The following is a 57,671-nucleotide window of genomic DNA, read 5'->3' as shown; positions in this document are numbered from 1 at the left end:
TACAGATTACGGTATCGGGCCTGCTCCTGCCAAAGCTGTGCATGACTGCCTCGCATGGAAATTACACCTTTTTCCATAAAGATCACCTCGTCCATATGCTCCATTCCCGTCAGATGGTGCGTGATCCAGATCAATGTTTTGCCCTCCAGCACACGAAACATCGTCTGCATAAGTGCATGCTCTGTCAGTGGATCAAGCCCCACCGTTGGCTCATCCAGTAAAACAATCGGGTGATTTTGCAGCAAAATTCGCGCCAATGCAATGCGCTGCCTTTCTCCACCCGAAAAACGAAGGCCCGTTTCCTGCATCCGGGTATCGTAGCCATCTGGCAAAGAATCAATCAGGGCTCCAAGCCCCACCTGCTCCGTTACTGCACGGACCTCTTCCAGCGAAGCATCGGGGCGCGCCAGCCGAATATTGTTAGCTACCGTCGTATCAAACAAATACGGCTGCTGGTTTAACACCGCAAACAAGCTGGAGTATGCTCCACCGGTATATACGGGTACACCTGCGACAGTTACACTCCCTTCATCCGGCTGCAACGCTCCCTGAATCAGATTCAGCAGTGTGGACTTTCCAGCACCGCTGCGACCAAGCAGCGCAACCTTGCCTCCCTGCGGCACACGCAAGGAAATATTGTGCACGCTCCATTCTTGCGTTGCTGTATAGCGGTAGCTCACGTTGTTCAGCAGCAGCTCACCTGCGTTGCCCGATAGCTGGGCGGTAGCATGTTCCGCCTCTATTTGGTCTACTGTGCCTCCTGCTGCTTGCTGCCCTGTATGCACAGAAGCCGAGGCCGAAAACGGTGCAGATGCAGCAGTTATAGGTGTATGTTTTTCCGAATCTTTCAACCGTCGTAGTGAATCTTGATACTCCGGTGCATGCACCACCGCTTCTCCAGCCCGCACAAAGGCATCCAACAGCGGAAAGGCAACAAGTGCAAAGGAGGCCAGCCATGTTGACTCAAGACCATTTTGTGCTACCAGTCCTCCGGCCCATACGGTCATGATCACAATTCCGCCGCCTACCACGCATTGTGCAATCCAATGGGAGCGCCACTCGCCCCGCCGAAGCGAATTTTCCACTATGGCAGCCTTGTTTTGACGCTGTGTAAAGGAGCCCAGGAAATGCCCAGTCCGTCCGCTCAACACCAGATCACTCATGCCGAACATAGCATCGGTCAGCTCCTGATAAGCTTTGCTCCGTTCTTGCTTGAACGTTCGCCGTTTGGCGAGCGAAGCCCACAGTGAGATGGCCGGGGCGATAAAAAGCAGAAATGCACAATACAGCGCCATGAGCAGAGCAAATGTTCCGTCCATCCACCCCAAGGCTGAAATGCCTACTGCATAAATGAGCAATGCCGATAAGGCAGGCAGGACCAGCTTCAAATAGATATTTTGAAGCTGCTCAATATCCTCAGCAAGCAATCCCAACAGGTCTCCTGTACGGAATTTGCTGCGGATCATCAGTGCTTGCGGCTCCACTGCCCGATACAGCCTTACCCGCATACGGGACACAAGGCGCAGCGCTGCATTATGTCCTACCAAGCGCTCCAGGTATTGAATGACCGCTTTACTAAAGCCGAAGGTTCGTACAAGCACAATCGGCACGTACACCATCAATATATTTTCCGGTTTTAAAGCCGATCGGGTAATCAGGTGACCGGACGTAAAGAGCAACGCGCCTGCACACCCAATCGCCAGTGCGCCCAAAATCGCCGCCGCCAGAAAAGCCCAGAAATATTGTCTCAAATAAGACACAAACCAGCCTTGACCGCTATTGTCCGTCGCTCTCATATCGTCTGTCCCCTCCTTCCGCTGTTTCTATAAGTAGCCGGAAATATTCTCCCTTACGAGAAACCAATTGCTTATGCGAACCCACTTCTTCCAAACGACCTTGATTCATCACCCAAACACAATCCATATCCGGCATCCAATGAAGTCGATGGGTTGCGAGAAGCATTTTTTTGTGCTGCAAAACGGACAAAATTGTCAGCTTCAGCTCCCATTCCGTCTCAATATCCAGATGTGCTGTTGGTTCATCCAATAAAATGACCGGACGATTGCTCAGCAAAGCACGCGCCAATGCAATTCGCTGCGCTTGACCTCCACTCAACGTCCGTCCTGCTTCACCGATAGGCTCTTCCAACCCACCTGGAAGTCCATCCACCAACTCGCGAAGTCCTACCGCGTCAATCGCCCATTCCACCTGATCATTGGATGCCTCCGGCTCATAGAAGCGGATATTATCTGCCAGAGAAGCGCTGAACAGAAATGGATGCTGTGGAATATAGGCAATATGCCGCTGCCATTCGGCTTTGGCATCACCAGCTAAAGGGCAGCCATTCAGACTCAGCTCGCCCGAAGTCGGGTCAGCAAAGCCGCCCAGTAAGCTGAGCAACGTTGTTTTACCTGCACCGCTGGCTCCGACGATGCCGATCATGTTCATGTGCGGCTCGATGCTTGCAGATACATGGTCAAGCCTCGCGGAGCCGTCCTCATTGAGGAGGCACACATCCGACAGCCTCAGGGTTTCCTGCCCTGTGATGGTTAGACCATTATCTCTGCCGCCATTACCTTCGCCCTTAGCATGCAACTCGCTGCCCTCACTCTTGAATGTCTCTGGAGTATGGATGTCTCGCTCATCTTTGGCCAGTATAGAGCGCATCGCACCCCAAGCCTCCTTGCCATCCAGCGAGGCATGATAGTCTGATCCCAACTGACGAATCGGCATAAAATAGTCCGGGGCCAAAATAAGTATCATAAGCGCTGCCTCCAGGCCCACCGATCCACTAATCAGGCGCAGACCCAAACCGACAGCTACAAAAGCAACCGACAGCATGCTAAAAAAGTCGAGGGCAAACGAGGAAAGAAACGCTACTCGTAGCGTACGCATCGTTGCCGCCCGGTACTGGTCACTGACCTTCCCGACGGTTTCCCCATGCTCTCGACTGCGGCCCAGAAATCGTAAGGTCTGTAGCCCACGCAGCGAATCCGTGAAATGGTGCGACAGCAGACGATAGGAACGCCACTGCTTGTCTGCCTGCTTCCGCGCCGCCAAGCCGAGCAAAATAAAAAAGCCCACCAGGATTGGCATCGTAATCGTCAAAATGATACCTGAAATGAGATCCAATGTGAAAACATATACAAGCACAAGTAAAGTTACAGCCATCATGTCAATCATACGAGGGATGGACAGCTCCAAATACGTGCGAAAACGATCCACTCCATCCAGCGCCAGCGTTACCAGCTTGCCGCTGCCTTCCTTCGCGGCAAAGCCCGGCCCACGCTCGAACAAACGTGCAAGCAGACGCTCCCGCAAGGAAGCGCCTGCTGCTTCGGCGAAACGGCCTGCTGTTCGACGTTGCAGCCAGATCACCGTATGCCTTGCTGCAAAAGCCGCCAAAAACAACGCCAGTGACGGCCAAGCCATCACCAGCGGATTTTTATTAAATAAAATCGTCACTGCCTTCGCCAAAAAAGTCGCTTGTGCAATCACAGCGGCCCCCTGGAGAAGGGAAAGTGCAGCCAGCAGCAGCATTACCGGCCGAACGCCCTTTAATTCAAACCATGCTTTATCCATTAGTATTCCAAATGATCCTTTTCACTAAGACGCTTATGGAAAACAAAGTAGCTCCATGCCTGATAAGCCAATACAAAGGGTAAAAGCGTTGCTGCAACAATCGTCATGGCTTTCAGTGTGTAATGACTGGAGCTTGCATTATAAATCGTCAGATCGAATGCACTGTTGATTGAACTCACCATAAATCTCGGGAACAAGCCGACGAATAATGAAACGAAGGTCAGCAAAATCATGGCGCCCGTCATCCCGAAGGCCCATCCTTCGCGGCGCTGCTTCAGGGAATACCAGGCCAGCACATAAGCGACCATTCCGACTGCGACCGCCGCATACATGAAGGGACCACGACGTGCGAATACATCCGTTGAAAAATAAGTCCAGGCCACCATTCCGGCGAGCAAAACACCTAATATCGGCAGGAATTTGGACGCGATCACACGAGCGCGATCCCTCACCTCTCCCACCGTCCGTAGAGAAAGAAACGTCAGTCCATGCATCAGACACATCCCGACCACTGTCAGTCCGATCCATACCGTATATCCATTGAACACATCGGAAAATCCGGCTTTTAAATCCATGTTTTGCTGGATAGGTACACCTCTCACCAAAGCTGCAAAAGCCATACCGAACAGCATAGGCGGCAGGAAGCTGCCTATCAGAATGCAAGCATCCCACGTCCTTGTCCACCATTTGCCTTCTGCCTTGCCACGGAATTCAAAGGAAACTCCACGTAAAATCAAGCCTAGCAGAATGAACACAAATACCAGGTAATATCCGCTGAACATAGTCGCATAAAAGTGTGGGAAAGCGGCAAACATCGCACCGGCCGCTGTGATCAGCCATACCTCATTGGCATCCCAGAACGGACCAATCGTATTGATCATCAAGCGTTTTTGCTGGTCATTACGGGGTATCAATCCCAGAGCCATACCCACGCCAAAATCGAAGCCCTCCAGAAAGAAAAAGCCGGTAAATAGCACAGCAATCAACAAAAACCATAAATCATTTAGCGACATTGGTGCCACCTCCTTGAGCAAATGGATCATGAATTACCGTATGCTGATGCGGCTCGATATCCGGACCCTTGCGAGCTGTACGAACGAACAGGAATGCCAATACACCTGTCAAAACGACATACAGCGTCGTAAACGCAATCAGTGAGAACAGCACTTCTCCTGCCACAACGGTAGGTGAAACAGAATCCTTCGTTTGAAGCAAACCAAACACAGTCCATGGCTGGCGCCCCATTTCGGTCATAATCCAACCTGCAGTATTCCCAATGAATGGGAGCGATATCCCCCACAGCATAAGACGGAAGAACCACCGATGCGAGCCCTCCAATTTTTTACGGAAGCTCAGGTAAGCTCCGTATAGAGCCAGTGCAATCATGGCACATCCCGCCGCAATCATAATGCGGAAGCTCCAGAAGGTAGTACGTACTGGCGGAATATAATCACCCGGACCGTAGGTTTTTTCATACTGCGCCTGAAGTTCATTCATACCAGGCACAGAGCCGGAAAACTTACTATACGATAGAAAACTCAGTGCAAAAGGGACTTTAATCTCAAAGGTATTTTCCTTCTTTTCAGGATCAATACCTGCAATAACCGTCCAAGGCGCAGGGTCACCACTGTTCCCCCACAAGGCTTCACTGGCAGCCATCTTCATGGGTTGTGTTTTTACCAAATATTGAGCCTGTCCATGACCAAACAAAGGAATAGCAATAGCACTGATTAGTGCAACAACAATACTCAACTTAAAAGAAGGTTTAAAAAAGTCCATATTCTTTTTATGCATCAGCTTCCATGCACTAATACCCGCTACGAGGAAAGCCCCGGTTGCAATGGCAGCAAATATGGTGTGAGGATACTCCCACAAAAGCTGCTCGTTCGTTAACAAAGCAGCAAAATCCTGCATTTCTGCACGTCCATTTTCGATCCCATATCCTACGGGACGCTGCATGAATGAATTGGCTGCCAGAATCCACAAAGCCGAGAGCATCGTACCGATGGAAACCAGCCACATACAAGTTAAATGAACAGCTTTGGACAGCCTTTCCCAACCGAATACCCATAAGCCGATAAAGGTAGACTCCAGAAAAAAGGCAAGCAGTGCTTCAATCGCCAGCGGCGTACCAAATACATCGCCAACAAAACGGGAAAAGTCCGACCAGTTCATCCCGAACTGAAATTCCTGTAAAATCCCGGTGACCACGCCCACTGCAAAGTTGATTAGCAGAAACGTCCCCCAAAATTGAGCCATTTTTTTGTACAAATCATTTTTTTTGATTACATACATGGTCTCCATGATCGCCACCAACAATGACAATCCAATGGAGATCGGCACGTAAACAAAATGAAGAATGGTGGTTGTCGCAAACTGCATTCGTGCCAATTCTAATACGTCCATGATGTTATTCCTCCCCCTGTGCTTCTCCTAAGAACCGCTTGATAAATGAGTCTCTGAGGCCAGCAATCCACCTTTGTGATAATATTCACATTTTTTCATATGAACTGATCATTTTAAGAATGGCTTGCCCAGTCACTTTCGCCATTGATTTCATGATCCGACTTCAGAATAACAACATTATATAGAATTGATTTGAATGAAATAGAATCGAAAGTGTGAACATCGTGTCAAAGTTGTGTCGTAACGATGGCGAATTTATGAAATCAGCCCAAATCCTCTAATCAATGTGACATTTTCGATTGATCTGCATGTTTTTCTACGCAAAAAAAGTCTCTCGTGCAGATGTCAGAGAACATTTCTTCGACATCTGCACGAGAGACTTGGTAGAGTGAATCCTAGAGAATCTATTCTATTAGCCATCCGTTCCTCCGTTCTTCTGAACCCGATTACGGTAGGAGGAAGGCGACATTCCTACATACTTTTTGAATTTGCTATGGAAATAATCAGCATTCGCATACCCCACACGACCTGCTACCTGATGCACCTTAATCCCCTGTACAAGTAATTCTCTGGCTCGCTCAATCCTTAATTTATCCAGGTAGGCATTAAAAGCCTCACCGGTATGGCTTTTGAACAGTTTGCCTAAATAACCACTGTTGTAGTTGAACATGTCTGCCAATAACTCCAGCCGCAAATTTTCATTATAGTGACTATGTATGAAGTCCAGCATTTGCTTCATAATGATCTCCTTGCGGCCCGAGTCAGTCTGACCTATCCATTGCAATATATGCTCCACCGAGTGATCGACCAGTTCGCCCAATGTAGAATAGGCATATACATCGGTAATCAAGCTGGAATGCTCCTCCACCACCGCTCGGCTCTGATCCTGTCCAGCCGCATACTTGTTCAGTGCCAATGTAAATGTCTGGGCAAAGGCTGCCTTGATTGCAGCTTCTGTACCATAAACCTGTGGAAATTGAACAGCCATTTCCTTTAATACACGCAACGCCGCTTCCCGGCTTGCCATATCCAGCGCATAGTAAAGCTTTTCTGCGTAACGTACGGGGTCTGCTGTTTTATTGGACGCTTCGTCCATTCCGGCGTTCATTGCTTCCAATGGGTGCAGATCACTGGAGAGCATCACTCTCTCCATTCCAAACAGAAAAGTACGCTCCAATAACCGCAGTGCCTGTTCAAAAGAGCTGGGAATATCGGTTAATTTCGCCACCGGATCACCGGCAGCCACATAGATCTCGGTTGCCCACGGCATTAGCTCTTGGCGCCAGGATGCCAGCAGCACAGCAGCCTTTTCCTCCGTTCTCACCGTGGCGGGAAGCAGCAGGCCCGTATAGATTCCGGCCTCAAACACCACGCCTCTGCCCTGCTCCCGGCACATCTCCGCTAGACGCTGCCTGGCTGCCGCTTGCCGGGCTTGGCGATCCCAATCAGGTATCCGCAGATCCAGCAGAATAACTTGGTAGCTGCCCCAATCCAAAGCAGGCAGCACCTGATGCTGCCCGTGCTGTTCAGTTTGTCGCGTCCCTTCATCCAGAGGACTGCCGGGTTCTATTGCATCGCGTTTAGCTATATTCTCTTGAACCGAAAATAGCAGTGTCTCAATCCATTCACGCTCATGGTGAGAAGCACCTCCCCACTTGCCGTTTTCTTTTTCGTCCTCGATGCTTCGCCGTACTCGTTTCAACTCTGTCGTTATCTCTTCCTCATCGACAGGCTTCAATAAATAACCATCCACTCCGAAGCCCATCGCTTGCCGGGCATAATCAAAGTCTGCATATCCACTTAATATGAGAAAATGGAACGGCTCACTGTTCATTTCACGTATACTCCGTATGACCTCCAGTCCATTCATGCCTGGCATACGAATATCGACAATAACCAGCTCCGGCTGATGCTCTCCGAATTTTTCCAAAGCCTCGCGCCCGCTCCCTGCTGTATCTACAATCCGAAAGCCACAATCCCCCCAGTCAATAAGGGAGGACAGTCCTTCACGAATCGCAGGCTCATCATCCACAATCATTGCTTTATACATTCGAATCCTCCTCCCCGGGTATGGCAAAGTATACAGTAGTTCCTGCCTGCACCATGCTTTCAATATGCAAACCATAACGTTCACCATACATCAACGTTAGACGTTGGTGGACATTACGCAGACCAATACTACTCCCTTCCGGCTCATCCGTTCCCTTGATACGTGCCAGTAAGCTTGCCAGTTGCGCTGCTTCCATGCCAATTCCATCATCTGCTACTTTAATGTGCAGCTCCCGTAGCTCCATCGTAATATCCACTTTTACCGTAACAGGCTCTTCCTTATTTTCGAGGCCATGAATAACTGCGTTCTCCACCAGCGGCTGTATGATTAAAGGAGGAATAGACATGTCCTCAGCCTCTTCTTCCAGATTCACTTCATAGATCAAACGATTCCCGAATCGGAACTGCTGAATTTGCAAATAGGATCGCACCATATCCAGTTCCTGACGTACCGTCGTTTTACCGCTGCCAATCTCCAGATTTCGTCGCATCAGCTTGCCGAGCAAACGCACCGTCGTTGCAATCTCGGCTTCCCCGTTCAGGTGCGCCTTCATTCGGATCGACTCCAGCGCATTAAACAGGAAGTGGGGATTTATTTGACTGGCCATCATTTTGAGCTTGATGTCCTTTTGTGCCAGCTCGAGCCTGTTGTTTTGCTCACTCGCTTCATAGACCTGCGTCATGAGTTGGCGGATACTGCTCACCATATAGTTGAAACGGCGGGACAAATCCCCGATCTCGTCCCTTCCCTCCACACTTGACACCACATGGAAATCGCCTGAGGCTACTTTACCCAGTTCATAGCTCAATCGCTGTAGCCGTTTGGAAATAAGCCAGGAAATGATGGTAATTAAAATCAGCGCAATGATCAGTACCGCAAGAACACACAATGCACCAATCAGGCTGATCCGATTCGCCCCCTGCACGATATGTTCCGTCGAAAACACCGAAATAATTGTGAATCCAGTCACACTTGAGGTTGGCAGTAGCTCATCCACAATAACGTTCGAGGACTTTCCGTTTATTTTTGCTTCATATATACCCTTACCCGCACGCTGGACGTCAAAGCCCAAATGCAAATCCGCCAACGTCTGACCCACCGACTGCGGATCAGTTGCTGCAACCACAATCCCGTTGCGATCGGCAATTAGTGTTTCAAACGGCTCCTTGCTCAGCATATGATTCAGCTCCGTCTGACTCAGCGCTATCATCAGAACTCCCTTGGTATTGTATTCGGGGAACGGAATTTGCCGCACCAGACTCAAGCGATGGACCGGATTATCCTCCTTATCCTGAATATAAAACCAGTTAATCGCCGTCCCCTTTAAGGCGGCCTGGAACCATTGATGCTGCTTAATGCTGGAGTCCACAGGGATAAACTCCAGATTATTGACAAGCGTCGGATTGTACGAATAAAACCGAATGGTAGCAATTTCTCGATACTGCTGTGCATACTCATTAAAATCCTTGTATTGATGATACGCATTCATTAGCTCAACCATGCCCGAATAACGACGGTTCGCCATTTCCTTCAGCCTTTTATCGAACATGAGTCCATTTGAAATATCCGTTGGCACGCGCAGTAAATTTGCAGTCTGGCTCTTGATTTTTTCCACATTGTTTACCGCCTGGGCAATCGCACTGTCCAATGCCTGCTGACGTAAATAAAAAGTAACACAGCCGCCCACCACCAGCACCGGAATCATGACAATCAACACGTAGGAGAAGAGCAGCTTATTCCGCATACGCATATTGTTCATCAGATGCCGTACTCCACGATACATGCCATCCCTCCAGCAAGATAAGCGCTTACATTTTCATGTATATCTCAAATTCCATCACAGCGTATATGATTCCAGTTTAAAGCTTCGCAACATGTATATCCATATTTTCTTGCAAATAAAAAATGTGGCGAACGAAATCACCACACTTTACGGATTATGAACTATTCACGCACAAAAGGTTCAATATGCACTCCCTGCGGAAGCTTATGTGGATCTTCCGGATTGATACGGTCATAGAACATAATACCGTCCAAATGGTCCATTTCATGCTGTACCACAATCGCTGGATAACCTTTGAAGGTCAGTAGTTCCTGGGTTCCGTCCGGCAAATAGGCCTTAATGCGAATTTTTTCATAACGCGGAACATATCCGGCTATGTAACGATCCACTGACAAGCATCCTTCACCCTGTTCCAAATAAATCATGGATGTGGAGTGGCTGACCAGCTTCGGATTAAACAGCGTATACTCTATCGTTTTGTCTCCATCCTCATAATAGATAGCACACATTCTTTTATTCAGACCTACCTGGTTGGCGGATAGCCCCACACCCGGGCGCAGCTCATAGCGGGTGGCCAGCTCTTCATTTTGGCTATTTTTCAGATAATCCAGCATCCATTGCATCTGTTGAAGGTCCTCTTCAGACAGCGGCAGGCTTACCGGATCAACCTTTGTGCGTAAAATCGGTTCCCCTTCACGCACGATATCCTTAGTGAGAAGCATGTCCATCGATTGATTGCTCATTCGTCAGCCTCGATTCATTTAAATAAATATATGATCATATGATGTACTGCAAAAGCTGGGGATTTCCCCGGTTTTCTGCAAGTTTTATCCCATAAATTATATCTATTTATGAAATGAATTGTCAAAATAGAGCGGTATGGAGAGAGGTTGGCGCAATAGAGGCCGCTACGCGGGCGGATCATTCTTCCGATCGCTGTTGCCCCCAGATTTCCCGACTATATTTTCAAAGGTAGAAATCCGGGGGCAAAGGCGAACGCTGGCGGTTCTTCAGAACAATTCCGCCCTCTTCGCTGCTGTTTTTGTTACAAGCGATCCACTCTTATAGTTTAAGCCATTAAATATTCATCGCCTTAACTGTTTATCACATGAAATCATTCCTTTGCTCTATATAAGACTAAACAGAACCCCTCCTAAACCAATTAGATGATCAGGAGGGGTTGTAAATATTCGATCGAATTAGTAATTCTAACTCAATACTCCATACGTTCCTTCTACATTAAAACGGCTGCCCCAATGCATCGGGTGCATCGTTAAACAGCCTCGCCTTGGGATTTGGCTGAGTCCAGGTATTATAATATTGAGAATTTTTGCCGTAGGAATTGTCAATGACCACATGCGGCATGTCGAGCAGACAGGCCAGAATATGGCCGTGCAGCCGTGAGGTGCGAACCTCGCGATAAGAACTGAACAGCGTGACCGCTTTGTTCATCAGATGGTCAGTGTACTTGTACCAAAATGTACGCGTCGGCAATGGCCCACCGATCTTTTTATTCAAACGGTAAAACTTCTGGAAGTAGACAATTCCCTTCACCTCCAGCGGAGTGAACAAAGTGTCCCAATCCAGCCGATGGGCTGCATTGGCCTCATCATCGAATTTCTTTTGCCCTCCTACCGTTTCAATATCCGTACGCAAGAAGTACAATACGTCCTTCACGGTTTCCGTTGTCGGCTTTAAAGGCCAGAGCTGGTGCGCCATATCCGGACATAGCGTGATGCTGCATTGATTCAGCTTGTCCTTGGCCCACTGATAAGAGCGTGTGTCCCGGACAAACATATGCAGATCCGGGTGACCATTGAACAGGGCTGCGACCTCATTGGCCTTCTGTTCAGACTGAAAATGGATCGTCTGCGGCATGATTACAATCCGGTGATTAGGAAACTCCCGCACGATACGTTCTCGCAAGTTTTGATGATTTAAATACAAATCGCCGAAATTGCCGCCGCCGTGGCATACGATAATCCAGTCGCCCGGAATGTGGAGCTGATCGGGAATGTCCATCGCGCTGTAACGGGCACGAACATGAATGCCGTTATCCTTGAAGAACGCCTCGGTGCCTTTCATGATGAGTACATCTCCACCGTTATTATAAACGGGATAATCGACATAAATGATATTCGAACCTTGAGGGACTACGTCGAGAATGACGCTCAGCTTATTTTTCAGTTTAGCCATGGGATGCGAATTCGGCATCTTTCAGTTCTCCCTTCCTGCGCTTCTTTTGTATAGTCTGAATGACAAACGTGACGTCACTTTTATCAAAAATGATCCGTGATAGCGGAACATTGAAAAACATAGGGAACGAAAACAATGAGAATGCCAACCGTACACAAGCACCTACGAGCAGAGCAATGGCAATGCCGTCCAGACCGAAAATCGGTGTACAAATAAAAAACAAACCGACGGTGATCGCATAGGCTACAAGTTGTCGGAACAATACAAGCCCCGGACGACCCAGCGCGTTGAAGGCGGAAGCCAGAATCCATGAGCCGCCACCGATAATACATTCTAGTGACAGCAGGTAGAAGGTTAGTGATGCTTCCAGAAAAGCGGGCCCGTACAGCAAACCCAGCATATATCGTCCAATGAAGAGAGCAGGCACAATGACGATCAGCATGGCAGCCATCGAGATGCGAAAAGCACGGCCGACCGTTTCGACAATCTTCCTGTGCTCCATCCCGGTCACCTTGGGAAAAGTGACGTTCGTGACGGCGTTTTGCACCACATTGAACACGCGCGACAAGGCGTAAACAACAGAATATAAGCCGAAAGCTTTGGGAGACAGCAACGCCACAATCACAATTTTGTCTGTTTGTGTGGACAGGGTCCCCATCAACTCCATCCCGTAGACTCTTGCCCCATAGCTATAATAAGGGCGAAGCACCTGACGACGGGTAAACGGGCGAAAAGCACGCAAATTCATATGCTTGCGCAAACGGAGGAACGCCCACACCAACGCAAGGAAACTCGCGACAAAATTCACAGCCCCTGCCAGCTGCACATTGAGCAAGCCCATCAACCACAGGGTCACCAGCCCGATGAAGTTCAGCAACGGGTAGTAAAACAACAAGCCGTTGTAGACGCTAAAGCGATCCAGCCCTTGCGACAGAGCCGTCGTCAGTGCTGTAAGCACCGCGAGCGGTACCGCTGCCGCACAATAGAGCTGAGACAGCTGGATAATATCCGTACCATAGCCATTGAGCCACATGGGCATGCATATCCAGGCCACAGCCCCTGCCAACAAGCTGGCAGGCAACTGAATCCACAGCGACAGCGACAGCAATTCTTCTGTCGTACCTGTTTTTTTCTTAATGTTATAAATGAGTGACGTTGGCAAGCCGAAGCTCAATACACTGCCGATCAGCGTTGGCCAAAACAAAACCGCTGCCAGCTCCCCTTTCCCCTCTACTCCGAGCATACGCGCGGTCAGGATGGAAGTCAGAGTTGTAACGATCAGTACAAAAAAATTGTTAAAGCTCGTACGCATGATCGTTTTGGCAAGACTGTCACCCGTGAATACTTTCCTTGCTGCTGTCCATGTGCTCATGTCACGTCCAACTCCCGTTCCTTATTAAGCTCTTTTCTGCTCACATCACGCCTTCCGCCGCACCTCCATTAGCCTGCCGTTTTTTTGGAATTGCGTTCAGATAGCTGCCCTCCACCAAGAGGCTCCTCCTGATTTGAAAAGATCGCCTTCAGCGCTCTTTTGTAGCCTTGAATGGCAGCATGGTTTTTCCGGGGCTTCTCTCTCAAAATCTGATACAGTGTCGTCCAGTACAATGCTGCATAACCAATCGGTCCAGAACGCTCGTCCCGCAGCAGATGAATATGATTCATCACCCGCATATAAGTGACCTGCTCCATATTGTCGCGCGAGGACGGCGATTCGTGATGAAGCAACGTGAGCGCTGGATTGATGTACAATGGGCCGCTTTTCATCGCGATACGCGAAAGTAACAGATCCTCTCCTACGCTATAGCTTTGCAGCCAGGGTACGGGCTCCAAACCACGAATGGCCTTCCGGCGAAATGACATATTACACCCATGGAAAAACTGGGTTCGGAACGTCTTTTTCGCCCTGTGCCAGTTGTACATTGAGCCGGACTGACCGCTGAGGGACAACCTTCCCTTGAACCAAGACTGCTGAAATGACAGCAGGCAACGAATCGTCCCCATGAAGCTGTTGCTCATTCCCTCTGCAATGCCACCGATACCAGCGGCTTGCGGATAAGCTTCATAGGTACGCATTAACTCAGTCAAATAGTTGCTCGGCAACTCTACATCATCGTCAAGGAACAAAATAATGTCACCCTGCGCAAGCTCAACCGTCTTCACACGCGATAACCATAAGCCCGGCTGCTCCTTGCGATGATATCGGTAGGTAATACCCGCGCTGCCCAACTGACGCTCATAGCGCTCTAGCACATGCTTCGGCAGTTCTCCATCGTCGATAACCCACAGCTCGGTTTCACATCCCTCCGGTGCTCCGCCAATCGCAATTGAATTGATGCATCGGGTCAGATCGTCAATCCGATTTCGGGTGCACAGGGCAATGGACAAGCTTAACATCATACTCCCCCTTTATCCTGTAAATGTCTGTAGAACAAATTACTGAACCGCCGGGCCTAAATACTCGTTGTATTTTTGCTTGCGCGGGTTCAGAATGAACAACACCCCCTGCATGTATCCGTCTGCGGCATTAAAATTGCGGCGCAGCGTTTCTTTGAGCATCAAGTAGGATAAGGTCCATAAAAGGGCTCCATACTGGATGGCTCCCGCCTTTTTCAGAGCGAGAAAATAATAGTGGTTGATCGCTGTAGCCTTGGCTACCTTGCCCGCCTTATCACGCGAGCTTGGAGATTCGTGATGGATGATGGTTAAGTCGGGATTTATAACGAGCTTGCCGTAACGGCTCGCCAACTGGCACATGTACAGATCGTCAGCCACAGCATAGCTGGTCATCCACGGATATGGCTTCATATCCCGAAGCGCATCCTTTCGGAATGACATATTGCAGCCATGAAAAAATTCGGTGTCAAATATCTCCGTTGCCTCGTTCCAACGCAGTAACGAACCTGCCAGACTGCTGGGTGAAAGTTTGCCGAGGGATGGAGACATCTGAAATGTCAAAACGCCCAGCAGCTTTCCTGCCCGGCTCGAATGTAGTCCCTTTGCAATCCCTCCAACACCCACAATCGTTTCATCCTGGTCATAGGTATCGAGCAAGCGCCGGATATAGAGTTGATCGTCCAATTCGGCATCATCGTCAAAATACAGCACGATCTCATACCGCACGAGAGACAAGGCTTCATAGCGGGATAGCCAAACACCGGGACGAGTTTTTTTATGATACTTCAGAACGCCTTGGGGCAAGCCGGAAACCATGTCACGATATTGCTCGACCTGTTGGCCGGAAATATCACCGTCATCAACAATCAGCAGTTCTACAGCCGTATGCTCCAGCTGCTGCTGTGCTGCAATAGACTGTATACAGCGTGTCAGGTCTTCGATCCGGTTGCGGGTACAAATGATGATGGAGACATCGGACATGCCATTACCTCCTGTGTGTGTATCCAAAGCTTTGGAAGGGATATTGAAGGTTTTTCCAATTGCTGGATTATATATGTTTATTGTATCTTTGACAGCGTTTGAGTGTATATACCTCTTTTGTATACTTTTTCAGTCTCCAAAAGGGTAGACTATACTCGAAAAAGGGCAAAAAAAAGAGGATCGGCTTCTAATGCCAATCCTGATCTAGCCTTGAAAGTCCAGAAACAACGTCGCATTCACATACCGGCGTGCCATGGACAAAAAATAACTATTTTGCACCGATACCGCTGCTACCAGCAATGTATTACGTACCGCCTCACGCTGGTTGGAGTTCAAATACGGTAAACGACGGGTATATTGATCAGCCGCCTGAACCAGCAGTTCCTCTGTGGCACCTTCCTGACGCTGCTGTCCTGTGGTAAAATTCCCGTTTTCTTTTGCATGTCCGACTCCTGTCACATCCAGCAGTTGATCTCCATTCGCATCCAGCTCCTCAAACAAGGTTGAATACGCGGCGTACAAATCTACTGGCTGGATCAGATCATCTGCATCATCTTCAGGCTGTTGGAACAGGATATGAAATAGCTGCCGGATGGATTCAAAATCAAGGCATGATTTTAAATCCTCCACAATGAGCAAAATGGCTGCCTGGTTGACTGAGTATTTTTTGCCGATCCTCGGGGCGCCGAGAAACTCCTTGAAATCACGTTTGACCCAATTTTGCATGGAGGCCAGTGAAACATGGCTATATTCGACCAATTGACCTAGCGAAACGATCTCCTGGAGCGAAAAGGCGGCACTGTGCTTGCCCTTGATGATTTTATCCAACACAGGCGTCACTTCTGTGTACAAAAATGCTGGCATCGTGCTGCCGGAACGGTCGAGTTGACTATGAGTGCGTCTCCAGGCATCCTGAAGAACGGCCAAAGGCTGCAATTCGCGGCGACCTTCCATGGCCAGCAGCAAATGGGCCATATCACGGCGAGTGAGGGTAAAAGACTCCATCTGCTTTCCTCCCTTTATTACATTTCAAGTTCATTCGAACCTATCATAAGCCCTCGAACTAGGCTTGTAAAGCAAAGCAATGAGCCGTGCGGGTTCTATAATGCCTTATTTTCTGTGCAAATTGGAAGTAGGTGACCTGCCACGCTTCCATATGAACCTTGTATATTTTCTTTTAAGTTCTTAAAATAAGTTCAAGTGAACTTAAAATGGAGTTCCTTAAAAAATTGAACGAAAAAGGGATGAGTGAAAATTATATGGGTATAGGTGTCAGTCTATTTTTGTTTGCGGTGTTGATTTTATTTAGTGCTTTCTTCGTGGCTACCGAGTTTGCGATTATTAAAATCCGTTCCAGCCGGGTCGATCAGCTGGTAGTGGAAAACCGTAAAAATGCACTGGCGTTACAAAAGGTCGTCAATAATCTGGACGGCTACCTGTCCGCCTGTCAGCTTGGTATTACGATTACAGCCCTGGGACTCGGCTGGCTCGGTGAACCGACCGTGGTCAAATTGCTGGAGCCTCTCTTTCAACAGCTCAACATCAATGGGGATTTTTCACATATCCTGGCCTTTATTATTTCATTTGTCATTGTAACTTACCTGCACGTGGTGATCGGTGAACTGGCTCCCAAAACATTGGCTATCCGCAAAGCGGAAGCAATCAGCCTCTTAACCTCCCCCGTTATCGTGTGGTTTAATCGGATTATGTATCCGTTTATCTGGCTCCTTAACGGCTCTGCCAACCGTCTGGTTCGTCTGTTCGGTCTTCAACCGGCAAGCGAACACGAAGAAGCGCATTCTCAGGAAGAAATTCAAATCATTTTGTCCGAAAGCGTGGAAAGTGGTAAGATCAATAACACCGAATATGGCTACGTGAATCGGATCTTTGCTTTTGACGAGACCGTTGCCAAGGAAATTATGGTGCCACGTACAGATATGGTATGCTTGTTTACGAATCGCTCGCTGAAAGAAAACATGCTGACTATTCATGAAGAGCAGTATACCCGTTTTCCGGTGGCGACAGACAGCAAGGATCAGATCATCGGTATGATTAATACCAAGCAGCTGTTCCTTCAGTATGATCGCAACCAAGAGCTTGATTTCAATAGTTTGATTCAGCCGATCTTGACTGTTCCGGAAGTTATACCCGTTAACACGCTGCTGAAACGCATGCAGAAGGAGCAGGTCCATATCGCTCTTCTCGTCGATGAATACGGCGGAACCTCCGGTCTCATTACCATTGAGGACATTTTGGAGGAAATTGTTGGCGAAATCCGAGACGAATTTGATAAGGATGAACGGAAGGAAATCGAGAAACTGACGGAGAACAGTTATTTGATGGATGGTAAAGTATTGCTTTCCGATCTGAGTGACTTGACTGGCTTGACATTGGATGATGAAGACGTGGATACTGTCGGAGGGTGGGTGTATAGCCGGGTTCCAGAACCGAGACAGGGCAAGGAATTCATAGAAGATGATGTGAAATTTATCATTCGTGAAATGGGTAAAAATCGTATTCGTCGGGTGGAAATTATTTTACACCAGAAATCCCCGATATCGGAATTAGAAACGGAATCGGACACTTCTTCCCGGGAGTGAATCGTTGTGACCTGAGCAGCCTGTATTTTGCACTTGACACTAGCGTTCACTCCTACTGAAATGACATATTTTTAGGGCAAACGACTTAGGTTGTTTGCCCTGTACGCGTGTAAGGAGGAACTAGTAAAGTGGATATTTTATCATCTATTATTATGGGAATTATCGAAGGGCTGACAGAGTTTTTGCCGGTCTCTTCGACGGGTCATATGATCCTGACGGCTGATCTTCTCGGGTTAAACACAGAGAATGATACAGTCAAAACGTTTGAGGTTATCGTGCAATTAGGTGCTGTGATGGCGGTCGTTGTATTGTATTGGCGCAGATTCCTGAGCCTGTTTGATTTCAGACGCAGAATCTCAACCCAGCCACGTCTAAATCTGCTGCATATTATTTTAGCCATGATTCCTGCGGGGTTGATTGGCGTACTGTTCCGTGATGTAATCAAGCAATACCTGTTTGGTCCTGAGACCGTTTTGTACAGCTTGGTTATCGGGGGCCTGCTGATGATCGCCGCTGAGAAATTTCATCCCCCCATTAAATCACAAACCATTGATGAAATTACGTATAAACAAGCATTTACGATTGGTTTGTTTCAGGTCCTAGCGCTATGGCCAGGCTTCTCCCGTTCAGGCTCAACCATGTCTGGGGGCCTATTCGCACGTGTAAGTCATACGGCAGCCGCGGAATTTACATTCCTAGTATCCGTTCCGGTTATGCTGGGCGCCTCGGGCATTGATTTGATTAAAAGTATGGATCATCTGTCTATGGGCGATTTTCCGGTGTTCGCGGCCGGCTTTATTACCTCATTCATCGTCGGGATGCTGGCGATCAAAACATTCCTGGGTTTGCTCAAACGCTTGAGTCTGACTTCGTTCGCCATCTACCGTTTCGTACTGGCGGCTGTGTTCTTTTTCATTATTTTGTAAGCCACTGTTTGTTGCTTTATAATCCAAAAGGGATATCCGCATGGCATGAATCGCTGCCCCCGGATATCCCTTTTTTCGATTACACTGAAATCATATTTTACTGAAATGATTCCTATCATTCCATCGTTGTAATCCTGCGTGCTGATTATTGTTTGGATTCCAGCGTGGTCAAATATTCCGAAACTTGAGCTGGCGTTTTGGCATATTTGCTGTGCAAATGAGCAATTTTCTCGCCGTTGCGGAACACGAGCAGGCTCGGAATGCCACGTACTTGATTTTCTTCGGCAATCGGCTGGAATTTCTCGGCATCCAGCGCAAAGAAACGCTTATCTGCGTTTTTCTCAATAATGCCGTCCATGAATTTATCCAGTGTCTTGCAATCCGGACACCAGGTTGTATCAAATTTCACGACGGTCAGGCCGTCACCATTAATCAAATCCTGATATTGCTGCTGTGATTCGATGCGTTCCATGGGTGTTTCCTCCTAGAGTATATTTATGAACATTTCCATACTCAAGTATGGATGATAAACCTGAGCTTATTCTTATATTGTAATGATTCTTTCATATATTGCAACTGTAATGAGTAAACGTTAGCATATCAGCGGTACTGCTCATCATAACGATTGGCCCGGCTGATTTGCTGTAGTACCTGCCGTTCTTGTTGGGTTAAGGGCGGGATCTTCGCTGCTGCGGTATTATGCTCCAATTGCCCCAATGAGCTTGCACCCGGGATGACAGCAGCGACAGCTGGATGAGACAGGCTGTAACGGATTGCTGTCTGCTCCATGCTGCGATCTGCCCCTGCGAATGCCTTTAATTGCTTTCGCACGTCCAGCAGCTCAGCTTCTTCATAGTCCAGATATCCCTTCGCTGCCTTTTCTTCCCCTCCATCGGCCAATACGCCGCTGGCGACAGGCCCGCGTGCAATCACACTAATTCCACGCTCCTGAAGCAACGGCAGTACCTCTTCCTCTGCACGCCGATCCAGCAAGCTATACTGATTCATAACACTGACGATATTCGAGCGTTTAACATATTCACGAATGACGTGAGGACGAATCGAAGAAATACCATAATAACGGATGACGCCTTCTCTCTTGAGCTGTTCAAAAGCCTCAATCGTCTCGTCGATGGGATCATCTATCGTTCCTCCGTGAAGCTGATACAGGTCGACATAATCCGTTCCAAGGCGGCGCAGACTCTCTTTGACCGCAGACAGAATGTATGGCTTGGACGGGTCCCATCCCCAGCCCTCTTGTCCCGGTAGACGCCGATTGCCAACCTTGGTTGCCAGGATGACATCCTGCCGTCGCCCGCGGATCGCTGCGCCCACAATTTCCTCATTGCGCCCATGGTGGTACAAATCGGCTGTATCGAGCAGATTTACGCCCCTGTCTAATGCTTCATGTATCAGGTAAATCCCTTGCTGCTCCTCCGTGCCGATCGACATACAGCCCAAGCCAATCTCGCCTACCAGCATATCCGAAGATCCCAGGCGGTTTTTTTTCATGGTTGTCTCCCCTCACTTCGATTACGTATAACTTTAAATTTTTAATTTTTCTCTATTATACGAAAAAAATACACAAAAAAAACAACCCCAAAGACATAGAGACTCCACGCTCTCCAATCCTTTGAGGCTGTTGTATGAGATCCGTATACCATTCATGCTATCCGAACAGCCATTGGACGGCCTTAGGAAATTGACGCTGAAAACAATCCACACGATGCACAGCATTCTGATCCAGCTCAAGAAGAACATCTTTTGCGTCAAGTCCCTGTGTCCGCAGCACCTCGTGTGCTTGGAGGGTCAGCGGAACCATATCTTTTTGTACATTCGTCTTCCCTTCACCTTCACGGGTCCCAACAGATATATAAAAGCGCTGTGTCCCATCCCTCACAGTTACACAAGGTGCAGATTGCATATAATCAACCATGCCCGGATACCAATACGAGCCTGAGATGGAACCGATGCGTCCGAAGACATCCTTATACTTGAAGACGGCATACATGGAAATTAAGCCGCCCAATGAGGCGCCGATGATGCCCGTATGCTCCGTTCCAGTATGCACTGGATATCTTGCCTTAACGTACGGCATTAATTTTGTAACCACAAACGCCAGATAGGCATCTCCGTCACCACCAAAAGCAGGTCTTCCTTCTACTAAAGCAGCTGCCTTCCAAGGCGTATAATCATCCAGTCGATTTACGGGCTGAATACCTACCAGCACCACACGGGGCAGCTCTCCCGTAGAAAAACCTCTTTCCAGCTCATCCAACCCGCTTAGAAATAAAGAGCTGCCATCCTGCACATACAGCACAGGATACAGCTCATTATGATTCACGGAGACGGGAGGTGTATAGACGTGTACAAGGTACCCATCTAATGGAATTTCATCTATATGACCTTTCATCCTACACAGTCCTCCATGATGTGAATGTATTCATTACAATGCAGCATCCATTTCCTTGATCATTTCAGATACAGATTCCAGGCCATTACCTGACAGGTACCAGTAGTTAGGATCAAGGTATACAATATGACCGTTTTTAAATGCATTGGTTTTCTTCACCAGTTCATTCTCAATGGTTTGTTTGCCTGTAACCTGTTCCTTGCCTTCTTCGACCACCACAGCTCCACGGTCAACGACAAAAATATAATCCGGATTTTTTTGCTGTACATATTCAAAAGAAACCTTTTGTCCATGCGTGGATACTTTAATGCCAGGATCTACAGGGGTTACGCCAAAAGCATCATGAATGATACCGAAGCGGGATTGTGAGCCATATGCGCTCAGGCTTCCTTCATTCGTCAGCACGATCAGTCCTTTAGCTTTGCTCGCTACAGCCTTGTCATGTACGGCCTTGATGGAGCTATCAATCGCAGCCAGTTCCTGCTTGGCAGCATCTTCTTTGTTGAAGATTTGACCTAGTGTTTCAACGTTTTTCTTAAAGGAATTGATATAATCCTTGGTGTCTACAGCCATCGAAATGGTCGGTGCAATTTTGCTCAACTCTTTATATGCATCAGCTTGTCTGCCGCCGATGATGATGAGTTCAGGAGACAGATCACTGATTTTCTCGTAATCCGGTTCAAACAGCGTGCCCGCGCTTGCATATTTGGAATCTTTATATTTGCTCAAATACGTAGGAAGATCCTGCTGCGCTACTGCCGCAACGTCAACACCCAGCTTATCCAGCGTATCCAATGAACCAAAATCAAAGACAACGACATTTTTTGGATTAACTTTGACTTGGACCGGGTTTTCATCCAGTGCGTGTTTGACCGAGATAGTTTTGGATTCCGTTGTTGCAGCAGAGGAGCCGTTTCCAGTCGCTTCCGGTGTTGCCGGAGCTGCTGTGCCACAGGCCGACACAATCAGTACCAATGCAAGCATTAGCGTTAAAAACATCATATTTTTCTTCATTTAACATTCCCCCTAAGTGAAATAAACGCAAATTTTATGGTCATCGATCTGTTGAATCGGAATATCCATATCGTACAAATCCTTTAATACCTGACTATCAATCATCTCGTCAGCCGTTCCTTGTTTTAGCAACCTGCCATCCTTCATCCCTACAATATAGTCTGAATAGCAGGAGGCGAAATTAATGTCATGCAACACGACCAGAATCGTTTTGCCGAGATCATCCACCAAACCGCGCAACGTCTTCATAATCTGAACCGAATGCTTCATATCCAGATTGTTCAGCGGTTCATCCAGCAGGATGTATTCCGTGTCCTGTGCCAGAATCATTGCAATAAAAGCTCGCTGCCGCTGTCCACCACTAAGCAAATGAATATGCTTGTCCTTCATATGCTCCAGCCCCATATAGGCCAAGGACTGGTCCACCATTTTGCGATCCTCGCTGTTCAGCCTGCCCTTGGAATATGGAAAACGGCCGAAGCTCACCAGTTCCTTCACGGTTAAGCGAATATTCACATCATTCGTCTGTTTTAAAATAGAAATCTTGCGCGCCAGCTCCTCGCTTTTGGTCATGCTCACCGCCTGCCCATCAATGAGGATTTCCCCCTCATCACTGTCTGTCAGGCGACTGATCATCGACAACAATGTGCTTTTCCCCGCGCCATTGGGCCCAATAAAGGAGGTAATGGTGCCTTTCGGTACGGTGACGGATACCTGTTCCACCACATTTTTATTCCCGTAGCGTTTGGATACGTTTTTGACTTCTACCATGATTTATTCTCCCGCAGCAAAAGATACAGGAAATACACCCCCCCGATAAAGTTAATAATGACGCTGACCGTTGTCGATAGGTCAAAAACTCGTTCTGCCAGTAGTTGGCAGCCAGCCAGGGCGATGATGCTGACCAAGATGGAGGACGGAATGATATAACGGTGTTGATAGGTTTTCATCACCTGATAGGCAACATTCGCTACAATTAATCCGAGAAACGTAATCGGTCCGACAAGCGCTGTAGAAATGGAGATGAGTACGGCTACAATAACCAGCAACCTTTTGATGATAAAACCGTATGGAAGCCCCAAGTTAATCGCATGCTCCCGTCCGAGCGACAGCACATCCAGATACTTGATGAACCTCCACGCATAAGCGAATACAAACACAAGAATCACTACAGATAGCCACAGCAGCTCGGTATTGACATTACTGAAGCTGGCAAAGCTTTTGTCCTGAACTTTCGCAAATTCGTTGGGGTCAATCAGTACCTCCATAAAGGTAGATAAACTGTTAAACAGCGTGCCGAACACCAGACCAATCAGCAAAAGTACATAAATCCCGCGTCCCCTTTGCGGAAAATTAATTTGTATAGCAGTCCTGCGAACAGCACCATCAGCCCCACCGACAGCAAAAAGTTCAATTCTTTGCTGGTCGAAATGAAAGGGACGGAACCAAATGCAAAAATAATCGTCGTCTGAATCAGTATATACAGTGAATCCAGTCCGATAATACCTGGAGTCAAAATCTTATTATTCGTAACCGTCTGGAAAATAACTGTTGCAAAAGCAATGGAGCCACCTGTCAGAATGAAGGCTGCGATCTTTTTCAATCGTCGTGGCAGCGCGTAATGCCAGGTATGCGGAAGATCTATAAACACGAAAGCAGCAATCAACACAAGCGCGGCAGCAGCTAATACGCCAATTTTTAATTTAGGATTCATAAGCCCTTCTCCTCAGCAGCAAATACAAGAACAACGCGCTCCCGATCACACCAACCGTAAGCCCTACAGAAATTTCATACGGATAAATGATCACCCGTCCCAAAATATCGCAAAACAGCACAAAGACGGCGCCCAAGATCGCTGTATGGGCCAGACTTTTTTTTAGATTATCCCCCATATACATGCTGACCAGATTGGGTACAACCAGCCCCAAAAAGGGAATCGTCCCGACCGTTAAGATGACAACAGAGGAAACCAAAGCCACGATCACCAAACCGACATTGACGGTGCGCTTGTAATGTACACCCAAGTTGGCCGCAAAATCCTCACCCATGCCTGCAATTGTAAAACGATTCGCATATATGTACGCCAACGCAACCAAAGGAACACTAAGATATAGCATCTCGTAGCGACCACTCATGATTAGAGAAAAATCCCCCTGCATCCACGAAGAAATGCCCTGGATCAGATTGTATTTGTAAGCAAAAAAGGTCGTTACCGAATTTAAAATGCCTCCAAACATCAAACCGACAAGCGGGATAAATACCGGGTCCTTGAAACGGATTTTATCCAGTATTTTCATGAAAATCAGTGTTCCCCCTAGAGCAAATCCGAAAGCCGTCAGCATCTTCGTCCAGAATCCCGCCGCTCCAAACACCATAATAGCCATCAGCACACCCAATCGTGGGAATCTGCTAATCAGGAGTACCTGCGCCTGATCGTTGGTTAAGTGGAACAAATCAAGTGGAGTTACATCATGAACACCAATAAAAACCGAGGCGAAAGCCAGTACCAGAAAAGCCAGTATTAAATAACGTAATTTCATGTTCTACCAAGGGAGCCTGTTCTCCATAAACCTGTACCAAGCTTCGGCCCTGTCCTCCCTTCAATAATGATAATCATTATCAAAAACAACTAGCATAAATTATATCAGTGATATCGTTTCTGTCAATTTTTTTGGAATGAGTGCAACATGTAAAAGAGGTAATGGCAAGCACCTGAAGAGCGAATGAGCAATTCAGAGCAATACCCTGTAAAATGGAAATAGAGAATTTGGATTCAATGACTTGGGTATAAAAAAACAGGAGGCAAATAATGAATTACATATTAATCGTCGAGGATGATATCGCCTTGAGTAATGGTATTGTCCTTGCCCTTAAAGAACCTAACAACGTATTTGTGCAATCAAATGACATTGCTGCTGCAAAAGAGCAGTTGAACGTTACTGCCTTTGATTTAGTCATTCTTGATATTAATTTACCAGATGGGAACGGACTCGATCTTTTAACCGATATACGTAAAACAAAAGATTTGCCAGTCATTGTTCTGACTGCTCATGATATGGAGACGGACATTGTAACGGGTTTCGAGTTGGGTGCAGACGACTATATTACAAAGCCTTTCAGTCTTATGGTACTAAGAGCACGAGTTGGCGTTCAGCTTAAGAAATTCAGACACTCACTTGCAGACTCCATTCAGTTTGACGATTTTACCTTTTCATTCGAGAGGATGGAATTTATTAAGAAAGGTACACCCATTGAACTAAGTAAAACTGAGCAAAAATTGTTGCGCATCCTAATCAACAATCGAGGAAATACCGTTTCGCGCGATCATTTGATAGACAGCATCTGGACTGACGGGGCTGAGTATGTAGGTGAAAACGCCTTGTCCGTTACGATAAAAAGGCTGCGAGACAAGCTGGAGGATCACCCTTCCTCTCCCCAATACATAAGAACGGTTTATGGTATTGGTTACACATGGGCGATGAAATAAGATGACAACACTCCTTTATATGTGTATTGGAATTACTGTTACTGCTCTATTTACCGCAACGGCTGTAATCATTCTATATCGTAAAAACATGTATAAAACCATGAAAACTATTGAGGACATGATTGATGCTGCAATAGATGGCAACTTTTCGGAGCGTGTTTTTGACGAATCCGTTTTATCTGCTGTAGAGACCAAGCTTGCGCAATTTCTTTCTATTTGTTCCGTTTCCTCGAAGAATTTGCTGGCAGAAAAGAATAAAATAAACGAGCTGATTTCCGACATTTCGCATCAAACGAAAACGCCTATTGCTAATATCCTACTCTATTCCCAACTGCTTAGTGAATACGAACTGCCGGAGGATGGTTCTATTTGTGCAAAAGCCCTTTCCACACAGGCCGAAAAGCTTAACTTTCTTATCCAGGCATTATTGAAAACATCGCAGCTTGAAACGGGGATCATCACAGTATCGCCAAGACAGGAACCTGTTCAGAAGCTTCTGTGCACTGCACGGGAGCAAATTATGCCGAAGGCGGAAGTCAAAGGCATCTCTGTTGTTATGGAGAATACAACGATTCATGCTTGCTTTGATCTGAAATGGACGGCCGAAGCAGTCTACAATATTATGGACAATGCTGTGAAATATACAGAAGCCGGTGGGAGCATCACCATAAAAGTGATCGCGTATGATTTGTTTTGCCGAATTGATATTACCGACAGTGGCATAGGCATTGGAGAAGAAGAACAAGGTAAAATTTTTACCCGCTTCTATCGCTCCCCCACTGTTAACTCGCAGGAGGGTGTAGGGATTGGACTGTTTTTAGCAAGAGAGATCCTCGCGGCTGAGGGTGGTTATATCAAGGTGTTTTCACGCTACGGCCGTGGCTCCATCTTCTCTATTTTTCTTCCCATGGAAAGGTAGTTCTTTCAATGCTGTTAGATTTCAGAAAGATTCTGGAAAGATTGATATGGTAAAGTTTGTATTGCAAGGCCCCACAATACAGACTTTTTTATGGAGGAGAAAGTGTATGGCTCTATTAAAAACTCAGGAGTTAAAAAAGTACTACGGCAACGGAGATACTGCTGTCCACGCTTTAGACGGTGTAAACCTGGAGGTGGAAAGCGGTGAATTTGTAGCTATTGTCGGTACGTCCGGGAGCGGCAAATCTACCCTTCTCCATATGCTGGGTGGACTTGATCGTCCGACAAGCGGAAGCGTCACGATTGACGGCAAAGATATTTTCACATTGAAAGACGAAGAATTGACTATTTTTCGCAGGCGAAAGATTGGCTTCGTTTTTCAACATTACAATCTGGTGCCTGTCTTGAATGTCTACGAAAATATTGTGCTTCCCATTGAACTGGATGGGAAAGAACCGGACAAAACCCACATAGATAAAATTGTACATACCTTGGGCCTTGACCATAAGCTGAATAATCTGCCTAACCATCTTTCGGGGGGCCAGCAGCAGCGTGTAGCCATTGCCAGAGCGCTAGCAGCGAAACCCGCGATTGTCTTAGCAGATGAACCCACCGGGAACTTGGATAGTAAAACCAGTCTGGATGTGATGGGACTAATCAAAGTGTCCAGTCAACAGTTCCGCCAAACGATGGTGATGATTACGCACAACGAGGAAATTGCGCAGATGGCCGACCGGATCATCCGAATTGAGGACGGTAAAATGGTCGGCGGTGAAGACAAATGATCCAGGTTAGAAATAAAAAAGCGATCCGCAATCTGGCAGATAAGAGCTTCAAAGTAAACAAAGCCCGTAACCTCTTTGCCATTGTTGCCATAGCTCTCACTTCATTGTTATTTACAACATTGTACACCATGGGACTTGGCGCTGTTGAAAACATACAACGGGCAACCATGCGACAGGTCGGTGGAGATGGACATGCCGTACTTAAATATATAACAGATGACGAATTTAATCATGTCAAGGATCATCCGTTAATCAAGGAAATAGCTTATAACCGCATATTAAGCGATGGAGTTATGAACGATAAATTCCTAAAACGCCATACGGAGTTCTGGTATTACGACGATGTAGGGATGAAGCTTGGTTTTATTGAGCTTAAAGAGGGGCACAAGCCTGCGGCGGAAAATGAAGTGATCGCAGACTCCAAGACGTTGCAGCTATTGGGTGTTCCACTGGAGGTTGGAGCACCTTTGAGGCTAAAGCTTGACATACGAGGTAAAGAAGTACAGCGTGACTTTATCCTCTCCGGCTGGTGGAAAAGCGATCCTGTGTTTAACACAGGACAAATATTCGCCTCCAGATCCTATGTCGATGCTCATGCAAAGGAATTACAAAGCACCTATAAAAAAGATCATTTCTATACAGGAACCATTAGTGCATATATGATGTTCGACAATAGCCTTGATTTGCGGGGAAAGCTCAGTAAAGTGATTACCGAAAGCGGGTATTCGCTTGACGAAGAAGCACCGAACTATATCGCGAATAATGTAAATTGGTCATACATCTCGACCAATTTTAGTGTGGATACAGAGACAATCATAGCGTTAACTTCTGCCCTGTTGCTGATCATGTTTACCGGTTATTTGATTATATATAATATTTTCCAAATATCAGTGATGCGAGATATTCGTTTTTATGGTCTTTTAAAGACGATCGGCACAAGCGGCAAGCAGATCCGCCGGATCATTCGCAGACAGGCGTTAGTTCTTTCAGGGATAGGAATCCCGTTTGGGTTAATAGCAGGTTTTTTTGTCGGTAAAGCACTTATACCACTTCTTATAAACCACACTACTTTTGCTGGTACCGAGGTATCGGTATCTCCCAACCCATGGATTTTTATAGGATCGGCTTTGTTCGCGCTCATTACCGTAATGATCAGCACTTTCAAGCCAGGCAGAATTGCGGCAGCTGTTTCGCCAGTTGAGGCAGTAAGATACACAGACGGTAATACCAAGGGCGGCCGTAAGCTGAAAAAATCCACTGAAGGCGCTAAAATGATCCACATGGCTCGCTCCAACTTGGGGCGCAATACAAAGCGTACCGTGTTGGTAGTCATCAGTCTTTCGTTAAGCCTTGTACTTCTTAACACGGCGTTCACCCTGTCTCAGAGCATTGATATGGATAAGTTTGTATCCAAATTCAATGACACTGACTTTCTCATTGCTCATGCTGAATATTTTCATAGTCCCTATTTTAGCGGCCCTAAAAATGAGACCTCCGAGAGTTTTATTCAGGCTGTACAGACACAGCCCGGCTTTGAAGAGGGCGGTTGCTTGTACGGCGGCAGATTAGTGCTTACTGTCGAGAATGGAAAATACACCAATGAGGACGATGAGACTGATTCTCGCGGCAACTTCATTGCGGCAGTATATGGGCTGGAAGATTTACCACTGCACCGGTTGCGATTACTAGACGGTGAGCTTGATTTTGAAAAGCTGGCTTCCGGTAAGTATATATTGGAAGGGGTAGATTTAGATGACCATGACATCCCCTATATGGAAGAAGCTCTGTATAAGGTGGGTGAAAAGGTCACGCTTCACAGTTATATCGGAGTAGCAGAAGCTCCGCTGGATAAAAAGTATACTACGCATGCATTCACAGTGCTTGGTCATGTTGCAATTAAATATAGTACCAATTCTGATCGCCGTTCAAGTAAGTATAACTTCTATCTTCCGGCGAATATTTACAAGCCGCTTGCGGAGCAGCCTGCTGTGATGAGCTACGCCTTTAATGTATCCCCTGATCAGGAAGAGGCCATGGAGAGCTTTTTAAAAAGTTACACCGAAACTACAGAGCCGGTAATGAACTACACATCCAAATTCACTTCAATGAATGAGTTTTCCGGTATGCAAAACACCATCATGATGATCGGTGGCACGCTCAGTCTGATTATCGGCCTAATTGGTATCCTCAACTTTGTAAACGCAATTCTGACGAGTATATTGACACGGCGTCAGGAGTTTGCCATGCTGCAAAGTATCGGCATGACCAAAAAGCAATTGCGGGGTATGCTGATCTATGAAGGGCTATATTATGTTCTCGGCACCGCCCTATTCTCCATTTTGTTAGGGATCATATTCTCTATTTCAATTGTGAAACCCCTAAGCAGTATGATATGGTTTTTGAGCTATCACTTTATAATCTGGCCACTTCTAGTCTTATTGCCTTTACTGTTATTGCTTGGGATATTTATTCCATTAGTGGTTTACTCATTGAACAACAAACAAAGTATTGTAGAGCAGCTTCGGGAGTCAGAGTAGATTTACCGTAAATATTAGAAAGTCCAAGATAGCAGTGGGAATAAAAAGATGACTCCTGATCAAATTCAGAAGTCATCTTTTTATGCTTGGAAAGATATTTTTGTCAGAACGCCTACAGTTCCCACTCTTCCCGCAAAAGCCCCATTCGAATCGAATCATAATACTGTCCATTATAATATCTGCACTTTCGAAGTCGGGCCTCCAGGGTCATGCCCAGCTTTTCTCCAACCTTCATCATCCGATGGTTCCCTGACCAGGTTGTAAAGCCCACTCTTACCAAAGGTAACGTTTGGAACAAATGCGTAATCCACAGTCGCAAGGCCCTGGTACCATACCCCCCGCTCCAATACTGCGAATCAAAGATGCCAATGCCCATTTCAAGCCAATATGAAGGCCGATGCTCCCAATAGTAGCTTACTGATCCAATGATCTTACCTTCCACTTCAATAAGCCAAAAGTCATCTTGTTCGACTCGATCTTCTTTACCTTGTAAATAATCCTCCCAGGAAAGCGCCCTATGTTCGTAATAAGGCGCATCCCATTGCTTCCATTTTGGAGCTTCTTCTTTATAGTTTAGCGTCCAAAGAGCATGTAAGTCTTCTTCTTTTACAGGCCTAATGGTTAAATCCTTGTCCGTGTAGATGGAGAACACCCCTGACCATCATTGTTTTACTACTGGGTTCGCACCTGATTAGCACCGGGCTGGATTTCCGGTGGGATCGGGCATACGCTGTTTCGATACCGCCCACACCACGCTCTATAGCGAAGCCCTCCTCTTCCAGGCTGCGGCATAACAGCTCAGCAGATTGATATTCCTCGAAGCGCGTCTCTGCAAATTGCCATATTTGCTCGCTAATGCGAATGATTTTATCCCGATGTCGTTCAATATCTTTGGACAATAGCTCTATATGCTTCATGACTGGTGTCCCACCTTTCTCAACGAAGCGCCCGTCTGGCCAGCCGCTCCAACAGCTCCACACTACGCGGCAGCACCTCTTCCTGAATATCAAACTCTGGATGATGGTGAGGGGCGGGCAGGTCGCAGCCGATAATCATATATGTGCCTTCTCCTCCCAGCTCCTGCACACGCCGAATCATGTAACTGGCATCCTCACTGCCCAGCGAGCTGGTTTGTCCCATCGCTTTCTGGTTCACGAAGCCCTCAACATGCTGTGCTTCCTCCGCTGCCATCTCCGCCAATTCCGGGCTGCATACAATCGGGATTGCGCCGCCGATGACACGAATTTCATGCTCCAGCTCGTGCATTCCTGCACTGTGGGCTATGATATTGCGTACCCGTCTCTCCAGTTCTTCATTCGTCTGCTCATCCACTGAGCGTGTTTCGATGATCATACGCGCGTTTTCAGGTATGATGTTGGCGGCCGTGCCTCCTTCCAGCACACCTACGTTAATACGTGTTTCCCCTGTGCTGAAACGGGGCAGCGAATGAATGTTCAGCAGCGCGGTGGCAGCGCCTAGCAGGGCATTGTTCCCTTTTTCCGGCGAGGAGCCCGCATGTGACGCCACACCGTGAAAGCGTGCCTCCAGTTTGGTAGACGCCAGAAAGCCTGCCGAACTGCCATGAATTTCACCCAACGGCACATCACAGCCCAGATGCTGGCAAAAAAGCGTGTCTACATCGTCCAGCATTCCTTTGTGCACCATAGCATAAGCGCCTCGAACGCCCTCCTCTGCCGGTTGAAAGATCAATTTAACCGTGCCCGCAAACTGGCGGTCACTTAATCGCTCCGCCAAGCCGAGGCCCATCGTCGTATGTCCGTCATGAGCGCAAGCATGCATATGACCTTCATACAGTGAACGGAAGCCTTCGGCCTGCGGCACATGACGTGTTTCTGTGCTTTCCGTAATCGGAAGCGCGTCCATATCGAATCGGAACGCCACGGTGGGTCCTTCCTGCACACCCCGCAGAATACCAACAACAGCCGTATAGCCCCCCCTCATATGGGCCGCAATTTCAGGGTCCGCTCCATCCCGCAATGCGCGTTCATAAGCGGCCTCCAGCACCTCTTTTGCCGGCAAGCCTCGCACGGAGCTCGGTTCCATCGCGTCCTGTCCATAAATCACCTCGTAGCCGAATTGCCGCAGCAGGCCTACAACCTTGGATGCTGTTCGGAATTCAGTAAAGCCCAGCTCAGGATGACGATGTAAATCCCGGCGCAGCTCGATCAAATCTAACATATATACCACCTTACCTTTTACATAAAAATAGTAGAATTTACAAATGCGTATTTCTCAATTATGACAGACTATAACCGTTCTAACTAGGATAATTTGGGATATACACCCGGTCCAATCGGAAGACCCAGCAGGTACCAAACCACGACCAGAAGCGTCCACACTATGAAGAAGAAAATAGGATACGGAAGAATGAGAGAGTAATAGGTTCCGAGTTTCGCATCCTTTTTATACTGCTGAAGAAAACCGACAAACAAAGGAATAAACGGAGATACCGGAGCAAGCGGAATGACAGAGGAATCCGCCACGCGGAAAATCATCTACGCAAAAGCAGGATGATAGCCCAGCACCATAAACATCGGTATAAATACAGGGGCAAGCAACGACCAAATGGCTGAGCCACTGGTAATAAACATACACAGGAATGCCGCCAAGAAGATCAGGCCCACGAAGACGGGCACGCCAGTCAGGTTGATTTTTTCTAGAATATCCGTAATGTACAATGCGATAAAACGCCCCATATTACTCCAATTGAACATGGCAACAAACTGGGACAACGGGAAAACCATAATAATGAATCCTGCCATGTCCTTAATCGGATGGACAAGCAGCTTGGGGATATCGTTCTGCTCTCGGATCGCTTTTGTCGTAATACCGTAGGTGATAGCTACAGCGAAAAAGAACAACAGGATCACCGGGACAATTCCTGACAGAAACGGTGAACCCATGATGCCTCCCGTCTCCGGGTTGCGTAAAATCCCGTTAGCTGGAACAACCATCACGGCTATAGCGGCAATGTACACTAAGGCTGCCATTCCGGCCGCACGTAGCCCTTTATTTTCATGAGAAGACAGCTTTTCCAGCTTGAACGGACTTTCTCCACCTTGATACGTGCCCAGTCGCGGTTCCACAAATTTATCAGTAATCAAACCAGCGAGCAATGTAAGCACAAATACGGAGGCCATCATAAAATACCAGTTGTCCAGTACACTAACAGAAATCGCAGCATTGACTGACTTGGCTACCTCGGTGCTTATACCAGACAAAAGCACATCTGTGGATACAATCAGCAAATTGGCCGTAAACCCGGAGCCCACCCCTGCAATGGCTGCCAGCAGACCAGCTACAGGATGACGTCCAACGGCCAGAAAAATAAGCGCGCCCAAAGGAGGCATGATCACGAGAGCGGCATCAGAAGACACGTAGCTGAAAAAAGCAATAAACACGACCAAATAGCTGGCATAGCTGGGACGTACAACAAGTGCTATTTTACGAATGACAGCTTCCAGCAGCCCCACCTTGTCGGCCAATCCAATGCCCAGCATCAGTGCCAGAATAGAACCTAGCGGGGTAAAGCCGGAAAAGTTTTTGACAATGTTGGGCAATAACCATTGAATACCTTCGGCACTAAGAAGGTTTTTGACCTGTACCCGTTCATGGCTGATCGGATCAACGGCGGAGGCATGAAAGACAGACAGCACAGCAGTGCCTAACAAAAGAAGAATAATCAAATAAACAAACAGTAAAAAAGGATTAGGCAGCTTGTTGCCTACCCTTTCGACCCATCCGAAGATGCCAGTTTGTTGCTCTACGTTTTCCATGTTTGTCCCCCTCTTCGCGCTATTAAGCGAATATTTAACGACTATTTCGCTTAATTGTTTTGACATATTATATCTTTGGTTTGGAGACGTTACAATACTTTTGTTATATTTAATAACATAACAGCGTTATGTATATTTTTTACCAACCTCATTTTAAGCAGATTCATCTACAAAAAAAGCTCCCAGAGGTCAGGTTACTTCACCTGCTCTCCAAGAGCTTTGATCAGCGCTTTTATAAGGTTATCGTATTCCGTGTTTATTGCGCGTTATCGTTTGAGCTGATAAATTTTACGCGGTCTTCCCCGACTCGTCTGGAGTTCGCCGCCTGTGGCAAGGGCCAGTCCATTTTCCACCAGCCCCAGCATAATGCGCTGTGCATTGCGGACTGTCATGGACAAATCGGTGGCCAAATCCGATGCGCTAAAGCTTCCCCATCCCTTGCGCCGGGCAAGCGCCTCAATTTTGCGGTACGTACGAATGCTGACTGCAGCCTGATTTAAGCGATCCAGCAGTTCCTGATCCTCCGTACGATATTCATACTCCAGTTCATCCTGGCCTCCAGCGGATTCGACCACAGTTCCGTCTGCCCTCACGATGATAATATCGCCCACTTCTCTGTCTTTGGCCGTCTGAATCGCCTTGCGTGCATGCTGCTCCGCCGAAAGGGCTGTTTCGCCAAAGCCTATACCAACCGCTACAGGCTGGCCTACCTCTGCCTCCAGTCGAAATACCGCTTCACGTAGAGCAGAAATTTCACGCTCCATCGCCCCACGTGAGCCGAATATTTGGTATCGACCATTTCCATTCTCCAAAAGGGAGCCATCCAGCTTGTCACAAAACTCCAGCAGCACACGCTTGATCTCCAATTCCAGCAGCTGGACATAGTATTTTGTGCCTGAGCGCCCCGACACCTTGTCCAGATTCTCAATCTCTACGATTTGCACGCCAATCTGGCTATCTTTAAAGTAGGAGGCTCGCTGCTTCTCGATGCTAATGCGAAGCGCCTGACGGATTTCCATGCGAGTCACATCAATCTTGCTGCACGGCACTCCCCGTTCCAGCAGTCTTTTATGCACTGCATGCATACAAGTCAAAGCCGCTTGCGTCTGCCCGCTCTCCCACATTTTTATGTGAGCATCGGCCAATTCCGTTTCATGTTGCTTACCTCGATATCCTTCCTGCCTTACCTCGAACATATGGATAGCAAACATGGATTCCGGTAACTCCAACTCATCCAGCGATTCTTGCAGGTTAAATTCCTCCAGCTCCACCATATCCAGCGACATGCACGTAATTGCAGGAGATGAATCCTTTAAAAGATGGAGAATACCTTTGTACAGGCTGGCCCCTGTCGGGGAGCAATATACGATACTGTCAGAGTCTATAAGCTGCGGTTTCGCTGCCATATAAGGAATAGGTCCGGTAAAAAGCCATCCATTCACTTCTCCACGATGAGCCGGGATGATAGCCGCTGCTTCCGCCAGATTTTCATACGGATAAGGGATGAGCGTCGCCGTATCTACATACTCACGTCCCACCTCTACTACCCGATCAATTGAGGGTTTCGGACCCACTACTCCAATTGTATACATGAAAATACTCCTCCTGATCTGTCTGCAGGACGGCGGTTATCGATCCCACGCCTGTCTTTGGCTATATCGTAGCTGTTTTACGGGTGAGTGGCAAGAAGATGGTATGTGTGTTTGCAGAGTGTGGTGGTGGGTTTCGTGGGAAGTGGCGCTGCGCGAATGATTTGATCTTACGATCGCTGTTGCCACGGGATTCTTTGGATTGGATAGGGCATAAAGTGGTAAGAATCCCGTGGCAAAGGCGAACGCTGACGCTTCTACAGATTCAAATCCTCCGCTTCGCTGCTTCCCGCCGTTTCACTACACATCTGCGTAAGGAGGTAAGGCGGATTTCATCGCTTCGCTTGATTCAATGGAGACTGGTAGCTTCCTATTACATTTCCGCAAAAGCTACGAGTCGAATCATAACACTAAAGTGTCGATGCTATATTTTAATTATAATGGAACATAATATGTCACATCATTAGGCTACTCAATGAACCTAATCTGCGAAAAGCTATTTAAAAAAATAACAAAGACACCTCATACTCCTAACTCAATTAATATCGAGATGGTATTTCAGACTTTGAAATCTCTGTCCCAATAAATTCTTCGTACTTTTTGCTAAGTAAATATAATACACTCTTTTTAGTCACATCTAATGTATGGTAAGGACTTAACATAACTTTTTTGATGGGAATTAATAAACTAGGTATTTTTTCTTTATTAAATACGATATATGGGATAAACGACCCTCGTAAAACCCTAAATTCCTCCCTTTTTGTAATCTCACTGTCTTTGGTGCATATAATTACTATCCTCTCTTCTTTTTCTGAAGAATACGCAGAATGTTTAATGGAAAATGATAATTTAGCTAAGTCCAACGCTAGTTCGTCAAGCTTTTCACTTTTGTTCACCAAGTCTTCTTTAGTAAAATGGATAAATGGTAATAGTAGATCGTTTATTGCTTTATTATCATCAAATTCTTGAACATACCCTACAGAAGTTATTACTACTCTTGATGATTGGTCTTGATCTCTAAAATACGTTTCTAATTGACTAATAAACTCAGATTTGTCAATTCCTATACTATACCCTTCATTTTGTGAATAATAATTCCATAATGGCAACGAATCATCGCTTTGAGAGAACGATAGTATATAATGATTATAGTCATTTAAGTATTTATCCAATTGTTCACTTATATATTTTTGTACTTCCTTACTCATTTTGGCCTGCTCTTTAAAAAATGTTTGCAAAAGCTGCTTAATTACTGATTGTTCAGTCGAGTCATTTAGGTAATCACTTTTAGTAATCCAAAAACTCTGGTTCAAAATAATACTTTTTAGAGCTTCGGCTCCTGTATAATGAAATATCAAATTCTCCATGACACTTACTCAACTTCTTCCGAATTAAAAAATTCTTCTAATTCACGCAACTCATATGCTTCTTCTGCTTTACGAGTAGCAACACTCATAAGAATTTTTTTCAATGTATCTACTGTGATTTTTCCTGCTGTCTCATCATCATTATCATAAATATAAATAAAATGATCGTCATCTGATCTATATAAATATATATCTTCGCTATATATACTAGGGTTAAATTCAGCTGCTGCTAAATCTGCTCTTGTTATTTCAACACTATCAAAATTCGCAAGACTATTTTTCAATTCATTAAAAATTTTTTTTGTATCTATTTCTCTTGTATCCATTGTAGATTCTCCTATTTCATTTCAATTTTATATAATAACAAGTTAAAATAATAAGCATACATACGTGGATCGTAATTCAAAATACCAAAACTGAATTAAATTTCACATTGACATTCATCCAATTTCCCTGATAAACGATGCTTCTATCAGCTTTGTAGGGCGCCTCTTTGCCATGAAATAAGTCCAAAAAATTCGAACTATTGCTTATAATTACTTATAGTTCTAAAATCCGAGGATATATAATAATTACTTTTTATCATAATCTCTCCTTTACTCTTTGTTAGCTTCATTTGCATAGGGAAAATATACTATATTTATAGGACTATTGTCGACAAAAAACGTTTATTTCTAGCATTAATCCAAATCACAAATCTGCCCTTTGGTTATGATAATAATATGTGTTGACAAACAATCAAAAATCATTTATCTTAATATCAAGATAATAAATATCAAAGAAAGTTTGCGACTGTTTATTTTGCTTTGAAAAAACTAATCATATAAAACCAAGGAGGACAATGACATGAAATTGTTAGGATTGCATCACGTATCGGCGATTACAGCGGCGGCGGCTAAAAATGTTGATTTTTATACTCAGGTTATGGGACTTCGGCTGATCAAGAAAACGGTGAACCAGGATGATGTTAGCGTATATCACCTCTTCTACGGTGATGAGCGTGGAACTGCGGGAACGGAAGTTACATTCTTTGAAATTCCACATGCCGGACAAACGCGTACAGGGAATAACAGCATTTCAGCACTCTCTTTGCGCGTACCGAATGACAAGGCGCTGGAATACTGGAAAAATCGCTTTGAGCAACTGGATGTAAAACACGGTGACATTACGGATCAAGCAGGACGCTTGGCGCTTTCGTTCGAGGATTTTGAAGGTCAACGCTTCTTCCTCGTGTCGGATGAGCATGATAATGGAGTGCGCGGAGGTACTCCTTGGGAGAAAAGCCCTGTCCCTGCTGAATATGCCATCGTGGGACTTGGCCCGGTTCATCTGACCATTCCCAAAGCGGAGCATACAATTCTCATTCTTGAACAGGTTATGGGCTTCCGCAAAAAGGGCTCTTACCCTTCTACCGTTGCCGGACAACCGGATGTGGTTATCTACGAAACAGGTGAAGGTGGTACGGGAACTGAAGTTCATCTGGAAGAGCGCAACGATCTGCCACAAGAGCGACCAGGACGCGGAAGTGTGCATCACGTCGCTTTCCGTGTTGAAACCGAGGAAGAGCTCAAACAGTGGGTAGACCGTATCCAACAACTGCAAATTTCCAACTCTGGCTTTGTAGATCGCTTTTATTTTCGTTCCTTGTATTTCCGTGAGCCAAACGGCATATTGTTTGAATTGGCTACCGATGGACCTGGCTTTGACACCGACGAGGAATTAGAGTTTCTGGGCGAATCCCTGTCACTGCCTCCATTCTTGGAGTCGCGTCGTGCATCTATTGAAGCCAATCTCAAACCACTCAACACCAAACATGAATAGGATATATTTGCCCTAGAATCGCACAAAGCCGGGAACTTCTACATATGTAGAGGTTCCCGGCTTTTTTGTGCACTGCTCTGTCTTCATTCCAAAAAGCGTCTCATCTACAAGCTCTTCGACTAGACAGGCTATAACAGGTAAGCGAAATGCCCTTTTTGGTTATGCTTACAGCTTTTGATCATCCACGCTGTTCAGCCACGCTTCGATTTCTCCGATCACAGAGGCGATACAGCCATCCTGGAACGGCGAGATCAGTCCAGCCAGTTCAACCAATCCGGTAAAAGATCGGCTCCCCCCGGCACGGCACAGCTTCAAATAATCCTCCCACGCAGCTGTCCGGTCGATGCTCATACGTTTCCAGAATTGGAATGCGCACAATTGCGCGAGTGTGTAGTCAATATAGTAGAACGGGGATTGAAAAATATGTCCCTGCTTGTGCCAAAATCCGCCCTGCTCCAGATACTCGTTACCCTCATAGTCCAGGTGCGGTTTATACTTGCGTTCAATGGAACGCCATGCGCTTTTACGTTCGGCTGGGGTCCAATCCGGATGCTCATATACTGCATGCTGGAATTCGTCTACGGCTACGCCGTAAGGCACGAACAGCAACGAAGAGGACAGATGTTCAAAGTGATATTTGTCAGTATCTTCTTCAAAGAACAGCTTCATCCAAGGCCATGCAAAAAACTCCATACTCATGGAATGAATCTCAGCCGCCTCCATAGTAGGCCAGTGATACTCTGGAATTTCAAAATGTCGGCTTTCATAGACCTGGAAGGCATGACCTGCTTCATGTGTCAATACGTCGATGTCACCGGATGTACCATTAAAATTAGAGAAAATAAACGGTGTGCCATATTCGCTCAAAAAGGTACAATAGCCTCCGCTTTGCTTGCCCTTTTTGCTGATCAGGTCCATCAATTCTCGTTTGACCATAAAGCTGAAAAATTCATGCGTTTCCGGTGAAAGTTCCTCATACATACGTGCTCCATTACGAAGAATCCACTCCGGGTCACCTTTCGGCGTAGGATTGCCTGACAGAAAGTTGAAGCCTTCATCATAGTAACGAAGCCGATCTACACCGATCCGTTCGCGCTGACGCTCCTTCAGCTTTGTTGCCAGGGGAACGATATGCTTCAGCACCTGCTCGCGGAAGTTGGCAACCATCGCGGCATTGTAATCTGTACGGCCCAAGCGGGCATAGCCCAGTTCTACGAAGTTGTCGTAGCCCAGCTTATGTGCCATGCGTGTGCGTACCTTGACCAATTCATCATAAATCCGATCCAGCTCGTCCTCATGCTCGCTCATAAATTGATATTTGGCCTCGGAGGCCAGTTTGCGTGTTTCCCGATTCGTATCCAATTCAAAAGGCAAAAGCTGCGCTAACGTGCGTTCTTGCCCTTCAAACTGGATCTTGGCTGAAGCAATAAGCTGGGCATATTCGGAGGTCAGCTTATTTTCCTGCTGCAAATCCTCGATGATATCCGGGTGGAACGACTTGAGTGCTACCTCGGCAATACTGAAAAGCTGGCTGCCCCACTGGCTTTCCAGCTCGGCTCTGAACGGAGAATCCACCAATGCCCGGTAGTAATCCGTTACATACTCCTGAATGACCGGCATGAAATCATCAGCATACTCTTGCTCTGCTTTGTAAAAGGCGTCCTCCGTATTAATGGAGTGCCGAACTTCCACCAATTGCAATTGCGTTTCCACATTACTGCGCAGCTTGTTAATCGCATGAATCACTTCATTTTGACGTTCTACGCTGTCTGCCTCACGAAACTGTTGCAACAGCGTTTTAAACCGCTGTTCAATTTCAGGTTGCTCTGGTCGGCTGTAAGCCATTTGGCTGAATAATGTCATTGCTTTCGTTCCCCCCTAAGTGTAATAAACCTGATGCCTATTATACAGTACGATTAGACAAAACTGGAAGCTGTAGTTCCAAAAAAAGACAACCTAAAAAGCCGCAATACCATATATTGCGGCTTTTGGAGCTAAGCTAATTTTTTATCTCAGGGACATCTTTGCCTAAAGCAATTATTATATATATGCAGCTTAATGGAGATTTATAAGACCTTCTTGGTTACATACATCCATGCTTAATGATCTTATACGCTTATTGATTTTGCTTATTGATTTTGTAAACGGTGTGCGGCATGCAGGGTCGGACCGACGAATTCATTCAGCTTGAAGCTGCCCGCAATTGCCTGTGTGATAAATTTCTTGGCCTGATCCACCGCTTCACGTACAGTCAGCCCTTGAGCCAAACCAGCCGTTACCGCTGCCGAAGTAGTGCAGCCTGCACCATGGGTAAAGCTCGTTTTTACCACATCGGCCTCAAACCAGTCAAACGTGATTCCGTCATATAGCAGGTCCATCGCTTTGCCTGCGCGAATTTTACCACGGTCCTTGATCAGTACGTGCTTCGCTCCGCGCTCATGGATAATGGCAGCTGCTTCCTGCATCTGCTCCAGCGTCGTGATCGGTCCATTCTTCGCCAACTGCGAAGCCTCGAACAGGTTTGGCGTTACCAGGTCAGCGCCAGGAATTAACAATTCCAGCATTGCTTCTGTATTTTCTGGCTGAAGCACTTCATCCGTACCTTTGCAGACCATAACCGGGTCAATTACGATCCGCTTCAGATCATGTTTTTTCAAATGGCTGGCTACCAGCTCGATAATATCAACGGAACCAAGCATACCGGTTTTCATCGCATCAAAGCCGATACCTTCCAATACCGTACGCAACTGCGCTTCTACTACATCCAACGCAACAGGATATACAAGATGATCCCAGGTTTTAGGACCCATCGCAACTACGGTTGTCAATACAGTCATGCCATATACGCCAAGCTCCTGAAAGGTTTTCAGGTCTGCCTGAATACCCGCTCCTCCGCTTGTGTCGGAGCCCGCTATCGTTAATGTTTTGGGAATCGTCATTTGTACATGCTCACCTTCACTTTCTGTGCTGCATTTATCCTAATCCCGCATACGAAACTTGTCAACGCGCAAAGCGTCTTTTCCATGCTAAAAGTCACAGAAATCCGCAACGGCAAAAAAACGAGGATGTTCCCCTTTGGAACGGGAACATCCTCGTAAGAACGTGTTATATGAAGAGTTCGCATAAAAGTTAGAATTACGAATACCCACCGGTACTGTGATCATAGGCATGATTCTTTTCATTTTCTCGTACGCCGAGACAAAGGCTTTGATACAAATGCTGCTGTTCTAGAGTAGCAAAATTCCGGTGCTGCTCAAATAAGGCCATACAACCGATGATATGCTCGGTATAGCTATTATCTACAGACAGCTGTAAGCAATGCAGTGTTTGTCCCAACCCTTCAGTGAAATCGCCCTTTCGAAAATGATATTCCGCATACACCTTACAAAAGGATGCAAAGCGAAATGCATTAAAGTGCTTGCGATAATGAGTGTCCCATTGTTCCGGTGCAAGCTCCCAGAAGCTCTTGAGTTGCTGACTGAACAGTCCCAGCTCGGCATCCGCAAAATAACCGAACCGGTTCGCTGATTCGAGCAATGTGTTCAAGCCTTCCAGGGTCTCATCCGGATGTTCGCGCAGATAAGTAATATACTCATAGATTGCAGCAGTGTTACCCATTTTAATTTCAATACAAAGTCGGTTGCCCTGAGCATATACACGGTGCATTTCGACTACTTTCCAGCCTTCCTCGTCCAAGCCCTCAAACCAGCTTAAATCTGCATAACCTTCAATCCATTGCTTGGATTCCTCATATCTGCCCTGAAACTCATAGCAGCTGGCCTTCAGCAGATGTCCCTGGGCATAGTAATAAACGAGCGGCTTAAGCAGCTCCAGGTGCTCATCCCCAAATCGATTCCGATTACGATACAACGCCTGCGCCAGCTCTCTTAGCTCATCCGCATACATTTCCATCTCGGACCATTGCATTTTTGACGCAAACACTTGGGACAGCATATGTAAGCCTTCCAATGCGTACGTTTCCGGTAAACGGCTACGATATAAATGGAATTGCACAGCAGCCTTCAAGTTCTGTTTGTTATCCTTAATCTGAACCTGGAAAATACGAAAATAACTGATCGCCAAGCGTTCGGAATGGGTATACTTCTCACTCTCGATAACACAATCATACAGAAGCATGGAGGCCTCATGTCGATCATTCTCAAACATCTCTTCTGCTGTCTCAAAAATAGCCGGAATGTTCGATAAATCATCCATCAGATAGCCAAGCACACTACGTATGCAGTCCAGCTTGTTTAACTCCGAGCAACGGAGAAGAAAGGGACGCAGCCTCCGCCAGTGCGGTAAGGAATGGACAAAGCATTCATCCACATACATCTCGAACAAAGCCCCTTCTTCCAATCCCATGGCCTCGGTGATTAGATCAAGCTGATTGACTGAAATAGGCCGTGGAGGGTTCCGGTTAAGAATACCGCTGAGAGTACCCGGATTTACCTTGGAAGCATCTGCAAAACACTGCATCGAAATGCCTTCACTTTGAATATACTTTTCAATTTCTGCGCGAATCGTGGTGTTTTTTTCCAAAGGGACACCCCCTCAAACGAATGATGATGACTTTTTCTTTACCTTTTAAACCAAAATTTGTTTAATCAAAGTATATGTCTAATTATACGGCAGGTCAATAACTTAAACGCGACTCTGGACATATAAAATCACGAATTTCGTACGATATTAAAACAGTTTTATAAAAAAAGACCGCCCCCGAAGGTTTGGTCTGTTCATATGTCGTGATGCTGTAGACTATGAGGGTAGAAAATAGTTTGGTGTAGACTTATAGACGCCCAAAATCAATAGCAAACTTGGCATAACCTTCTATGGTTAATCCTTCATAAAGCAGCTCTGAATAGGCTTGAGCGGCCTCCGTGGCTTGCGGAGAGGTCAGAAACGTCACATGTGGACGCCCCTCCCATGGGACAAGGGACCAGTGACCATCTGCTTTTGGCGTCAATGTCTTTATTTGTCGCACATACTCGGTCAGCACATGCCGATTTTCATCCGGTGAAGCAAGTACAATTCGTTCTCCACCCGGATTAACGAGCGTGGAGGAGAACGCCCGATAGTTGTTCGTGACCACCAGATAACTTCGCTGCATATCCATTGGCTCTCCTTCGAAAGACATATGAAGGATTCTGTGCGCATCCGGCTCCTTTAATTTCCCGGCAATATCATACCTGGTAGGCTGCGTTACATCAATCTGATACCTGATCCCGTCGATGATATCAAAATTAAAGCTCGGAAAATCAGAATCAATCAGCTCTTGCTCATGCTCTGCCAAAGGAACAATCTGCCGGAATTGTCCAGCAGACCACTCAAGCCATTCCCGGATTTCCGCTCCGGTCAGCCGGACGACATGCAGTGTATTCGGAAAGTTGTACAAATCGGCGATATGCTTGATCGCCAACGTCCCTGCCGGAATATCAGTGTAGTACGAAGGGCCGTATCTGCCGCCCGTCTTAAATGGAGCCGCTGCCGACAGAACGGGTAAATCTTCGTGCTCGCTCCCCTGCATCTGCTGCTTCACATACCAAGTTTGTGCATCATTTACGAGCTGAACTGAAGCATCATCCATGACTTGGGCAAAGAAGCTGTTCACCGGCACCGTCGTCCGGCCTACAGGAGCGCGAATATACTCCAGTGTCCCGGCGTGCTCCTCCGCTACCAACTGCTGAATTGCAGTATCCGGCTGCACCAGCGCCTTCTTCTGTACCGGATCATACACCGGGCGTACCTCGGCAGAAGACGCGACCACTTCCCACTTTCCTTCCATAAGAGTAAGGTCGAGGTCAATAATACCCAGATGATCCCCCCAGAAGCCCGGCTCTACCGCCGGAATACCGTGGATGGTGCCTCGCTCCGTATCAACACCCGTTTTACCGACAAACAAAGGCCCGGGGAATACTTTATGCGCATGACCAAACAGAATGGCGTCAATTCCCTCCACCCTGCTTAGCGGCAGCACCGTATTTTCCATATATGGCGTTTCAGGAATATCCTCAAAGCCCGCATGGGGCATGGCAATGATTAGATCGGCTCCCTCAGCCTTCATTTGGGGAATAAACCGTCTTGCCGTTTCCAGCATATCCTTGACGATGATTTTTCCCTCCAGCCATGCCTTGTCCCATTGCATAATTTGTGGAGGCACAAAGCCGATTATCCCCACCTTTAAAAGATGCTTACCGCCTGCTTCATCCTCTACCGTCTTGTCCAGCAGCAGATATGGTGTGAAATAGTTTTGTTCATTTTCTCCCGCTACATAAATGTTGGCATTCATATAAGGAAATCGCGCTCCCCGAAGGCAGGTCTGCAAATATTCCAATCCATAGTTAAATTCATGATTACCGATATTTCCTGCCTCGTACCCTAAAAGATTCATCGCTTTGTAAGCAGGATGTACAGCACTGGAGTCCTGTTGAAGACGCTGCACAACATAATCACCCATCGGATTCCCCTGAATGACATCCCCGTTATCCAGCAGGAGATGGTTGGACACCTCAGACCGGGCCGTTTGAATCAAGCTGGCGGTTTGTGCCAGACCATACTGCAACGTTTCTTCATCTGCATAGTAATCATAATTCCACAAGCTGACATGTAGATCCGTCGTAACCATGATGCGGAATTTTACCATCACAGGGCGTGATGTTTCCAGACGTATCACTTCATTTGTATCCAATCTTGTTCTCTCCCCCAGCTTCGGTCATAGAGCTTGAACAAGTCTAGCAGACCACTGTTAAGAGAATGTTAAATGAATAGAAGCAGGTAACTATATGATAAATTTTACATTGTTTTTACCAAAGTCAGGAGTGGTTTTAACCCTAGCCGTCGGACTAGCTGTTAAGATTTGCTTTGTCACAGAATTTACAGAGTTTTTAATTTTTTTCGTTTATTACTTCTTTATTACTATGTTTAGGGGGAAATTATTTTGTTCAAAAAAGCACTTACCTTGTGCATGACCTTCACACTGGCGGCAGGTCTGGCGGCAGGTCTGGCCGCTTGCAGCTCCAATGCAAGCAATAACAACAGCGCATCCACTCCAGGCACAAATGGCACGAAAAGCGAAAGCACAGCCTATGTCCCTACAGAGTTAAAGGTACAGTTCGTTCCTTCCCAAAATGCAGATACGCTCGAAGCCAAAGCCAAGCCGCTCGAAAAGCTGCTGGGGGACAAGCTGGGAATTCCGGTGAAAGTAACGGTATCTCCTGACTACAACACGATTGTCGAAGCCATGTCTTCCAAACAGGTAGATGTAGGTTTCCTTCCACCGAACGCCTATGTGCTGGCACACGATAATCGCAAAGCAGCCGATTTGCTGCTGCAAGCCCAACGCTACGGCATTGATGATGCCACAGGCAAGGACACAACTGAAAAAGTAAATTTTTATAAATCCATGATCGTGGTGAAAAAAGATTCTCCGATTAAAAGCCTGGCTGATCTGAAAGGTAAAAAAGTTGGCTGGCAAAATGTAACCTCCTCCGCAGGCCATGTGTATCCCGCAGCAGAGCTGAAAAAAGCCGGCGTGGACCCGGATACGGATGTACAGGGTGTAACGATCAAAGGCCATGATGCCGCTATTCTGGCGCTGCTGAACGGTCAGGTTGATGCTGTAGCTGTTTTCCAGGATGCACGTAACACGGTAAAGAAGGAAATTCCGGATGTATTTGAAAAAACACGCGTCATTCATTACACAGCCAAAATTCCGAATGACACGGTCAGCGTACGTTCCGATATGGATCAAGCGTGGAGAGACAAAATCAGCCAAGCCTTTATAGATATAGCCAAAGACCCGAAGGGTGGCGAAATCATTAAAGAAATCTACACACACGTAGGTTATGAAAAGGGCGACGATAAAAACTTCGACTCTGTACGTGAATATGCCGAAGCCGTCGGTCAAGCGGTTAAGTAACAGGAGCAAACTCGTAATTGTAATGAAGCAGCAGCTACGAAACAGGCATTACGAATGACAGGGCAGCACCGTCCATGTATTCATGGCGGTGTTGTTTTCATTCCACCCCATCGGGGAGAAAGTTGGGAGCAAATGATCGAATTCCGTAACGTATCGAAAACGTACCCGAACGGCACCAAAGGGTTGAACAATATTAATCTGACGATTAAAGAGGGTGAAATGGTCGTTATTGTCGGCTTGTCCGGTGCAGGCAAGTCCACCCTGCTGCGTTCCATTAACCGATTGCATGACATTACCTCCGGCGACATTGTCGTAGGCGGCAGGTCTGTTACGTCTGCCGGAAGCAGCGAGCTGCGGCGCATTCGCCGTGATATCGGCATGATCTTTCAAAGCTTCAATCTGGTTAAGCGGTCAACCGTGCTCCGCAATGTACTTTCCGGTCGCGTCGGCTATCATTCAACGCTCAGAACCATTCTCGGCCTCTTTCCGAAGGAGGATGTCGAGCTGGCGCTAACGGCACTGGAACGCGTGAACATTCGCGAAAAAGCCTACAGCCGGGCCGATGAGCTGTCCGGCGGTCAACAGCAGCGTGTATCCATCGCCCGCGCTCTGGCACAGGAGGCCAAGATTATTTTGGCGGACGAGCCTGTCGCATCGCTTGATCCGCTGACCACCCGCCAGGTTATGGACGACCTCCAGCGGATCAATCGTGAAATGCAGATTACGACCATCGTCAATCTGCATTTCATTGATCTGGCGCGCGAATATGCGACGCGGATCATCGGGCTGCGCGCCGGGGAGGTCGTCTTTGACGGCACGCCGGAGGAAGCTACAGATGAGGCCTTTGCGGAAATCTACGGCCGGGCTATCAAGCACGATGAGCTGTTGGGAGAGGGATCATGAAGCCCGACTCTACGGCCCAGCCGCTCCCTTCGACGCCGCCATCACCGCATGCCGGACCGCCGCAGCCCGGCAAGTCGCCCGCAGCCGGACCACCTTTGCCGGGACGTTACAAGCGTTACGCCACCTGGATAATTTTTATCGTGGTGCTGGTAGCCTGCTCCATTCATACGGATGCCACACCTTACCAGTTAATCATCGGCTTGCCGGAGATGGGCATATTGCTGAGCGAAATGTTCCCACCTGACTGGAGCTACCTGCCTACCATCTGGAAACCGATGCTGGAAACGATCCAGATTGCCATCGTGGGTACGACACTGGGAGCCATACTGGCGATCCCTGTTGCGTTGCTATGCGCCTATAATGTGATGCCGCGCAAGCTGATTTCGCTGCCGATGCGTACAATTCTGAATCTGGTACGGACGATTCCCGATTTGCTGTTTGCCTCCATCTTTGTGGCGGTGTTCGGCATCGGTCCGTTTGCAGGGATGCTCGCCCTGCTATTCTTCTCCTTCGGTATCATAGCCAAGCTGACATTTGAAGCGATTGAGGCCATTGATCCCGGGCCGCTGGAAGCCATGACCGCTGTTGGCGCGAGTCGCATTCAAGTCATTGCCTTCGGTGTGGTGCCGCAGGCACTGCCTTATTTTGTGTCGTACTTGCTGTACACCTTTGAGGTTAATGTGCGTGCGGCTTCCGTGCTGGGACTGGTCGGCGCTGGCGGTATCGGTCTGCTGCTTGACCGTTCCCTTGGGCTGTTCCGATATGACCGGGCAAGCATCATTATTCTACTGACCCTCGTCATCGTCCTTGCGATTGATTACGGCAGTAACCTGCTACGGAGGAAATTATTATGAATGATCCTACGCTTCGCAGACCTGTTGGCTCCCGCCTGCGCCTATGGGCGATAGCTATTCTGCTAATCATTATTTATATTTGGGCTTTTCGCGGGATGCAGTTTGAAGGATTACAGGGAACAGCCAAAAGTGTCTCTGTCGCTATATTGGACGGCTTCCTTCATCCCGACTGGTCATTCGTCTACATCCCTGAAGGAGAGGATTTATTGCGCGGGCTGCTGGATACGCTGGTCATTTCAATTCTCGGAACCTTCGTATCCGCGTTTGTCTGTCTTCCGTTCGCCTTTTGGGCGTCCAGCAATATGACCCGACTGCGACCCTTATCAGGCAGTGGGAAATTTGTACTTAGTGTCATCCGGGTATTTCCCGAAATGATCGTCGCCATCCTGTTTATTAAAGCCGTTGGACCCGGCTCGTTTGCCGGGGTGCTTGCCCTTGGTATTCACTCGATCGGCATGTTGGCGAAGCTATTCTCGGAAACGATCGAAAGCGTCGATCACGGGCCGCAGGAAGCTTTGGTCGCGTGTGGCGCCAATCGTCTGCAGGTGATTTTCTTCGCTGTGCTGCCGCAGGTGATCCCACAGTTTCTTTCCTATTCGCTTTATCGTTTTGAAATTAATATCCGCTCCGCCACCACGCTCGGTCTGGTCGGTGCAGGCGGTATTGGTACTCCGCTGCTGTTTGCACTCCAAATGCGAAACTGGAACCGCGTAGGCGTTATTTTGCTGGGCATTGTGGTCCTGATTATTTTGACGGATCTGATTTCCGGCTGGCTGCGCAAACGGATCGTATAGTCTTTTATTTATATCGCTTTATAAGCTAGAAGCCCAAAAAAGCCTCTCGTGTGTAAAAGGGAAGTGTCACACTCCCATTCACGCAGAAGAGGCTTTTCCTATTCAATAAATCCTCGCCAGCTCATCCATCGTCCGCCTAATCTCCTCAGCTGTATTGTAAAAATGCGGAGCTACACGAATGACATCCTTTCGTGCCGAAACGATAATATTTTGACTCTTCAAATGCCTCTCTACAGCCGACGCATCAGCTGCTTCAACAGCGACCAGGCTCGGCACTGCATCTTTACCATCAGGCATACGTATGTTTAGTCCTTTGCGACGTCCATATTCAATGGAAAACTCCAACAATTCACTCATATATGCCTGAATGTTTGTGACCCCGATCTCCAGCAGCAGCTTTAAGGCCGCATTCGCGGCAAAAATGCTGATGAACGAAGGCAATCCCGACTCAAAGCGTCGGGTTCCCACCGCCGGAACCGGGTGAGCAATATCAAACCGAGAAGCGGGCTCCTGCCCAAGCCAGCCTGTAAGACGGGGCTTGAAGCGGTCTATCCGATCCTTGCTTACATAAAGAAAAGCCACTCCCGGAATCCCCAGCATATATTTGCGTGCTCCCGCGACCAAAATATCTATGCCCATTGCTTTTACATCCACTGGAATCATTCCTGCAGACTGATAGGCATCCACAAACAGCAGCGCCTGATTCTGGTGAGCTATAGCTGCAATGGATTTTAGATCCTGCTGAAATCCATTGGTGTAGTTCACATGGGATGCTATAACGAGTGCAGTTTTTTCCGTAATATGCTCCTTATACTGCTCTATCGTAACCTCTCCTTCGATGGAAGGGATACAACGGATGTGATCACGGAACAACTCCTGTGCTTGCCAAATGTGTCCCACCGTCGGAAAGTCGGTGTCCGCATATACAGTGCCTTCTTTTCCCGGTACATAAGGAAGTGCAGTCGCCACCCCGGCAATCGCCTCAGAGACTGAGGACAGCACTGCAATTTCGTCAGGCTCCGCCCCGATTAGCTTGGCAAAATGCGCTCTGGCTTCCTCCAAGCGCGCCATAGACAGTTCGCTGTTATGGCCATATTGCAGCAAGCTTCGATGGTACTCCTCAATTGCAGCAGAAACCTGCCTCGATACAGCCCCTTGGGAACAGCTCCCTAGATGGATATGTGAGGACAGCACCGGAAACAGCTGACGGTAGGACTGAAACGGATGTTTCATATTCCCTTCGCTCCTCCTGGGCACAGCAACGTGCCTTGATATGATCATTTTATTATCCATAGAAGCCGCCTTAGAACAAGAGCCTCCCTTCCCATCTTCTCGTCGGTAATAAGACGATAGACACAAAGAGAGGCCCTATAGGCTCAAGCACATTCGTTTGCTACATTTATCCTAAAGTACAATCATGCAATAAGCCCGCTGAAAGAGCACAGGACCAAAATTAATGCCCGCGTTTGCGCCCAAACCAGCTTTTAAGCATCAAGGTAGCGAGAGCCAGGAGCAGCAGCAACGAAGCCACGGCAAAGGATGCCGAAAATTGATATTCATTATACAAAATCTCCACATGCAGCGGCAGTGTGTTCGTTTCTCCCCGGATATGCCCTGAGACAACAGACACCGCGCCGAACTCCCCCATCGCTCTCGCATTACATAAAATGATGCCGTACAGCAAACCCCATTTGATATTCGGCAGCGTCACCTTCCAAAATATGCGCCAGCCGCGCGCGCCCAGCATGACAGCCGCTTCTTCCTCCTGCTGTCCCTGATCCTCCATCATGGGAATGAGTTCGCGCGCCACAAAAGGAAAGGTGATGAACAGCGTCGCCAAAATAATGCCCGGCAAGGCAAATATTATTTTAATATCATGCTCATCCAGCCACGGCCCAAGCCAGCCTTGTGCGCCAAACACCAATACATACATCAGTCCGCCGACGACAGGTGAAATGGCGAAGGGTAAATCAATCAAGGTGACCAGCAAGCCTTTGCCGCGAAATTGAAATTTTGTGATCAGCCAAGCGGCGGCTACGCCAAATACCGTATTCAGCGGCACCGTTATGGCTGCCACCAGCAGCGTCAGCTGCAACGCAGACATCGCGTCCGGGTCCTGCAATGCTTCGATGTATACGCTCCAGCCCTGCTTGAGTGCTTCGGTAAGCACGACGATCAGCGGCAATACCAGCACCCATAGCAAAGCCAGAAAAGCAGCACCTATCAGCGTCCACTTCACCCAAGGTGCCTCGCTTGTGACCCTGTGGGGTGGTGCGGATGAAGGCACTGGTGCATGAGCAAGCTCCTGCCCAGTTATCGCTTGTGACATGATCATGTCCCCCCTTAGAACGCGGCTGTACCGCTGCCCTACCTTAGATTAGATGGTTATGTTAAATTAAATAGTACGCCGCCGTGACCAGCGTTGAATGCTGTTAATCACAAATAACAGCAAGAACGAAATTACCAGCAGCATCATCGCTACCGCCGTTGCTCCTGCATAGTCATTTTGCTCCAGCTTGGACATAATGAGCAGCGGAGCAATCTCGGTTTTCATCGGCATATTGCCGGAGATGAAGACGACAGAGCCGTACTCGCCAATGCCCCGGGCAAACGCAAGTGCAAAGCCCGTCAGCAGCGGCGGAATCAACTCCGGCAAAATCACACTGCGGAAGGTACGCCATCTGCCCGCTCCCAGCGTCGCAGCGACCTCCTCCTCGTCCTTGTCCATCTCCTCCAGTACTGGCTGCACCGTCCGCACGACAAACGGGATGCCGATAAACATCAGCGCAAGTGTAATGCCTGTCTGTGAATACGCCATCTTCCAGCCCAACGGTTCGAACAGCGAACCGATCCAACCATTTGGCGCATATAGGGCGGTCAAAGCAACACCCGCAACCGCGGTAGGCAAAGCAAAGGGCAGATCAATGACCGCATCAAAAATCCGTTTCCCCGGAAACTCATACCGTACCAATACCCAGGCTATCAGTAAACCGAGGAACAGGTCGATCAAAGCCGCAGTCGCGGCACACAAGAAGCTCACCTTGTAGGAAGCCAGCACCCTCACATCCGTTGCCACATCCCAAAATTTGTCCCACGTCAGTCCGGTCGAGTTCAGGAGCAGTGCCGATAAAGGCAGCAGCACCACCAAACTGAGGTACAGCACGCTATAACCCATCGTTAACCCGAATCCGGGAAGTACGCGTTTTCGGGTGGCTTGCACTTGACTCATGTTCTGTCCATCCCTCTCTGAAATCCTTTCACTCTAAACGCTTGCGTATTACCGATACTATCCGACTTGACAGACGACTTGTTCATCAACTGCCGGGTACATAAATCTGGTCAAAAATACCCTTATCACTAAAGTGCTTCTGCTGCGTTTCCTTCCACGTTCCGAAAACATCCTTCAAGGTTACGAGCTCCAGATCCGGAAATTCATCCTTGAATTTCGCCTTTACGCTATCCAGCGTTGGACGGTAATAGTTCTCGGCTGCAATGGTCTGCCCTTCTTCACTGTACAAATATTTTAGGTACGCGTCCGCCACCTCACGTGTGCCTTTTTTATCTACAACCTTATCGACGATCGCCACCGGAGGCTCAGCCAAAATACTGATCGACGGGTACACGATATCAAACTTATCCGTACCCAGCTCCTTTACAGAGAGCAATGCTTCATTTTCCCAAGCAATCAGCACATCGCCAATTCCACGCTCCACAAAGGTCGTAGTCGCCCCGCGCGCTCCGCTATCCAGTACCGGCACGTGCTTGTATAGCTCCTGTACAAACTGCTGAGCTTTTGCTTCATCGTTATTGTTTTTCTTGAGCGCATAGGCCCAAGCCGCAAGATAGTTCCAACGGGCTCCACCCGAAGTTTTAGGATTTGGTGTAATGACCTGCACATCACCACGGGTTAAATCATCCCAGTCCTTGATCCCTTTCGGATTGCCTTTGCGCACTAACAGCACGATGGTTGAAGTGTATGGAGAGCTGTTATGCTCATATTTATTTTGCCATCCCTCTTTAATAAGCCCTTTTTCCTGTAGCGCATCAATATCATAGCCCAGGGCCAGAGTGACCACATCCGCATCCAGTCCGTCCTGCACAGAGCGACTTTGCTTGCCAGATCCTCCATGGGACTGCTTGATCGTCACCTTCTGCCCTTTCTCCTTCTCCCAATGCGCGGCAAACGCTTTATTATATGCCTCATACAGCTCACGGGTAGGATCATAAGAAACGTTAAGCAGCTCTACATCCTTGGAACCGGCAGCTGAGCTACCATTCTCTTTCTTGCTTGCACCACAAGCACTTAGCATAATCGTTAAAACCAAAGATAGTCCGAGAATAAGTCCACTTTTCCATTTCCTCTTCATCAAGACACCCCTAATTCTATGTATTTTGTGAAAACACATTCATTTACGCCTGTTATTTACAGACCTATTCAGAAAAATAGCGGAGAATTCCCTGATGCAGCCCTGATAGGTCAAACCTGTCGCGTGGACAGTGTCTGCCTGCTGTTCCTAGAGGTTCTCCGCCACAATGGCGTGATCATAATGACCATACTTTAATACTTTAAATCTTTAATTCCTACCTGTTTAATGAGTTATACGAATATAATACGAGTGTTTATGAACAATGTCAAACTTTTTTTTGGCATGGGCTATCTGTGCTTTGCTTGCTTCAAAGGGAGGACAGCCAGAAACATGAAAGTATGTTTCCGACTGCTTAGGGGTTATTTTCACACGCGGAGTATTGCTTAGTTGGCCACGGTTTCAAGATTAATCGAAAAGACTCCAAAAAGCTTCGGATTGTCCGTGCCTCTTCTTAACCACAGTTCACCCGAGCCAACCATAACTCCTTGGTAATTGACAAACAAATCATCCGTCTTTTGATTCACCAACGCCTCACGAATCGCATCCGTAAAAATTTGATCATACTTGGCAATAAAATCTTTCTTATTCGGAATTGTTAGCGATTTCTCGCTATCATTGACACGCAGAGGGTAAAAAATATAATTGGCTACCTTCTCTTTGTCATTGTCAGCAACAGCCTTCTGTAACGCTTTGAACGTGTTTAAAAACGCCTTAGGGTCTTGAATGCCTGCTACCTCAAAAGGATTTTGAGATGGATTGGAGGGTGTCAGGGAAGAAGCTGCATCCGATGAAGTAGCCGGGACCGAAGGAGTGGACTTTTGCGCGTCATTGCTTCTGTTTTCTGCATTCCCACTCTCTTTGGTTGCTTTGTCATTTTGGGCTGAACCGCTACGATTCGCATCGGCTCCGTTCTCCATCACGCTTGTACTGCTTCCGGTATTGCTGGTTTCAGCATTCTTATCCTGGCCGCAGCCAGCAAGAGCTACAAATGTAAGTGTAAGTAAAATGGCTGTGAGCGACAGCCTACGTGACAGCTTTTGATTACCGAATTCATGATTTTTGGGCACAACGGGTCATCCTTTCTGCTTCTGCTTTCTGCTCTGACCTATTCTGTTCATTAAGTCTTCAACCGTTCTATTGTAACATAGTAGGCTAATGACCGCATGTCATGCCCATTTTGGAAGGAGCTTACAGCGTAATATATGCGAAGGTTTTAACGGTTCCTTGCGATCCATCGTCTGTGCTTACGTTCAAGATCAACTTATTCGAGGAGCCGTTTCCCGCTTCTGTCTGCTCCTCCGGCTTTACAAACAACAGATCATGACGTTCTCCCGGCTGCAACGTTCGTCTAGTAAATCCGCTCGTTGTACCTTCCAAGTCTGATCCATTCGAACTGTTGAGCTTGTATTGTACGGGTTGCTTTCCTGTATTTTTGATGCTGATGTACAGCTTGCGCCCCTCTTCAAATGTAAAGCTCGTTTCGCCTTTTCCTTCAAAATATATTCTTTGATCATGTACGATACGCTTGGCTGCGCCTCCCTGCTCACTCTGCGCGTTAAGCGGTGCTGCCGGGTGTGTCACACTCGACGTTGATGTTGATGTAGTATTCGTGGTATGGTAACTGGCAAAAGTGGCATAGCCTACGATCACCCCCGCAACGCCCATCCAAACCCATTTCTCCACCATTTTATGTCCTCCTTCACAAAAAAAGCCGAACTCATATCTATTATGAGTCCAGCTGTCATATTTTTCAAACCGGATCAAAAGCATCCACCCAGCTTACTCTCATATTCCTCTAATAACCTAATAACCTAAGAAGGCTTATATGTGCAGCGTGTTACGAGACTTCTTCTTATCCAATACACTGTAAATCACAAAATCATGAGATAGGCCGCAAGAAGTTGTAAAATGAACCTGCAGCATCCTCCCGTTCATGCTCTCCTACTACACTAATAGCCCATGCCTGCTTTCATTTACTCAATTCTGAATTAGTCCATGCCAGTAAATATCCCAAGAGCTTTCCAGACGCGGATCAAAATCGGCGGTTCCGTTATACACAAGCTCTACCAGCATGCCTTCAATTAAATTCATATAAGCTGTTGCGGCAGACCGGGCTGGCACACGCAGCTTTACCGACGTTTCGGCTGCGATCCGCTCATACACCAAATTCGTCTTATGCTGGACATAGCGTATAACCATGGCCTGAATTTGGCCCTCCAGATCGGACGGTATCAAAAAGCCGACATACAAAATCAAACGCAAATTCATGGCGCTCTCATAACGATCCTTGAATTCGGTGATGAGCCCTCGTAGAACAGCTTCAAGCGGCTGCTCAGATTGCTCATGAAAATAACGATCCAACTCTAGAATTTCCTGCTTCACCGCATCAGAAAATATATCCAAAAACAAATCATCTTTGCTTTTAAAATGGTTGTAAATAGACTGCTTCTTTATCCCTACCTCATCAGCAATCAATTGCAGAGAAGCGGCATCGTATCCCTTTCTCGCAAATTGATGCAAACCAGCTGTTTTGATTTTTAATAGTGTCATGTCGTCCCTCCTTTTCGCCCTAAAAATGAAAAAAGCCGGAACTCCCCTGAATTAGGGGTCCCGACTCTATCACCTGTTCAATCAAATCTTGGATGGACTTGGCCTACCTGGTGCTTATTCTGTTACCGTTCCGTAGATCAGCACTGGCGCTTCCGCGTGATCCGCAATACGGATGTTCGCGTAGATTTTCTCCAGCACCTGGGCTACGTCTTCACGGTTCGCATGGATAGTAACCAGCGAATCGCCTTTTTTAACAGCATCGCCGACCTTTTTGTTCAGCATCAGGCCGACAGCCAGATCAATTTCGGATTCTTTGGTCGCACGTCCTGCTCCAAGCAGCATCGCAGCCGTACCGATTTCGTCCGCCACAATCTCGGCCACCACACCATCCTGCTTTGCTGGTACTTCTATGAGATACTGTGCCTGCGGCAAGCGTTCAGGATGATCCACTACAGAAGCGTCACCGCCCTGATTGGCAATAAACTCCTTGAATTTCTCCAGTGCTTTGCCGTTGCGAATGACTTCTTTGAGCTTCTCTTCAGCATTTTCGAGGGAATCTGCTTTCCCGGCCAAAAATACCATCTGACTGCCCAAAGCCATACACAGCTCTTCCAGATCTTTGGGTCCTTCACCGCGCAGTGTATCAATCGCTTCTTTGACTTCCAGCGAGTTACCAATGGCCAGACCTAGCGGTTGGCTCATATCAGAAATAACCGCCATCGTTTTGCGACCGACATTGTTACCGATGCTTACCATCGCATGTGCCAGCTTTCTGGCATCGTCTACCGTTTTCATAAACGCGCCTGCTCCTGTCTTGACATCCAGTACGATGGCATCGGAGCCGGCAGCGATTTTTTTACTCATAATCGAACTGGCAATCAGCGGAATCGAGTTGACCGTTGCTGTAACGTCACGCAAGGCATACAGCTTTTTGTCCGCAGGCGTCAGGTTGCCGCTTTGTCCGACTACGGCAATTTTGCTGCGGTTCACCAGCTCCACGAATTCATCCTTGCTGATTTCTACGTGGAAGCCGGCGATCGCCTCCAGCTTGTCAATCGTTCCCCCGGTATGTCCGAGGCCGCGACCTGACATTTTCGCCACCGGAATGTCCAAGGCTGCTACGAGCGGGGCCAGTACCAGCGTTGTCGTATCGCCCACACCACCAGTCGAGTGCTTATCGACCTTTACTCCTTCAATCGCGGACAGATCAATCGTATCACCTGAATGAACCATCGCCATGGTCAGATCAGCGCGTTCCCGTTCGGTCATATCTTTGAAGAAAATGGACATCGCCAATGCACTGACCTGATAATCAGGAATTTCACCCTGAGTGTAGCCTTGGATAATAAAATTAATTTCCTCCGTACTCAGTTCTTTTCCATCACGTTTTTTCTCAATCAAGTCTACCATTCTCATATGTCATTTCTCCTCACTGTGCGTATGATCGTTTACAGGGATACTGCTGTATCCAGTGCAACTTCCATCATTTCTTTAAAGGTCGTTTGCCGTTCTTCCGCGGTCGTTTCCTCACCCGTCAGCAAATGATCGCTTACCGTCAAAATCGTCAGCGCGTTGACGCCAAATTTGGCTGCCAGCGTATATAAAGCCGAAGTCTCCATTTCGACACCCAGCACGCCGT

At 47.3% G+C, this 57,671-nt stretch carries 48 protein-coding genes and 2 pseudogenes (2 of these 50 cut by a window edge); 11 read left to right on the top strand and 39 right to left on the bottom strand.

The genetic code is table 11. The features are described 5' to 3' along the window. From cydC to LCF57_RS24985, 12 genes are all read right to left on the bottom strand, one after another. A protein-coding gene (cydC, locus tag LCF57_RS25040) for a thiol reductant ABC exporter subunit CydC (RefSeq protein WP_226003083.1) crosses the window boundary here: on the bottom strand, positions 1-1,796 show its 5' portion. 25 nt of this gene lie to the left of the window's left edge; the window shows 1,796 of its 1,821 coding nt (coding positions 1-1,796); its start codon is at positions 1,794-1,796; its stop codon lies beyond the left edge, outside the window. Further along, positions 1,777-3,582, bottom strand: a complete 1,806-nt coding sequence (cydD, locus tag LCF57_RS25035; RefSeq protein WP_226003082.1) for a thiol reductant ABC exporter subunit CydD — start codon at positions 3,580-3,582, stop codon at positions 1,777-1,779. The genes cydC and cydD overlap by 20 nt, the downstream gene beginning before the upstream one ends. Then, positions 3,582-4,595 (bottom strand): cytochrome d ubiquinol oxidase subunit II, encoded by a 1,014-nt coding sequence (cydB, locus tag LCF57_RS25030; RefSeq protein ID WP_226003081.1) that lies wholly within the window; start codon positions 4,593-4,595, stop codon positions 3,582-3,584. The genes cydD and cydB overlap by 1 nt, the downstream gene beginning before the upstream one ends. Continuing rightward, positions 4,582-5,988: a cytochrome ubiquinol oxidase subunit I gene (locus LCF57_RS25025; RefSeq protein ID WP_226003080.1), complete on the bottom strand. Its 1,407-nt coding sequence runs from the start codon at positions 5,986-5,988 to the stop codon at positions 4,582-4,584. Before LCF57_RS25025 ends, cydB begins: the two co-directional genes overlap by 14 nt. A gap of 412 nt (positions 5,989-6,400) precedes the next feature. Beyond that, on the bottom strand, positions 6,401-8,038 hold the full coding sequence (locus LCF57_RS25020) for a response regulator transcription factor (RefSeq protein WP_226003079.1): 1,638 nt from the start codon (positions 8,036-8,038) through the stop codon (positions 6,401-6,403). Then, on the bottom strand, positions 8,031-9,821 hold the full coding sequence (locus LCF57_RS25015) for a sensor histidine kinase (RefSeq protein ID WP_226003078.1): 1,791 nt from the start codon (positions 9,819-9,821) through the stop codon (positions 8,031-8,033). Before LCF57_RS25015 ends, LCF57_RS25020 begins: the two co-directional genes overlap by 8 nt. A gap of 161 nt (positions 9,822-9,982) precedes the next feature. Beyond that, the gene (def, locus tag LCF57_RS25010) at positions 9,983-10,564 is read right to left on the bottom strand and encodes a peptide deformylase (protein ID WP_226003077.1); all 582 of its coding nucleotides are present in this window, start codon (positions 10,562-10,564) and stop codon (positions 9,983-9,985) included. Between the two features lie 496 nt (positions 10,565-11,060). Beyond that, complete coding sequence (locus tag LCF57_RS25005; protein ID WP_318840797.1) at positions 11,061-12,035, bottom strand: polysaccharide pyruvyl transferase family protein; 975 nt, start codon at positions 12,033-12,035, stop codon at positions 11,061-11,063. Further along, positions 12,010-13,389 carry a lipopolysaccharide biosynthesis protein gene (locus tag LCF57_RS25000; RefSeq protein WP_226003075.1) on the bottom strand — a complete coding sequence of 460 codons (1,380 nt, stop codon included), beginning with the start codon at positions 13,387-13,389 and terminating at the stop codon, positions 12,010-12,012. The genes LCF57_RS25005 and LCF57_RS25000 overlap by 26 nt, the downstream gene beginning before the upstream one ends. Before the next feature lie 68 nt (positions 13,390-13,457). Beyond that, the gene (locus LCF57_RS24995) at positions 13,458-14,411 is read right to left on the bottom strand and encodes a glycosyltransferase family 2 protein (protein ID WP_226003074.1); all 954 of its coding nucleotides are present in this window, start codon (positions 14,409-14,411) and stop codon (positions 13,458-13,460) included. 39 nt (positions 14,412-14,450) lie between these two features. Then, positions 14,451-15,392, bottom strand: a complete 942-nt coding sequence (locus LCF57_RS24990; RefSeq protein ID WP_152379468.1) for a glycosyltransferase family 2 protein — start codon at positions 15,390-15,392, stop codon at positions 14,451-14,453. Between the two features lie 204 nt (positions 15,393-15,596). Then, positions 15,597-16,397: a DUF1836 domain-containing protein gene (locus tag LCF57_RS24985; RefSeq protein WP_226003073.1), complete on the bottom strand. Its 801-nt coding sequence runs from the start codon at positions 16,395-16,397 to the stop codon at positions 15,597-15,599. A 206-nt stretch (positions 16,398-16,603) separates the two neighbouring features. Here LCF57_RS24985 and LCF57_RS24980 point away from each other — a divergent pair, with 206 nt between their 5' ends. Then, positions 16,604-17,992, top strand: coding sequence for a hemolysin family protein (locus LCF57_RS24980; protein ID WP_226003072.1), 1,389 nt, complete (start codon positions 16,604-16,606; stop codon positions 17,990-17,992). 128 nt (positions 17,993-18,120) lie between these two features. Beyond that, positions 18,121-18,918 (top strand): undecaprenyl-diphosphate phosphatase, encoded by a 798-nt coding sequence (gene bacA / locus LCF57_RS24975; protein ID WP_226003071.1) that lies wholly within the window; start codon positions 18,121-18,123, stop codon positions 18,916-18,918. A 145-nt stretch (positions 18,919-19,063) separates the two neighbouring features. On the opposite strand, the gene LCF57_RS24970 is transcribed toward bacA, so the two are convergent. The 7 genes and pseudogenes from LCF57_RS24970 to LCF57_RS24940 all read right to left on the bottom strand — a co-directional run bounded on the left by LCF57_RS24970 (position 19,064) and on the right by LCF57_RS24940 (position 24,885). Next, complete coding sequence (locus tag LCF57_RS24970; protein ID WP_007432209.1) at positions 19,064-19,390, bottom strand: thioredoxin family protein; 327 nt, start codon at positions 19,388-19,390, stop codon at positions 19,064-19,066. Between the two features lie 128 nt (positions 19,391-19,518). After that, positions 19,519-20,430 carry an aldo/keto reductase gene (locus tag LCF57_RS24965; RefSeq protein ID WP_226003070.1) on the bottom strand — a complete coding sequence of 304 codons (912 nt, stop codon included), beginning with the start codon at positions 20,428-20,430 and terminating at the stop codon, positions 19,519-19,521. Positions 20,431-20,587: 157 nt separating this feature from the next. Beyond that, the gene (locus LCF57_RS24960; protein ID WP_226003069.1) at positions 20,588-21,331 is read right to left on the bottom strand and encodes an alpha/beta hydrolase; all 744 of its coding nucleotides are present in this window, start codon (positions 21,329-21,331) and stop codon (positions 20,588-20,590) included. A 33-nt stretch (positions 21,332-21,364) separates the two neighbouring features. Then, complete coding sequence (locus LCF57_RS24955; protein WP_190297991.1) at positions 21,365-22,345, bottom strand: siderophore ABC transporter substrate-binding protein; 981 nt, start codon at positions 22,343-22,345, stop codon at positions 21,365-21,367. A gap of 12 nt (positions 22,346-22,357) precedes the next feature. After that, a complete protein-coding gene (locus LCF57_RS24950; RefSeq protein ID WP_226003068.1) occupies positions 22,358-23,116 on the bottom strand; it encodes an ABC transporter ATP-binding protein in 759 nt (252 codons plus the stop codon). Beyond that, positions 23,110-24,059 (bottom strand): annotated as a pseudogene (locus tag LCF57_RS24945) (iron chelate uptake ABC transporter family permease subunit). Before LCF57_RS24945 ends, LCF57_RS24950 begins: the two are co-directional and overlap by 7 nt. Next, positions 24,049-24,885, bottom strand: coding sequence for an ABC transporter permease (locus LCF57_RS24940; RefSeq protein WP_226003067.1), 837 nt, complete (start codon positions 24,883-24,885; stop codon positions 24,049-24,051). The pseudogene LCF57_RS24945 and the gene LCF57_RS24940 overlap by 11 nt, the downstream one beginning before the upstream one ends. A gap of 269 nt (positions 24,886-25,154) precedes the next feature. Between LCF57_RS24940 and LCF57_RS24935 the strand changes: the two genes are divergently transcribed. The 4 genes from LCF57_RS24935 (at position 25,155) to LCF57_RS24920 (ending at position 30,072) form a co-directional block, all read left to right on the top strand. Then, positions 25,155-25,832 carry a response regulator transcription factor gene (locus LCF57_RS24935; protein ID WP_226003066.1) on the top strand — a complete coding sequence of 226 codons (678 nt, stop codon included), beginning with the start codon at positions 25,155-25,157 and terminating at the stop codon, positions 25,830-25,832. A gap of 1 nt (position 25,833) precedes the next feature. After that, positions 25,834-26,751 (top strand): sensor histidine kinase, encoded by a 918-nt coding sequence (locus LCF57_RS24930; protein WP_226003065.1) that lies wholly within the window; start codon positions 25,834-25,836, stop codon positions 26,749-26,751. 106 nt (positions 26,752-26,857) lie between these two features. Beyond that, positions 26,858-27,535: an ABC transporter ATP-binding protein gene (locus LCF57_RS24925; RefSeq protein ID WP_226003064.1), complete on the top strand. Its 678-nt coding sequence runs from the start codon at positions 26,858-26,860 to the stop codon at positions 27,533-27,535. Beyond that, positions 27,532-30,072, top strand: coding sequence for an ABC transporter permease (locus LCF57_RS24920; protein ID WP_226003063.1), 2,541 nt, complete (start codon positions 27,532-27,534; stop codon positions 30,070-30,072). The genes LCF57_RS24925 and LCF57_RS24920 overlap by 4 nt, the downstream gene beginning before the upstream one ends. 112 nt (positions 30,073-30,184) lie before the next feature. Here the strand turns inward: LCF57_RS24920 and LCF57_RS24915 are convergent, their stop codons facing one another. From LCF57_RS24915 to LCF57_RS24885, 7 genes and pseudogenes are all read right to left on the bottom strand, one after another. After that, positions 30,185-30,715 carry a GNAT family N-acetyltransferase gene (locus LCF57_RS24915; RefSeq protein WP_226003090.1) on the bottom strand — a complete coding sequence of 177 codons (531 nt, stop codon included), beginning with the start codon at positions 30,713-30,715 and terminating at the stop codon, positions 30,185-30,187. Next, positions 30,687-30,989, bottom strand: coding sequence for a hypothetical protein (locus tag LCF57_RS24910; protein ID WP_226003062.1), 303 nt, complete (start codon positions 30,987-30,989; stop codon positions 30,687-30,689). Before LCF57_RS24910 ends, LCF57_RS24915 begins: the two co-directional genes overlap by 29 nt. 19 nt (positions 30,990-31,008) lie before the next feature. Further along, positions 31,009-32,271, bottom strand: a complete 1,263-nt coding sequence (locus tag LCF57_RS24905; protein ID WP_226003061.1) for an amidohydrolase — start codon at positions 32,269-32,271, stop codon at positions 31,009-31,011. Between the two features lie 83 nt (positions 32,272-32,354). Continuing rightward, positions 32,355-33,869, bottom strand: a pseudogene (locus LCF57_RS24900) (AbgT family transporter). Positions 33,870-34,135: 266 nt separating this feature from the next. Continuing rightward, positions 34,136-35,461, bottom strand: coding sequence for a hypothetical protein (locus LCF57_RS24895; protein WP_226003060.1), 1,326 nt, complete (start codon positions 35,459-35,461; stop codon positions 34,136-34,138). A 536-nt stretch (positions 35,462-35,997) separates the two neighbouring features. Next, positions 35,998-36,825, bottom strand: a complete 828-nt coding sequence (locus tag LCF57_RS24890; protein WP_226003059.1) for a DUF2971 domain-containing protein — start codon at positions 36,823-36,825, stop codon at positions 35,998-36,000. A 5-nt stretch (positions 36,826-36,830) separates the two neighbouring features. Beyond that, positions 36,831-37,151: a hypothetical protein gene (locus LCF57_RS24885; protein WP_226003058.1), complete on the bottom strand. Its 321-nt coding sequence runs from the start codon at positions 37,149-37,151 to the stop codon at positions 36,831-36,833. A 520-nt stretch (positions 37,152-37,671) separates the two neighbouring features. Between LCF57_RS24885 and LCF57_RS24880 the strand changes: the two genes are divergently transcribed. After that, positions 37,672-38,646 carry a ring-cleaving dioxygenase gene (locus tag LCF57_RS24880; RefSeq protein ID WP_226003057.1) on the top strand — a complete coding sequence of 325 codons (975 nt, stop codon included), beginning with the start codon at positions 37,672-37,674 and terminating at the stop codon, positions 38,644-38,646. 165 nt (positions 38,647-38,811) lie between these two features. On the opposite strand, the gene LCF57_RS24875 is transcribed toward LCF57_RS24880, so the two are convergent. From LCF57_RS24875 to LCF57_RS24860, 4 genes are all read right to left on the bottom strand, one after another. Continuing rightward, the gene (locus tag LCF57_RS24875) at positions 38,812-40,509 is read right to left on the bottom strand and encodes a M3 family oligoendopeptidase (protein WP_226003056.1); all 1,698 of its coding nucleotides are present in this window, start codon (positions 40,507-40,509) and stop codon (positions 38,812-38,814) included. 266 nt (positions 40,510-40,775) lie between these two features. Continuing rightward, entirely contained in the window at positions 40,776-41,585 is an 810-nt protein-coding gene (thiD, locus tag LCF57_RS24870; RefSeq protein ID WP_226003055.1) for a bifunctional hydroxymethylpyrimidine kinase/phosphomethylpyrimidine kinase, read from the bottom strand. 196 nt (positions 41,586-41,781) lie between these two features. Continuing rightward, entirely contained in the window at positions 41,782-43,188 is a 1,407-nt protein-coding gene (locus LCF57_RS24865) for a DNA-binding protein (RefSeq protein WP_226003054.1), read from the bottom strand. Positions 43,189-43,435: 247 nt separating this feature from the next. Beyond that, positions 43,436-45,289 carry a bifunctional 2',3'-cyclic-nucleotide 2'-phosphodiesterase/3'-nucleotidase gene (locus LCF57_RS24860; protein WP_226003089.1) on the bottom strand — a complete coding sequence of 618 codons (1,854 nt, stop codon included), beginning with the start codon at positions 45,287-45,289 and terminating at the stop codon, positions 43,436-43,438. A gap of 294 nt (positions 45,290-45,583) precedes the next feature. Between LCF57_RS24860 and LCF57_RS24855 the strand changes: the two genes are divergently transcribed. The 4 genes from LCF57_RS24855 (at position 45,584) to phnE (LCF57_RS24840) (ending at position 49,115) form a co-directional block, all read left to right on the top strand. Beyond that, complete coding sequence (locus tag LCF57_RS24855) at positions 45,584-46,564, top strand: phosphate/phosphite/phosphonate ABC transporter substrate-binding protein (protein WP_226003053.1); 981 nt, start codon at positions 45,584-45,586, stop codon at positions 46,562-46,564. 132 nt (positions 46,565-46,696) lie between these two features. Further along, positions 46,697-47,467, top strand: a complete 771-nt coding sequence (gene phnC / locus LCF57_RS24850) for a phosphonate ABC transporter ATP-binding protein (RefSeq protein ID WP_226003088.1) — start codon at positions 46,697-46,699, stop codon at positions 47,465-47,467. Next, positions 47,464-48,321: a phosphonate ABC transporter, permease protein PhnE gene (gene phnE / locus LCF57_RS24845; RefSeq protein ID WP_226003052.1), complete on the top strand. Its 858-nt coding sequence runs from the start codon at positions 47,464-47,466 to the stop codon at positions 48,319-48,321. The genes phnC and phnE (LCF57_RS24845) overlap by 4 nt, the downstream gene beginning before the upstream one ends. After that, entirely contained in the window at positions 48,318-49,115 is a 798-nt protein-coding gene (phnE, locus tag LCF57_RS24840) for a phosphonate ABC transporter, permease protein PhnE (protein WP_226003051.1), read from the top strand. The genes phnE (LCF57_RS24845) and phnE (LCF57_RS24840) overlap by 4 nt, the downstream gene beginning before the upstream one ends. A 102-nt stretch (positions 49,116-49,217) precedes the next feature. Here phnE (LCF57_RS24840) and LCF57_RS24835 read toward each other — a convergent pair whose 3' ends face one another. The 9 genes from LCF57_RS24835 to deoD form a co-directional block, all read right to left on the bottom strand. Continuing rightward, positions 49,218-50,348, bottom strand: a complete 1,131-nt coding sequence (locus LCF57_RS24835; protein ID WP_226003050.1) for an aminotransferase class V-fold PLP-dependent enzyme — start codon at positions 50,346-50,348, stop codon at positions 49,218-49,220. A gap of 220 nt (positions 50,349-50,568) precedes the next feature. Next, positions 50,569-51,444 carry a sulfate ABC transporter permease subunit CysW gene (gene cysW / locus LCF57_RS24830; RefSeq protein WP_226003049.1) on the bottom strand — a complete coding sequence of 292 codons (876 nt, stop codon included), beginning with the start codon at positions 51,442-51,444 and terminating at the stop codon, positions 50,569-50,571. Positions 51,445-51,510: 66 nt separating this feature from the next. Beyond that, on the bottom strand, positions 51,511-52,344 hold the full coding sequence (gene cysT / locus LCF57_RS24825; protein ID WP_226003048.1) for a sulfate ABC transporter permease subunit CysT: 834 nt from the start codon (positions 52,342-52,344) through the stop codon (positions 51,511-51,513). Between the two features lie 85 nt (positions 52,345-52,429). Next, positions 52,430-53,482 (bottom strand): sulfate ABC transporter substrate-binding protein, encoded by a 1,053-nt coding sequence (locus LCF57_RS24820; protein WP_318840796.1) that lies wholly within the window; start codon positions 53,480-53,482, stop codon positions 52,430-52,432. A gap of 383 nt (positions 53,483-53,865) precedes the next feature. Next, entirely contained in the window at positions 53,866-54,549 is a 684-nt protein-coding gene (locus LCF57_RS24815) for a hypothetical protein (RefSeq protein ID WP_226003047.1), read from the bottom strand. 121 nt (positions 54,550-54,670) lie between these two features. After that, the gene (locus tag LCF57_RS24810) at positions 54,671-55,168 is read right to left on the bottom strand and encodes a hypothetical protein (protein ID WP_226003046.1); all 498 of its coding nucleotides are present in this window, start codon (positions 55,166-55,168) and stop codon (positions 54,671-54,673) included. 291 nt (positions 55,169-55,459) lie between these two features. Then, entirely contained in the window at positions 55,460-56,032 is a 573-nt protein-coding gene (locus LCF57_RS24805) for a TetR/AcrR family transcriptional regulator (protein WP_226003045.1), read from the bottom strand. 114 nt (positions 56,033-56,146) lie between these two features. Then, a complete protein-coding gene (locus tag LCF57_RS24800; RefSeq protein ID WP_226003044.1) occupies positions 56,147-57,448 on the bottom strand; it encodes a pyrimidine-nucleoside phosphorylase in 1,302 nt (433 codons plus the stop codon). A gap of 32 nt (positions 57,449-57,480) precedes the next feature. After that, on the bottom strand, positions 57,481-57,671 hold the end of the coding sequence (deoD, locus tag LCF57_RS24795) for a purine-nucleoside phosphorylase (protein ID WP_013373173.1). Its footprint extends 517 nt past the window's final position; the window shows 191 of its 708 coding nt (coding positions 518-708); its start codon lies beyond the right edge, outside the window; its stop codon occupies positions 57,481-57,483.

Source organism: Paenibacillus sp. BJ-4 (assembly GCF_020404765.1).
Lineage (GTDB): Bacteria > Bacillota > Bacilli > Paenibacillales > Paenibacillaceae > Paenibacillus.
This window is presented reverse-complemented; position numbering and strand designations above follow the sequence as displayed.

What these genes read in the sequence shown, in the direction of transcription:
- LCF57_RS24970 (WP_007432209.1), bottom strand. Translation starts at nt 19,390, where the DNA reads ATGGAACGCATCGAATCACAGCAGCAATATCAGGATTTGATTAATGGT.
- LCF57_RS24810 (WP_226003046.1), bottom strand. Translation starts at nt 55,168, where the DNA reads ATGGTGGAGAAATGGGTTTGGATGGGCGTTGCGGGGGTGATCGTAGGC.
- LCF57_RS24980 (WP_226003072.1), top strand. Translation starts at nt 16,604, where the DNA reads ATGGAGTTCCTTAAAAAATTGAACGAAAAAGGGATGAGTGAAAATTAT.
- LCF57_RS25015 (WP_226003078.1), bottom strand. Translation starts at nt 9,821, where the DNA reads ATGTATCGTGGAGTACGGCATCTGATGAACAATATGCGTATGCGGAAT.
- cydB (WP_226003081.1), bottom strand. Translation starts at nt 4,595, where the DNA reads ATGTCGCTAAATGATTTATGGTTTTTGTTGATTGCTGTGCTATTTACC.
- LCF57_RS24930 (WP_226003065.1), top strand. Translation starts at nt 25,834, where the DNA reads ATGACAACACTCCTTTATATGTGTATTGGAATTACTGTTACTGCTCTA.
- cysT (WP_226003048.1), bottom strand. Translation starts at nt 52,344, where the DNA reads ATGAGTCAAGTGCAAGCCACCCGAAAACGCGTACTTCCCGGATTCGGG.
- LCF57_RS24875 (WP_226003056.1), bottom strand. Translation starts at nt 40,509, where the DNA reads ATGACATTATTCAGCCAAATGGCTTACAGCCGACCAGAGCAACCTGAA.
- LCF57_RS24890 (WP_226003059.1), bottom strand. Translation starts at nt 36,825, where the DNA reads ATGGAGAATTTGATATTTCATTATACAGGAGCCGAAGCTCTAAAAAGT.
- LCF57_RS24955 (WP_190297991.1), bottom strand. Translation starts at nt 22,345, where the DNA reads ATGAAGAAAAATATGATGTTTTTAACGCTAATGCTTGCATTGGTACTG.
- LCF57_RS24860 (WP_226003089.1), bottom strand. Translation starts at nt 45,289, where the DNA reads ATGGTAAAATTCCGCATCATGGTTACGACGGATCTACATGTCAGCTTG.
- LCF57_RS24805 (WP_226003045.1), bottom strand. Translation starts at nt 56,032, where the DNA reads ATGACACTATTAAAAATCAAAACAGCTGGTTTGCATCAATTTGCGAGA.
- LCF57_RS24885 (WP_226003058.1), bottom strand. Translation starts at nt 37,151, where the DNA reads ATGGATACAAGAGAAATAGATACAAAAAAAATTTTTAATGAATTGAAA.
- LCF57_RS24895 (WP_226003060.1), bottom strand. Translation starts at nt 35,461, where the DNA reads ATGTATACAATTGGAGTAGTGGGTCCGAAACCCTCAATTGATCGGGTA.
- LCF57_RS24835 (WP_226003050.1), bottom strand. Translation starts at nt 50,348, where the DNA reads ATGAAACATCCGTTTCAGTCCTACCGTCAGCTGTTTCCGGTGCTGTCC.
- LCF57_RS24985 (WP_226003073.1), bottom strand. Translation starts at nt 16,397, where the DNA reads ATGGAGTCTTTTACCCTCACTCGCCGTGATATGGCCCATTTGCTGCTG.
- LCF57_RS25025 (WP_226003080.1), bottom strand. Translation starts at nt 5,988, where the DNA reads ATGGACGTATTAGAATTGGCACGAATGCAGTTTGCGACAACCACCATT.
- cysW (WP_226003049.1), bottom strand. Translation starts at nt 51,444, where the DNA reads ATGTCACAAGCGATAACTGGGCAGGAGCTTGCTCATGCACCAGTGCCT.
- LCF57_RS24935 (WP_226003066.1), top strand. Translation starts at nt 25,155, where the DNA reads ATGAATTACATATTAATCGTCGAGGATGATATCGCCTTGAGTAATGGT.
- LCF57_RS24920 (WP_226003063.1), top strand. Translation starts at nt 27,532, where the DNA reads ATGATCCAGGTTAGAAATAAAAAAGCGATCCGCAATCTGGCAGATAAG.
- phnE (WP_226003051.1), top strand. Translation starts at nt 48,318, where the DNA reads ATGAATGATCCTACGCTTCGCAGACCTGTTGGCTCCCGCCTGCGCCTA.
- phnC (WP_226003088.1), top strand. Translation starts at nt 46,697, where the DNA reads ATGATCGAATTCCGTAACGTATCGAAAACGTACCCGAACGGCACCAAA.
- LCF57_RS24990 (WP_152379468.1), bottom strand. Translation starts at nt 15,392, where the DNA reads ATGTCCGATGTCTCCATCATCATTTGTACCCGCAACCGGATCGAAGAC.
- LCF57_RS24960 (WP_226003069.1), bottom strand. Translation starts at nt 21,331, where the DNA reads ATGAAAGGTCATATAGATGAAATTCCATTAGATGGGTACCTTGTACAC.
- LCF57_RS24820 (WP_318840796.1), bottom strand. Translation starts at nt 53,482, where the DNA reads ATGAAGAGGAAATGGAAAAGTGGACTTATTCTCGGACTATCTTTGGTT.
- thiD (WP_226003055.1), bottom strand. Translation starts at nt 41,585, where the DNA reads ATGACGATTCCCAAAACATTAACGATAGCGGGCTCCGACACAAGCGGA.
- LCF57_RS24995 (WP_226003074.1), bottom strand. Translation starts at nt 14,411, where the DNA reads ATGTTAAGCTTGTCCATTGCCCTGTGCACCCGAAATCGGATTGACGAT.
- LCF57_RS24965 (WP_226003070.1), bottom strand. Translation starts at nt 20,430, where the DNA reads ATGAAAAAAAACCGCCTGGGATCTTCGGATATGCTGGTAGGCGAGATT.
- LCF57_RS24880 (WP_226003057.1), top strand. Translation starts at nt 37,672, where the DNA reads ATGAAATTGTTAGGATTGCATCACGTATCGGCGATTACAGCGGCGGCG.
- LCF57_RS24925 (WP_226003064.1), top strand. Translation starts at nt 26,858, where the DNA reads ATGGCTCTATTAAAAACTCAGGAGTTAAAAAAGTACTACGGCAACGGA.
- LCF57_RS24940 (WP_226003067.1), bottom strand. Translation starts at nt 24,885, where the DNA reads ATGAAATTACGTTATTTAATACTGGCTTTTCTGGTACTGGCTTTCGCC.
- phnE (WP_226003052.1), top strand. Translation starts at nt 47,464, where the DNA reads ATGAAGCCCGACTCTACGGCCCAGCCGCTCCCTTCGACGCCGCCATCA.
- LCF57_RS25005 (WP_318840797.1), bottom strand. Translation starts at nt 12,035, where the DNA reads ATGCCGAATTCGCATCCCATGGCTAAACTGAAAAATAAGCTGAGCGTC.
- cydD (WP_226003082.1), bottom strand. Translation starts at nt 3,582, where the DNA reads ATGGATAAAGCATGGTTTGAATTAAAGGGCGTTCGGCCGGTAATGCTG.
- LCF57_RS25000 (WP_226003075.1), bottom strand. Translation starts at nt 13,389, where the DNA reads ATGAGCACATGGACAGCAGCAAGGAAAGTATTCACGGGTGACAGTCTT.
- LCF57_RS24950 (WP_226003068.1), bottom strand. Translation starts at nt 23,116, where the DNA reads ATGGTAGAAGTCAAAAACGTATCCAAACGCTACGGGAATAAAAATGTG.
- LCF57_RS24800 (WP_226003044.1), bottom strand. Translation starts at nt 57,448, where the DNA reads ATGAGAATGGTAGACTTGATTGAGAAAAAACGTGATGGAAAAGAACTG.
- LCF57_RS25020 (WP_226003079.1), bottom strand. Translation starts at nt 8,038, where the DNA reads ATGTATAAAGCAATGATTGTGGATGATGAGCCTGCGATTCGTGAAGGA.
- LCF57_RS24905 (WP_226003061.1), bottom strand. Translation starts at nt 32,271, where the DNA reads ATGTTAGATTTGATCGAGCTGCGCCGGGATTTACATCGTCATCCTGAG.
- def (WP_226003077.1), bottom strand. Translation starts at nt 10,564, where the DNA reads ATGAGCAATCAATCGATGGACATGCTTCTCACTAAGGATATCGTGCGT.
- LCF57_RS24910 (WP_226003062.1), bottom strand. Translation starts at nt 30,989, where the DNA reads ATGAAGCATATAGAGCTATTGTCCAAAGATATTGAACGACATCGGGAT.